Consider the following 55111-nt stretch of genomic DNA (forward strand, 5'->3'; position numbering starts at 1 on the left):
AGCACACGCCCTCGTGCCCGTCCTCGAAGCGGACGCGGAAGGGCGGGTTCCCCTCCTGGCCCATCACCTCGACGATCTCTCCGACCTTGTCCTGCTGGCCGACCACCCTGCCGTGCTGGACAAGCTGGTCACCCTCGGTTGCGCGCATCGGGGCCTCCTCTCAGCCGCGTGCCCGCTGGGTGACGGCGATGCAGACGAGCACAGCCGCTGCCGTCAGCGGGGCGGCCACCGTCAGCTGTTCGTTCAGCAGCAGCACCGACCACACCAGTGTGAGCAGCGGCTGCGCCAGCTGCAACTGGCTGGCCTTGGGTATGCCGATGGCCGCCATGCCCCGGTACCACACGATCAGCCCGAGGAACTGCGAACCGGCCGCCACCCACAGCAGTCCGGCCACACTGTGCGCGGTCGGCTCCACCGGCTCCACGCTCAGCGCGACCGCGGCGACGGGCAGGGTGAGCGGCAGACACAGCAGCAGCGCCCAGCCGATCACCTGCCAGCCCGGCAGCACCCGGGCCAGCCTGCCGCCCTCGGTGTAGCCGGCCGCGCACACCAGGAGCGCGCCGAAGAGATACAGGTCGGCCGTGGTCAGCGCGCCGCCGCTCTGCTGCACGGTGAACGCCAGCACCGCCGCCGCGCCCGCGAGGGCGGCCACCCAGAAGGTGCGCGAGGGGCGGGAACCGACCCGCAGGGCGGACAGCAGCGCCGTGGTCAGCGGGAGCAGGCCCACCACGACGGCCGCGTGCGCGGTGGTGGAGGTCTGCAGGGCGAGCGTGGTCAGCATCGGGAAGCCGAGGACCACTCCGGCGCCGACCACCGCGAGTCCGGGCCAGTGCTTCCGGTCCGGCGGCGGGACACGGAGCGCGAGCAGACAGCCGCCGGCGATGAACGCCGCGAGCACACTGCGCACGGCCACCAGCGACCAGGGCCCGAAGCCCTCGAGACCCCAGGCGGTGGCGGGGAAGGTGAGGGAGAAGGCGATCACGCCGAGGGCGGCCTGGGCGGTGCCGAATCCGCGCCGGTCGTGCGGGGCGGTGACTGCTATCGGCGCCGGGGCGGTAGCGCTACTCTGTGCTCTCATGCATGAGCGTAGCAGTGTCGGTGAGCTGACGGATCGGCTGCGAAGAGAGGTGGACCGCTACTCTCCCGGTGGAAAGCTCCCGTCCAGCCGGGCTTTGGTGGAGCGGTTCCGGGTCAGCCCGGTGACCGTGTCCCGCGCGCTGGCGCAGCTCGCCGCCGAGGGACTGGTGGTCACCCGGCCCGGCGCCGGCGCCTTCCGCGCACAGCCGCGGGTGACGTCCGCGCCCGCCGGGGACACCTCCTGGCAGGAGGTCGCCCTCAGCGCCGACGGCGCCGCCGACCTCGTACCGCGCTCGGTGGACGCCTCCGGGGTGCTGGTCTCGCTGGCCGCGCCGCCGCCCGGGGTGATCGAGTTCAACGGCGGCTATCTGCACCCCTCCCTGCAGCCGGAACGAGCCATGGCGGCGGCGCTGTCCCGCGCCGGGCGCCGTCCGGGGGCCTGGGGGCGGCCGCCCATGGAGGGACTGCCCGAGCTGCGCGAGTGGTTCGCGCGCAGCATCGGCGGGCCCGTCACGGCGGCCGGTGTGCTGGTCACCGCGGGCGGACAGTCCGCGCTGACCACCGCCCTGCGCGCACTCGCCCCGCCGGGCGCCCCCGTCCTCGTCGAGTCGCCCACCTACCCGGGCATGCTCGCCATCGCCCGCGCGGCCGGACTGCGCCCGGTGCCCGTCCCGGTGGACGCGGACGGCGTACGGCCAGGACTGCTCGCCGACGCGTTCCGGGCGACCGGCGCCCGGGTCTTCGTCTGCCAGCCGCTGTTCCAGAACCCCACCGGGGCCGTGCTCGCCCCCGGGCGCCGCGGCGAGGTGCTGCGCATCGCCCGCGAGGCGGGCGCCTTCGTCGTCGAGGACGACTTCGTCCGGCGGCTGGTGCACGAGGACGCGGGCCCGCTGCCGCGTCCGCTCGCCGCCGACGACCCCGACGGGGTGGTGGTGCACGTCTGCTCGCTGACCAAGGCGACCTCGCCCAGCTTCCGGGTGAGCGCGCTGGTCGGGCACGGGCCGGTCCTGGAACGGCTGCGGGCCATCCAGATCGTCGACACCTTCTTCGTGTCCCGGCCGCTGCAGGAGGCCACGCTGGAACTCGTCGGCTCGGCGGCATGGCCGCGCCATCTGCGCGCGATCTCGGCTGCGCTGCGCACCCGCCGGGACGCGATGACCGCCGCGCTCCGCCTCCATCTGCCCGAACTCGCCCTGCCGCACATCCCGTCCGGCGGCTACCACCTGTGGCCGCGGCTGCCCGACGGCACGGCGGAGTCCGCCCTGACCGCCGCGGCCCTGCGCGCGGGCGTCGCCGTCACCCCCGGCCGCCCCTACTTCAGCGCCGAACCCCCGGCCGCCCACCTCCGCCTGAGCTTCGCGGCGGTGGCGGGCGCCGAGGAGATCACGGAAGGCGTACGACGTCTGCGCGCGGCCTGGGACGAGGCGCGGGGGTAGGCGCCGGGCACCGGGCCGGGCGAGCTGCCCGGAGGCTGACGCCGCGCCGGGCCGGGGGACGGCGGCGTGGGTGTTCGGTGCCGTGCCGGGTTGGGGGATGGCGGCGTGGGTGTTCGGTGCCGCGCCGGGTTGGGGGATGGCGGCGTGGGTGTTCGGTGCCGCGCCGGGTTGGGGGATGGCGGCGTGGGTGTTCGGTGCCGCGCCGGGTGGGATGCCGGGAAGGGTGTCCGTAGCCACGCCGCGCGGGCTGCGGGGACAGGTGTCCGTCGCCGCCCCGGGCCGGCGACGCGGCGGGGATAAGTGTTCGACGTCGCCGCGCGTGAGCTGCGAGCATCCCGTCATGACCGACACCCCACCCCTGCCCGACGGCTACGAGATCTCCACCGACCCCGTCCGGATCGACGCCGAGCGCGTGCACCGGTGGCTGGCCGGTGACGCCTACTGGGCCCTGGGCCGCACCCGCGAGAAGCACGACCGGGCGGTCGAGGGCTCGCTCAACTTCGGCGTCTACGACACGCTTTCGGGTGAGCAGGTGGCCTACGCCCGCGTCATCACCGACCGGGCGACGTTCGCCTGGCTGTGCGATGTGTACGTGGACCCCTCCGCGCGCGGCAAGGGTCTGGGCTCGGCGCTGGTGGCGGCCGTACGGGAGGAGCTGCGTCCCTACGGGCTGCGCCGGATCGCGCTGGCCACGCACGACGCGCACGAGGTCTACGCCAGGCTCGGGTTCCGGCCGCTGGAGCAGCCGGATCAGTGGATGGCGCTCGTCGACGACTGAGGGGCGTTCGGGATCGGTCGTCCGACTCGGCCTTACCAGCCGGTGAGGCCGGATGTACCGTGAGTGACGGCTCGGCGGCACCCCTTGACCCGGACCCGTGGGCGTCTCACGATCGCCGCATGGCACTTCGGGTCACGTTCGTCGCCGCCGCGGGGAGCTCCTCGGTGCTCGCGGAACGTTTCGAGGACGACCGGCCACTGGACCGGGCCGGCTGGAGCGCGGTGCAACGGGTCGCGCACGAACTGCTGCCCCTCGCCGCCGCCGATCTGCGCTACTGCTCGCCGGCCCCGCGCAGCCGCGCCACCGGAGAATGCCTCGGCTACGCGCCACTCGTGCAACTCGCCCTGCGCGACTGCGACATGGGCCGCTGGCGGGGGCTGACCCTGGGTGAGGCGATGGCCCGCGAGCCGGGTGCCGTGGACGCCTGGCTCGCCGACCCGCGCTCCACCCCGCACGGCGGGGAGTCGCTGCTGGGGTTCATCGGCCGGGTCGGTGGCTGGCTCGACACCCGGCCGGCCGAGGACGACTGCCGGGTCGTCGCCGTGGCCGAGCCGTCCGTGATCCGCGCGGCCCTGGTGTATGTGCTCAAGGCGCCGCCGTCCGCGTTCTGGAGCATCGACGTCGGACCGCTGTCGACGATCGGTGTCGCCGGCTGGGCGGGCCGCTGGAGCCTGCGCCTCGAAGGGGCGTCCGCTCAGCCCACGCGCGCGTAGACGGTGGTGAGCTCCAGGTCCTTGGCGGGGCCGCGTACCCGCCACACCGTCCGCCAGTGGTCCGCGTCCCGCACGGTGAACTCGCCCCGGTAGAGATCCGCCGAGCAGGGGTGGTCGGCGATGTGGCGGCCCGTCGTGAGGTCCAGCCCGTGGAAGGGCCGCCCGTCCGCGAACCGTACGTCCGCCGTGCCGCCGGGACCGGGCAGAAAGCGCAGGGTCCGCTCGGCGGGCCGGGTGACACCCCGCCAGGTGAAGTCGCCGGACTCGCTCTGCAGCAGACCGCCGCCCTCCAGCGGGCCGAAAACGACCGTCCCCTCGAAACGGCCCTCCTCCCCGCCCGTCAGGTCCCGCACCGTCCGTTCGGCCCGCCAGCGGCCGTTCAGATAGTCCAGTACATCGGGCACCGGCCAGAACTCGCCCATCCCGCCTCGTTCCCGCATGGTCTCCGCCCTCGCACGACCCATTGACGTGCTCCTGCCTCCTCCCTATCTTGCCGTTCGAAGTGCTGACCACTGACCGACGACAAGCCGGCCGAGGCCCGCACCGCGATCGACCCCGGCGGCGCCCGGGTCTCCTCGAAGGTCCGCGTGACCGCGCTGGCCGCCGACGCGGACGCGGTCAACACGGAGACGGACGCCCCGGTCACCCCGGTGACGTCCACGTTCCGGGGCGTCGACGACGTGTTCACGTACACCTTTCCGGCCAACTCGGTGACGTTCCTGCGGATCAAGCAGCGGTGACCGCTGACCCTCCGGGTTACGCTCTCGTACTCATGAGCGTCCTGAGGGTCTGGAAGAGGGTGCGGCGGTCCGACAGGTCCGTCGCACCCTTCGTCATGGCGGCGAACGCCCTGGTCGGCGGCATACTCCTGTGGCTGGCCATCGGGGGGATCGGGAACCCGTCGACCCGCGAGGAGGAGAGTGCCGCACAGGAGCTGGCGCTGCGGATCTACGGCTGGTGGCTGGTCGGCGGAACCGTGCTGTTCGCCGCGCTCGGCCTGCCCCGCACCCTGCTCGGCCACCTCGCCGCCCTGCTCCTCACCCCCGTCGTGCTCTTCGTCGGCCTGACACTCCTGGTCTGACCCCCGCCACCGCAGCCGCGGAATCGTTTCGGGGGTGCATTGCATAAACGTGCATGGATACGTATAGTCATGCTCTCCAGGAGGAGGGTTTTCCATGGTGGTACGTGCGGCGGTGGCCGGAGCGAGCGGGTATGCGGGCGGAGAGCTGCTGCGTCTGCTCCTGACGCACCCCGGGACCGAGATCGGCGCCCTGACCGGCAACTCCAACGCCGGACAGCGGCTGGGCGCGCTCCAGCCGCATCTGGTGCCCCTGGCCGACCGTGTACTGGAGCCGACCACGCCCGAGGCGCTCGCCGGGCACGACGTCGTGTTCCTCGCGCTGCCGCACGGCCAGTCCGCCGCCGTCGCCGAGCAGCTCGGCGAGGAGGTGCTCGTGATCGACATGGGCGCCGACTTCCGGCTGCGGGACGCCGCCGACTGGGACGCGTTCTACGGCTCCCCGCACGCCGGCACCTGGCCCTACGGCCTGCCCGAACTGCCGGGTGCCCGCGCCGCGCTGGAGGGGTCCAAGCGCGTAGCGGTGCCCGGTTGCTACCCGACCGCCGTCTCCCTCGCCCTCTTCCCGGCGTACGCCGCGGGGCTGGCCGAGCCCGATGCGGTGATCGTCGCCGCCTCCGGCACCTCCGGCGCGGGCAAGTCCGCCAAGCCGCACCTCCTCGGCTCCGAGGTCATGGGCTCCATGTCGCCGTACGGCGTGGGCGGCGGGCACCGGCACACCCCCGAGATGATCCAGAACCTCAGCGCGGCGGCGGGCGAGCGGGTCGCCGTCTCCTTCACGCCGACCCTCGCGCCGATGCCCCGCGGCATCCTCGCCACCTGCAACGCCAGGGCGAAGCCCGGCGTCACCGCCGAGTCCCTGCGCTCCGTCTACGAGAAGGCCTTCGCCGACGAGCCCTTCGTCCGGCTGCTCCCCGAGGGCCAGTGGCCGGCGACCGCGTCCGTCCACGGTTCCAACGCCGTTCAGATCCAGGTCGCGTACGACGCCGCCACGCACCGGATCATCGTGATCAGCGCCATCGACAACCTGACCAAGGGCACCGCGGGCGGTGCCGTCCAGAGCATGAACCTCGCCCTGGGTCTCGACGAGACCACCGGGCTGACGACGATCGGAGTCGCGCCGTGAGCGACGCACGTGCAGCCGCCGGGCCGCAGACGAGCACGATGCCCGCACCTCTGCGCTGCACGGTCGGAGAAGCGAACGAGGAGACACAGTGAGTGTGACGGCAGCACAGGGATTCACGGCGGCGGGCATCGCCGCCGGGATCAAGGAGAACGGCAACCCCGACCTGGCCCTCGTGGTCAACAACGGCCCCCGTCGCGCCGCCGCCGGCGTCTTCACCTCCAACCGCGTCAAGGCGGCACCCGTGCTCTGGTCCGAGCAGGTGCTGAAGAGCGGGCAGTTGTCCGCCGTCGTCCTCAACTCCGGCGGCGCCAACGCCTGCACGGGGCCCAAGGGCTTCCAGGACACCCACGCGACCGCCGAGAAGGCCGCCGAGGTGCTCGGCACGGGCGCGGGCGAGATCGCCGTGTGCTCCACCGGACTCATCGGCGTCCTGCTCCCCATGGACAAGCTGCTCCCCGGCGTCGAGACCGCGGCGGAGCAGCTGTCCGAGCACGGCGGGGAGAAGGCCGCCATCGCCATCAAGACCACCGACACCGTGCACAAGACGTCCGTGGTGACCAAGGACGGCTGGACCGTCGGCGGCATGGCCAAGGGCGCCGGCATGCTCGCCCCCGGCCTGGCCACCATGCTCGTCGTCCTCACCACCGACGCCGACCTCGGCCCCGACGTCCTCGACAAGGCCCTGCGCGACGCCACCCGGGTCACCTTCGACCGCGTCGACTCCGACGGCTGCATGTCCACCAACGACACCGTGCTGCTGCTCGCCTCCGGCGCCTCCGAAGTCGCCCCGGACTACGAGGAGTTCGCCGACGCCGTACGGGCCGTCTGCGACGACCTCGGCCAGCAGCTCATCCGCGACGCCGAGGGCGCCAGCAAGGACATCAAGGTCGAGGTCGTGGGCGCCGCGACCGAGGACGACGCCGTCGAGGTGGGCCGCTCCATCGCCCGCAACAACCTCCTCAAATGCGCCCTGCACGGCGAGGACCCCAACTGGGGGCGCGTCCTCTCCGCCATCGGCACCACCCGGGCCGCCTTCGAGCCCGACGAGCTCAACGTCGCCATCAACGGCGTCTGGGTGTGCCGCAACGGCGGCGTCGGCGAGGACCGCGACCGGGTCGACATGCGGTACCGCGAGATCCACATCGTGGCCGACCTCGCCGCCGGCGACGCCACCGCCACCATCTGGACCAACGACCTCACCGCCGACTACGTCCACGAGAACAGCGCGTACTCCTCATGAGCAACGGACCCACGCGGAAGCACACCGCGCTGCCCAAGGCGCAGATCCTCGTCGAGGCGCTGCCCTGGCTGACCCGGCACCACGGCAAGACCGTGGTCATCAAGTTCGGCGGCAACGCCATGATCGACGAGGACCTGAAGGCCGCCTTCGCCCAGGACGTCGTCTTCCTGCGGCACGCCGGCCTCAAGCCCGTCGTCGTGCACGGCGGCGGCCCGCAGATCAGCGCCGCCCTCGACCGGCACGGCATCGTCAGCGAGTTCAAGGCCGGCCTGCGCGTCACCACCGAGGACGCCATGGACGTCGTACGCATGGTGCTCGCCGGACAGGTGCAGCGGGAGCTGGTCGGGCTGCTCAACCGGCACGGACCGCTCGCCGTCGGCCTCACCGGCGAGGACGCGCACACCCTCACCGCCACCAGGCACCGGCCCACGATCGACGGAGAACCGGTCGACATCGGGCGGGTGGGCGAGATCACCGCGATCGACACGGGCGCGATCGAGGCACTGCTCGCCGACGGCCGTATCCCCGTCGTCTCCTCGATCGCCCGCAGCCAGGACGACCACCATGTCTACAACGTCAATGCTGATACGGCGGCTGCGGCACTCGCTGCTGCACTGGGCGCCGAAACCCTCATGGTCCTCACGGACGTCGAGGGACTCTACGAGGACTGGCCGAACAGCGACGAGGTGATCAGCCGCCTCACCGCGTCCCAGCTCGAGAAGCTCCTGCCGGAGCTGTCCTCCGGCATGGTGCCGAAGATGGAGGGCTGTCTGCACGCCGTACGGGGCGGCGTCACCACCGCCCGCGTCATCGACGGCCGGGTCCAGCACTCGATCCTGCTGGAGATCTTCACCGACGAGGGCATCGGCACGATGGTCGTGCCCGACGAACAGGGGGAGTCGTGACCAACGCAGAACTCACCGCACGGTGGCAGGGCGCGCTGATGAACAACTACGGCACGCCGCGCCTGCCCCTCGTCCGGGGCGAGGGCCCGAAGGTCTGGGACGCCGACGGCAGGGAGTACACCGACTTCGTGGGCGGTATCGCCGTCAACGCGCTCGGTCACGCCCACCCGGCCGTCGTCGAGGCCGTGAGCCGGCAGATCGCCTCCCTCGGCCATATCTCCAACCTGTTCGTCGCCGAACCGCCCGTCGCGCTCGCCGAACGGCTCGTCCAGCTCTTCGGCCGCGACGGCAGGGTCTTCTTCTGCAACTCGGGCGCCGAGGCCAACGAGGCCGCCTTCAAGATCGGCCGGCTGACCGGGCGGGGCCACATGGTCGCCACCGACGGCGGCTTCCACGGGCGCACCATGGGCGCCCTCGCCCTCACCGGCCAGCCCGCCAAGCGCGCACCCTTCGAGCCGCTGCCCGGGGACGTCACCCACGTCCCCTATGGCGACGCCCAGGCGCTCGCCGCCGCGGTCACCGAGGACACCGCGCTCGTCGTCATCGAGCCGATCCAGGGCGAGAACGGGGTCGTCGTGCCCCCGCCCGGCTACCTCAAGGCGGCCCGCGCGATCACCGCGGCCACGGGTGCGCTGCTGGTGCTGGACGAGGTGCAGACCGGGATCGGCCGGACCGGGACCTGGTTCGAGTACCAGGCCCACGAGGGCGTCCTGCCGGACGTCGTCACCCTGGCCAAGGGGCTCGGCGGCGGGCTGCCGCTCGGCGCCACCGTCGCCTTCGGCCGCGCCGCCGATCTGCTGGGGCCCGGCCAGCACGGTACGACGTTCGGCGGCAACCCCGTCGCCTGCGCCGCCGGACTCGCCGTCCTCGACACGATCGCCGAGGAGGGGCTCCTCGAGAACGTCAAGCGGCAGGGCGAGCGGCTCCGCGGCGGCATCGAGGCGCTCGGCCACGCCTTGATCGACCATGTCCGGGGTGCGGGACTGCTCCTGGGTATCGTGCTCACCGAGCCGCTCGCGCCCCAGGCGCAGCAGGCGGCCCAGGACGCGGGCTTCCTCGTGAACGCGCCCGCCCCCGATGTCGTACGGCTCATGCCGCCGCTGACCCTCGGGGACGACGCGGTGGACGCCTTCCTCGGGGCGCTGCCCGGCATCCTGGACCAGGCCGGTACGGCGGGCGGGGAAGGACGATCCGGAGAATGAGACGACGATGAGCCAGGAGCAGGACCAGGGACAGCAGGCGGGGCCTGCCGTGCCGCAGACGCGTACCGCGCGCCACCGCCGGATCGTGGACATCCTCAACCGGCAGCCGGTGCGGTCGCAGAGCCAGCTGGCGAAGCTGCTCGCGGACGACGGGCTGAGCGTCACCCAGGCGACGCTCTCCCGCGACCTGGACGAGCTGAACGCGGTGAAGATCCGCAACCACGAGGGCGACCTGATCTACGCGGTGCCCAGCGAGGGCGGGTTCCGTACGCCGCGGGCGCCGCTCGGGGAGTCCGCGAAGGAGGAGCGGATGCGGCGGCTGTCGCAGGAGCTGCTGATCTCCGCGGAGGCTTCCGCGAATCTCGTGGTTCTGCGCACCCCGCCCGGTGCCGCGCAGTTCCTTGCCTCGGCCATCGACCAGGCGGAACTTCACGACATCCTCGGCACGATCGCCGGCGACGACACGCTGATGCTGATCAGCCGGGAGCCGGCGGGGGGACAGGCCTTGGCGGACCACCTGCTGCGCCTGGCGCAGAACGGCCACTGAGCACTCCGCGGGTTTCTCGGGTACGCCCCCCCGGCGGCGCCGTGGTGGCTGGTCGCGCAGTTCCCCGCGCCCCTGGGGAGCTGCAGTCCCGGCGCTGCTCCAGCTGCGGGCATTCGTGCTCCTGCGGCGCCGTCGGGGCCGATCGCGCAGTTCCCCGCGCCCCTGGGGGTTGTGCCGCCGGGGTTTGAGAAGCCGCCGTAGCTGCGGGCGGTCGTGCCGCTGGGGCGGCACGGGTGGGCGCAGCGGCACCCCGCGAACGCGGGGGAGTGACGCGCCGGTACCTCAGCTGCGGCGCGGGTGAGCTCGCGAGCTCCGCTCACCCCCGGCGGTCAGCCGAGCCAGCCCGCCAAACCCCCGGTGCAGCGGACCTCGTCGCCCGCCGTGATCAGCAGGGCCTCCACCCCCGGCAGGGATTCCAGCCACGCCAAACCCTCCCGCGCACCCATCGCGAACGCCGCCGTGGCCCAGCAGTCCGCCCACGTCAGCCGCGCCGCGACCACCGTCACCGCGACCAGATCGGTCACGGCCGACCGCCCCGTCCGCGGATCGACGATGTGATCCCCACGCTCCGCCGTCCCGGACGTGGCCACCGCCAGCTCCGATACCCCGGCCGCCGAGACGACCGCCGCCAGCCCTCCGGGCCGCAACGGATCCGACACCCCCACCCGCCAGGGCCGCCCCGCACCGGGCACCCCCAGCAACTGCACGTCCCCGCCCCCGTTGACGCTCACCCCGGTGGCCCCTGCCGCGGCGAGCCGCCGCGCGGCCCGCTCCACGGCCCACCCCTTGACGATCCCCGTGGGATCCAGCGACCCCCGGTAGCGCGGACTGAACCAGCCCTCACTCACCCGCTCCGCCTCCGCCGCCAGCTCCAGGACCTCGGCGACCTCGGCAGCACACTCCCCGACGTCCAGCTCCCCGCGCGCCAGCCGCGAGATCTGGCTGTCGTCGCGGTATGTGCTGAACACCTCGTCCACCCGGTGCAGCCCCGCGACCGCCTCCTCCAGCGCCGCGCGCACCGCAGCGGGTTCCCCGCCGCGGACGTCGATGGAGAAGACGGTCCCCATCGTCTCCTCCACGTGACGCACCGCGGCGGGAGCCTCGGCCGGCTCGGCCACCGTCTCAGCCACCGGCCTTGTCCAGCGCCGACTGCAGCGACTGCCGGTATCCCGCGCTGGTGTAGGTGGCCCCCGACACGGCGTCGATCTCCGCGTCCCCGGCCGCCACGGCGGCCTGGTTGAGCTTCGGCACCGCGTTCGCGGTGACCTGGTCGCTCTGCCCGCCCTTGGGCGTCTGCACCGCCTCCGCCTTGGTGATCTTCCCGCCGCTGACGGTGACGCGTACCTGGACCGGTCCGTACTGCGTCTGCGCGACGTCCCCGGTGACGGTCCGCGCCTGAGCGCTTCCATCCCCGGCATCCTCCCCGGAACCCTGCCCGGACCCGGCCGCCGCCCGCGCCTTGTCCAGCGCCGACTGCAACGACTTCTTGTACCCGCCGCTCGTGTACGTCGCCCCCGACACCACGTCGATGTCCGCGCTCTGCGCCGCCACGGCCGCCTGGTTCAGCCGGGGCACGGAGCCGGACGTGACCTGGTCGCTCTGCCCGCCCTTGGGCGCCTGTACCGCCTCCGCCCTGGTGATCTTCCCGCCGCTCACCGTCAGCCGGACCTGCACCGCCCCGTACTGGGTCTGTGCGGCGTCACCGGTGACGGTGCCGTTCCCGATCGGCTGTGCGGCGCCGCCCTGCGGGGACTGGGCCGCCGCGGGCGGGGCCGCGCCGCCGGCCGCGGCGGCCGAGCCGGGGTCGGACGCCGGCTTCAGCGACAACAGCAGCACGATGCCGGACACGGTGGCGGCGGTCGCGAGCACGGCCCGTCGGACGGGGTGACTCTTCCTCATCGTTTCTCAGGCTCCTGATGGGTGTGGACGACCCGGCTGGATCGCGTGGCTGATCCGGCGCTCACATTTCGAACGACTCGTGGTGGATACGGCGCGCGGGGACCCCGGCGCCGCGCAGCGCCTCGTACACCGACTGCGCGAACCCGGGCGGACCGCACATGAACACGTCGTGACGGTCGACGTCCGGGATCTTCCGCCGCAGGCTCTCCGCCGAGATGTCCGGGCGCTCGCCGTCGGGGCTGTTCACCGCGTACATCAGCCGGGCCCCGCGCTCGTCGGCGATCTTCGCCAGCTCGCCCCACAGCGCCAGGTCCTGCGTGCTGTTCGCCCGGTAGAGCAGGGTGATGTCGCCGGAGGCGCCGGGCAGCGTCTCGAACAGCGCACGCATCGGGGTGATGCCCACCCCGCCCGCGACCAGTAGCACCTTGCCCCGGCTGCGCCGCTGCGCGGTCAGCGCGCCGTACGGGCCCTCCGCCCACACCTTCGTGCCGGGCGTCAGTTCGCGCAGCCGGGAGGTGTGGTCGCCGATCGCCTTGACCGTGATCCGCAGCATGTCGGGGCGGGGCGCCGCCGACAGCGAGTACGGGTGGGAGCTGAACCGCATGCCCGGCGCCTTGAACCGCCAGCGGAAGAACTGCCCGGCCTCCGCGCCCATCCGGTGCAGCCTGCGCCCGCCGATCAGGACGGACACGATGCCCGGCGTCTCCTCGATGACCGCCTCCACCCGCATCCGGTGCCGCATGTTCAGCCGTACCGGGGTGATGATCCGGTACCACAGCACCAGCGCGGTCACCACGCCGTAGAGCCCGTACCAGAAGGTCTTCGCCGCCGGCTGGACGGCGAACTCGTTGCCGGTGGTGATCTGGTGCCAGAACGTCAGGAAGACCGCCGCGTACGTCAGCAGGTGCACGTGGTACCAGCCGTCGTACGGCAGCCGGCGCCGGATCGGGCCGATGGAGATGAACGCGATCACGAACAGCAGACCGGTGCCGATCGCGGCCTTGCCCATGTCCGGGAGCGTGTTGATGGACGTGATCGTCTGCTGCACGATGTCGCCGAGGCTCTTGCCCGCCTGACGGGCGTAGCCCCACATGATCAGGAAGACGTGCGCGATGACCAGGCTGACGGTGTAGCGGCCGCTCATCGCGTGCCAGCGGGCGACCCGGTCCGAGCCCACCCGGCGTTCCAGCGCGGGCACGCGTGCCATCTGGAGCACCACCAGGGCCATCAGATAGCCCGCCAGCAGACCGGTGATCCGGCCCGCGGCGATGATCTTCCCGGTGGTGTCGGCGATGGACGGTGTGTTGGTCCACCACAACCACAGCACGGCCACCGCGCCCGCGGCCACCGCGAGCAACAGGGGCACGGCGGGGGAGCGGCGCGGACGGATGCGGCGCATCGTCTGGCGGCGGGCGGCACGGCCGCCGGCGAGCGTGGTGGTCACGGTTCCTCCGTGGGGACTTGACCCTTGGCCCACACATACGTGCCGTCATGCTGGAGTGTTCAGAGGAAAATCCGGTTTCAGTACCGGGTGATCGCCGTGTGCCCGCTTCCGGTGCCGATCGCGAGGTGCGGACTCCGTGCGGGATCGGCCCAGCGCAGGATCGCGCGCATGGCCGCCTTCGGCACGGACACGCATCCCGCGGTGGCCCCGCGCCCGTTGACGTGCAGGAAGATCCCGGCGCCCCGGCCGCGCACCGGACGCCGGTAGTTGAAATCGACGACGAGGGCATGGGCGTACTGCGCGCGGTAGCCGATCAGGTGCTCGGCCCGGGCGGCCCGGCAGTCGGCCGCACGGGGCTCGGTCCAGCGGTTGTAGGAGCGCGAGTCGTTGTCCTGGCACCACCAGGAGTTCCGCCGCACCGGACGGTACGTGTACGCCGTCCCGCGCGGTGCCGCGTCGATGCCGAAGGCGTACGGCATCCCGTACAGCCCGGTGGGAGTGGTGTTCGTGCCCTGCCGCCGGGCGGCGCCCTCGGTGAGGCCGTTCGCCCCGAAGCGGGCCGGGGCGGAGCCCGCCGCGACCCAGCGGCCGCCTTCGCGGTCCCACCAGGTCACGGTCCCGGTCGTCGAGCCGGCGGCCGGCGCCACCGCGGTGATCAGCTGGGTGCCGCCCCCGGTGTCCGCCATCCGGTCCGGCAGCGGCGCGGACGGCCGTCCGGCGCCGAGCAGCAGCAGGGACAGACAGACGAGTACGGCGGCGGGGGCGGCACCTGGGCGCATGGCTCAGACGGTAGAGGGGGGCAGCGGCAACGGCAGCCCGGGAAGACCGTCCAGGCTGGTCGCGATGTACTCCTTCTTGGTGAAGTACGCGTCGAGCGAGGCGTCGTCCTCCCGCGCGAACCGCTTGGCGTGCAGGTCCCGTTCGCTCTCGTACGCCATGAAGGGCACCGCGTAGCCGCAGGTGTCCCGGATCAGTTCGGCCGTCACGACGACGACGGCGCGCAGCCCGTGGGCCGAGGGGTCGATGTCGGGGAAGCGGGCGAGCAGGCCCGCGAAGCGGGGGTCGTCACGGAAGACGGGCTCGCCCCGGCCGTGCACACGCACGATGTTGGGCGGCCCCTGGAACGCGCACCACATCAGGGTGATCCGGCCGTTCTCCCGCAGATGCGCGATGGTCTCGGCGTTGGATCCGGCGAAGTCGAGATAGGCCACGGTGAGCTCGTCCAGGATCGCGAAGGACCCCTTGAGCCCCTTGGGCGAGAGATTGACCGTGCCGTCGGCGGACAGGGGGGCGGTGGCGGTGAAGAAGACCGGCTGTTCCTCGATGAAGGCGCGGAGGCGGCCGTCGATGCGCTCATACGTCTTTCCCATGGGCACCGATTATGGAACACATTCTTTCGTTTGTCTAAGCAACTGACTGGAGGCCGTCGTCACCGTGGCCGCCCCGGCCGGCGTTTGTGCGGGGCGGCCACAGCGCCTGTCACCTCACTTGGTGAGCGTGCAGGCGGCCAGGGAGTCCAGTCCTGCGGGGCGTTCGGCGGTGCGGCCGATGGCGGTGGCGATGCGGTTGACGGCGGCGACGCGTTTGTCCTCGAGGGGGCCGAGGATGGCGTTCTGGACGAAGTTCGGTCCGCCCTGTCCGGCGGTGTCGACGAGTCGCTTGTTCGCTTCGGCGATCTGCTTGTCGAGGTCGCCGAGGTTGCGTTCGACCTCGGCCTGCGCGGAGGCCGGGATCGCCGGGAGTTCGGGGGCGACATCGGGGCAGGAGATCGTGCCGACGCCGGTGCTCTGTCCGCCCTCCTCCCCGGCGGCGGGTGGCGTCGTGGCCTCCTGAGTGGGCGGCGGCGTCGCCCCCTCCCCGCCGGCGCCCGCGTCGTCCTGCCCCGCCGCACCCTCCGCGCCGAGCGAGCACGGGGCGAGCGCGTCGAGTCCGGCGGGGCGTTCGGCGGTGCGGCCGATGGCGGTGGCGATGCGGTTGACGGCGGCGACGCGTTTGTCCTCGAGGGGGCCGAGGATGGCGTTCTGGACGAAGTTCGGTCCGCCCTGTCCGGCGGTGTCTACGAGTCGCTTGTTCGCTTCGGCGATCTGCTTGTCGAGGTCGCCGAGGTTGCGTTCGACCTCGGCCTGCGCGGAGGCCGGGATCGCCGGGAGTTCGGGGGCGACATCGGGGCAGGAGATCGTGCCGGGGCCCGCCAGCGTCCGGGCGTCCTTCGCGTCGCCGCCGCCCCCGGACGACTCACCGGCGAGCGCGGTACCGGCGATCACGGCGCCGGTCAGCGCCACCGCGGCGGCACCGCCGATGAAGCCGACACGGCGCTTGTTGTACTTCGGAAGAGCCCTGGACATGCGGATTGCCTCACTCGGGTCGGGGGTGTCACGAATGGTCTGTCGTGCTGTCTCGCTCGGTCCGACGCGGCGCCTGCGTCCGGCGACAAGTACGCGAAAGCGGTTTCCAGCGTTCAAGGGGGGCCGGATCGACGGGCAGATTGACGATTCATGCAGACTGCTGCATACTCATGCATGTCAGCGAATGCACTGTGAGGAGAAACCCGTGACCGAGCGCGTCGTACTCGCCTATTCAGGCGGTCTGGACACCTCCGTCGCCATCGGCTGGATCGCCGAGGAGACGGGCGCCGAGGTCATCGCCGTTGCGGTCGACGTCGGCCAGGGCGGCGAGGACCTGGACGTCATCCGCAAGCGCGCCCTCGCCTGCGGTGCCGTCGAGGCCGAGGTCGCCGACGCCAAGGACGAGTTCGCCGACGAGTACTGCCTCCCGGCGATCAAGGCCAACGCCCTCTACATGGACCGCTACCCGCTGGTCTCCGCGCTGTCCCGGCCGACGATCGTCAAGCACCTCGTCGCCGCCGCGCAGAAGCACGGCGCCACCACCGTCGCCCACGGCTGCACCGGCAAGGGCAACGACCAGGTCCGCTTCGAGGCCGGCATCGTCGCCCTCGCCCCCGACCTGAAGTGCATCGCCCCGGTCCGCGACTACGCCATGACCCGCGACAAGGCCATCGCCTTCTGCGAGGCCAAGGGCCTGCCGATCGCGACCACCAAGAAGTCCCCGTACTCCATCGACCAGAACGTGTTCGGCCGCGCCGTCGAGACGGGCTTCCTCGAGGACATCTGGAACGCCCCGATCGAGGACGTCTACGAGTACACGCAGAACCCCGCCGTGACGCGTGAGCCCGACGAGGTCGTCATCACCTTCAAGGAGGGTGTGCCGGTCGCCATCGACGGCAAGCCCGTCACGGTGCTCCAGGCCATCCAGCAGCTCAACGAGCGCGCCGGCGCCCAGGGCATCGGCCGGATCGACATGGTCGAGGACCGCCTCGTCGGCATCAAGTCCCGCGAGGTGTACGAGGCTCCCGGCGCGATCGCCCTGATCACCGCCCACCAGGAGCTGGAGAACGTCACGGTCGAGCGTGAACTCGCCCGCTACAAGCGGCAGGTCGAGCAGCGCTGGGGCGAACTGGTCTACGACGGCCAGTGGTTCTCCCCGCTCAAGCGCGCCCTGGACGGCTTCATCACCGAGGCCAACCAGCACGTCAACGGCGACATCCGGATGACCCTGCACGGCGGCCGCGCCGTCGTCACCGGCCGGCGCTCGGAGTCGTCCCTGTACGACTTCAACCTGGCGACGTACGACACGGGCGACACGTTCGACCAGGCGGCGGCCAAGGGGTTCATCGACATCTACAGTCTGTCGGCGAAGATTGCCGCGAAGCGGGATCTCGCCTGACGCGTCAGGCTATCGCTGTGGGAGGGGAACCGCGGGCCCGTGTGGCTGGTCGCGCGGTTCCTCGCGCCCCTTCCGGGGCGCTTTTCATCACCCTTCTCGAGGAGCGCAGGTAGTGAGCAGCAACAGTGGTGACGTACGGCTCTGGGGCGGGCGGTTCGCCGACGGGCCCGCCGAGGCTCTGGCGAAGCTGTCCGCGTCCGTCCACTTCGACTGGCGGCTCGCGCCCTACGACATCGCCGGCTCGCGTGCCCACGCCCGTGTGCTGCACTCGGCGGGGCTGCTCACCGAGGACGAGCTGACCCGGATGCTCGCCGGACTCGGCCGGCTCGAAGCGGACGTGGCGTCCGGCGACTTCGTGGGCACCATCGCCGACGAGGACGTCCACACCGCCCTCGAGCGGGGCCTGCTGGAGCGGCTCGGCCCCGACCTCGGCGGCAAGCTGCGCGCCGGCCGGTCCCGCAACGACCAGGTGGCGACCCTCTTCCGCATGTATCTGCGGGACCACGCCCGGCTCGTCGGCGGACTGATCGCCGACCTCCAGGACGCGCTCGTCGGCCTCGCCGAGGCCCACCCGGACGTGGCCATGCCCGGCCGCACCCACCTCCAGCACGCCCAGCCGGTGCTCTTCGCCCACCATGTCCTCGCCCACGTCCAGGCACTGTCCCGGGACGGGGAGCGGCTGCGCCAGTGGGACGAGCGCACGGCGGTGTCCCCGTACGGCTCGGGCGCGCTCGCCGGTTCCTCCCTGGGCCTGGACCCGGAGGCCGTCGCCGAGGACCTCGGCTTCGAGCACGGCAGCGCGGCCAACTCCATCGACGGCACCGCCTCCCGGGACTTCGTCGCCGAGTTCGCCTTCATCACGGCGATGATCGGGATCAACGTCTCCCGGATCGCCGAGGAGATCATCATCTGGAACACGAAGGAGTTCTCCTTCGTCACCCTGCACGACGCCTACTCCACCGGCTCCTCGATCATGCCGCAGAAGAAGAACCCGGACATCGCCGAGCTGGCGCGCGGCAAGTCCGGCCGGCTGATCGGCAATCTGACCGGCCTGATGGCCACGCTCAAGGCACTGCCCCTCGCGTACAACCGCGACCTCCAGGAGGACAAGGAGCCGGTCTTCGACTCCATCGACCAGCTGGAGGTCCTGCTTCCCGCCTTCACCGGCATGATGGCCACGCTCACCGTGCACCGCGAGCGCATGGAGGAACTGGCCCCCGCCGGCTTCTCCCTCGCCACCGACATCGCCGAGTGGCTGGTCAAGCAGGGCGTCCCGTTCCGTGTCGCCCACGAGGTCGCGGGCGAGTGCGTCAAGGCCGCCGAGGCCGAGAACAAGGAACTCGACGAACTCACCGACGACCAGTTCGCCAAGATCTCCGCCCACCTCACCCCGGAGGTCCGCTCGGTCCTCAACGTCCCCGGCGCCCTCGCCTCCCGCGACGGCAGGGGCGGCACCGCCCCGAGCGCGGTCGCGATCCAGCTGGCAGAGGTGAAGGCGAACGTGGCGGCCCAGCACGAGTGGGCGAACGCGAAGAGGCAGAGCTGATCGAACGCCGCTGGGGGCAGCTTCCCAGGGGCACGGGGAACCGCGCGAAGAACCCCAAGGCACCCGCAGTCGCGAAACAACCGCGGTACCCGAGCTCTTGGGCCAAGCCAAGGTCATCGCGGGTTACGTTGGTCGGGAACCGTACCGGACCCGACCGAACGGAGCCCGCGATGCCCTTCGCCCGACTGGCGACAGCGACAACCCCCACCTGCCACATCGGCCTGGGCCTCGCCGCCGTCGGCCGCCCCGGCTACATCAACCTCGGCCGAGACGAAGACCTCGGAGAGAACCGCAGCGTCGAGACGCTGCACACCCGCACGCACGAACTCCTCGACGCCGCCTACGCCCAGGGCGTCCGCTACTTCGACGCCGCCCGCTCCTACGGCCGCTCCGAGGAGTTCCTCGCCGACTGGCTGAAGAAGCGGACCGACGTCGACGACATCGTCATCGGCAGCAAATGGGGCTACACCTACACCGCCGACTGGACCACCGACGCGGACAAGCACGAGGTCAAGGACCACTCCCTCGCGGCGTACGAGCGTCAGCTCGCCGAGTCCGAGGCGCTGCTCGGGGACCGGCTCGACCTCTACCAGATCCACTCGGTGACCCCCGAGAGCCCCGCCCTCACCGACAAGGAACTGCACGCCCGGCTCGCGGAGGCGGCGCGCGGCGGCCTGACCGTCGGCTTCTCGACCAGCGGCCCGGCCCAGGCGGACGCCATCCGAGCCGCCCTCGCCGTCGAGGTCGACGGAGAGCCCCTGTTCCGCACGGTTCAGTCGACGTACAACGCCCTGGAGACCTCCGCGGGCCCCGCGCTCGCCGAGGCCCATGACGCCGGACTGACGGTGATCGTCAAGGAGGGCATGGCCAACGGCCGTCTGGCGGCAGGGAACGCTCCCGAGGCACTGCGGACGGTGGCCGAGGAGACGGGCCAGGGTCCCGACGCGGTGGCCCTCGCGGTGGTCCTGCGCCAACCGTGGGCCGGTGTGGTCCTCTCAGGAGCGGCAACCACTCCCCACCTGGTCTCCAACCTGCACGCCCCGGCGGTGGACCTCACGGAAGCCCATATGGCCCGCCTGTCCACGCTGGCGGAATCCCCCCACACCTACTGGGCACAACGCGGCGAACTGCCCTGGCACTGAGCGGACGGACGTGGGCGACCGTGAACAAGCGGCTCGGTCTGGTTTCCGTGCGGGGCCGGGGAGCAAGCGGCTCGGTCCGGCTTCCGTGCGGGGCAGGGAGCAAGCGGCTGACCACCAACCTCAGGGGCGCGGGGAACCGCGCGACCAGCCACAACGCACCCGCACGCGCGGAACGACCGCACCCCCGCTGCCCAGCGAAAGCTACGCCGCCGCCTTCGCCTTACTGGCGTACATGTCCACATACTCCTGCCCCGACAACCGCATGACCTCGGCCATCACCGAGTCGGTCACCGCCCGCAGCACATACCGGTCCCGGTCCATCCCCTCGTACCGGGAGAACTCCATCGCCTCACCGAACCGCACGGTCACGCGGCCGGGCCGAGGCATCCCCGCCCCGCCCGGCTGCAACTTGTCCGTGCCGATGACGGCGAACGGCACAACCGGCGCGCCCGTCATCAGCGTGAGCCGGGCGATGCCGGTACGGCCCCGGTACAGCCGCCCGTCGGGAGAGCGCGTGCCCTCCGGGTAGATGCCGAAGACCTTGCCCTCGTCCAGAATCCGGCGCCCCGTCATCAGCGCGGCGACCCCGCCCCGGCCGCCGTCCCGGTCGACGGGGACCATGCCGACACCGGTGAAGAACCACGCCATCAGCCGGCCCTTGAGCCCCTTGCCGGTGACGTACTCGTCCTTGCCGATGAACATGACCTGCCGGTCGCAGGTCAGCGGCATGATCACGGAGTCGATGAAGGTGAGATGGTTGCCGGCGAGGATCACCGGACCGTCGCCCGGGATGTTCTCCACACCCTCCACGCGTGTGCGGAACATCAGGCGCATGATCGGACCGAGCACTGCCTTGATGAGCGCGAAGCGGGACAACGTGGCCCTCCGGTGGGGAACGGACGTCGGCGGATGCCGTACGAGTCTGTGCAGGTGAGGACATTACTCGCGGCGCGGGGTGTTGCGCACATCGGGATCGGGGGAGTTCACCGAGGTCTTACTCACTCTTGACCCGGCGCCATTCGCCCGTACCGGGCCTCGCGGCCGCACCCCGCCCGCGTTCCCGCGTCCGTCCGGCCCAACCGGACGAGCCGTCACATCCCCGCCGGAATACGACAGACGTACGTCATACGTATGAGGGGCGTACGCCATGCAACATCATCCGTCTGTTCGGCCCGGGGTCTCCCGTGCGTCATCCGCACACCCCTACGATCGCGGCGCACCGGACGAGCCGACAGCAGGAGGGGTCCTCATGGGAACGCGGGAGTCGAACGAACAGGCGGGCGGAACCGGGCGGCGGGCGCTCCTCGGCGCGGCGGTGCTCGGCGCCGGCGGAACGGTCCTGGCGCTGGGCGGCACGGCGACAGCGGCCGACGCCCGGCACGGGGGCGGTGGTGGCGGCGGCAGGGGACTGAAGGGCCTGCCCGTGCCGACCATCGTCGGGCACCGCGGGGCCAGCGGCTACCGGCCCGAGCACACCCTCGGCTCGTACCGGCTCGCCCTCGACATGGGCGCCGACATCGTCGAAGCCGGTGACCTCGTCCCCACCCGGGACGGCCACCTCGTCTGCCGGCACGAGCCGGAGATCGGCGGCACCACGGACGTCGCCGACCACTCCGAGTTCGCCGGGCGCAGGACCACCAAGACACTGGACGGCGCCGCCGTCACCGGCTGGTTCACCGAGGACTTCACGCTCGCCGAGCTGAAGCGGCTGCGCGCCGTCGAGCGCATCCCGGCCAACCGCCCGCACAACACCCTCTACGACGGGCGCTGGGAGATCCCCACCTTCGAGGAGGTGCTGCGCTGGCAGGACGAGCAGACCCGCAAGCGCGGCAAGCAGGTCTGGATCTACCCCGAGACCAAGCACCCCACCTACTTCCGCGGTCTCGGCCTGGGCCTGGAGGAGCGGGTCGCGAAGATCCTCCGCAGGCACGGCAAGGACCGCCGTAACGCGCCGGTGATCCTGCAGTCGTTCGAGCCCACCAGCATCCAGCGCCTCAACAGGCTCGTGGACAACCCGCTCGTGGTCCTGCTGTCCGGCGCGAGCAGCCGCCCCTGGGACTTCGTCGAGTCCGGTGACCCGCGCACCGTCGCCGACCTCATCACCCCCCAGGGGCTCAAGGAGATCGCCTCCTACGCCCAGGGCATCGGGCCCACCCTCGACCTGGTCATCCCGCGCGACGCCGCCGGCCGGCTCACCGAGCCGACGACCCTGGTCCGCGACGCGCACCGGGCGGGTCTGATCCTGCACCCCTACACCATGCGCAACGAGAACCCCTTCCTGCCCGCCGAGTTCCGCAAGGGCAGCGACCCCGACGCGTACGGCGACGTCCTCGGCGCCTACCGGGCCTACTTCGCCACCGGCATCGACGGTGTCTTCACCGACAACCCGGACACCGGACTGCTGGCCCGCGAGGACTTCGTCAACGGCTGACCCGCTCCCCCCGCCAGGGGTGATTTCCGGCCGCTCCGGGCAACCGTGCCCGGGGCGGCCGAGTCGTTGCGCGTATGGGACACGAGCCGGTGACGGCGTATGAACTGATCGCCTCCCTCGGTCCGCTGCTCGCCGCGGAGGCCGCCGCCGAGACGCCCGGCACCGGGGCCGAATCGGCGGACCTGGAACAGGCGGTGTGGCTCCGTCTCCTGGAGCGCCTCGCCGCGGGCGGCCCGCCGCCCGACCCGCCGGACTGGCTCCGCCGGGCCGTGCGCACCGAGGCCCGCCGCGCCCGTCGTACCGCCCGCCACGAGACGGCACCGGCCGGCGACCCCGCCGATCCCGGCCGGCACGATCCCGAGGGCCTGGCGCTCGCCGCCGCCCGCCGCCGCGCCCTGCGGGAAGCCGTACGACGGCTGCCCGGCCGCTGCCCCCGGCTGCTGGAGGCGCTGCTGTCCCCGCGCGACCCGACATACCGGGAGATCGCGGGGGAGTTGGGTATCTCACAGGGCAGCCTCGGACCGGAACGTTCCAGATGCCTGGGATGTCTGCGGCGATTGCTCACAGGGGAGGTTGCGGCGCGTTGAGGACGGGGATAGGAGTGAGGGACAACAGGTGATCAGGTGAGCGGGAGGCGTGCGCACATGGGCATGAGCGTGACCATCTCTGCGGCGGCCGAGCAGGACGCGGAGCAGATCTTCAGGGTGCAGTACCTGTGCTTCCAGAGCGAGGCGGCCCTCTACGGCAACTACCGCATCGATCCGCTCGTCCAGACCCTCGACTCGGTCCGGGCGGAGGTCGCCGCCGACTGTGTCTTCGTGGCCCGCCTCGGCGACGAGATCGTCGGCTCGGTGCACGGCAGGATCACCGACGAGGGCGCCGCCGCGATCGGCAAGCTCTGCGTCCACCCCCGCCTCCAGGGGCACGGCATCGGCGCGCGCCTCCTCCGGGCCGCCGAGTCCGCGCGCGCCGGCGCGCGCGGCGCCCGGATGTTCCGGCTGCACGCCGGACATCGCAGCGAGAGCAATCTGCGGCTCTACAGCAAGGTCGGCTACCAGCGGGTGGGCACGTCCCAGGGCGCCGACGGCGTGCCGATGATCGTGCTGGAGAAGCAGGCGCAGGAGTACGCGACGACCGCCTGATCAGGACGCGGGCCGCTGCTCCGAACGTGCCCTGCGCAGCCAGTAGATGGCCGTGAGGGGCAGCAGCACCGGGATGAAGAGGTAGCCCATCCCGTAGTCCGACCACACGGTGGCGTCGGGGAACGCGGACGGTTCCACCAGCGTCCAGGTCCCCACGGTCAGGACGCCCACGAGCTCGGCGGCGCAGCACACCAGCGCCGCCCTGCGGGCCGTCTCCCCGCCGCGCACCAGGGTGTAGGTGATGAAGCCGTAGACCACGCCGGCCGCCGCCGACAGCGAGTAGGCGAGCGGCGCCCGGTCGAACTCGGTGGCGATCTGGTACGCCGAGCGCGACACCGCGCCGACGACCATCACCCCGTAGAGCCACACCAGCAGCAGTCCGGGACCGCCGATCAGCCGGGTCCGGTCCGGCCGGTCCTGCGTCGCGGCCATGTCAGCCTCCCCAGATGTCATGGAGGCGCACCTCGAGCACGGCGAGCACGAGTCCGCTCGCGGCGACCGTCAGCGATCCCCAGCGGGTGCGCTCGCCCAGCGACATGAAGCCGGCCGCGGGTACGCACGCGAACGCGCCGAGCAGATACGCCACGAAGATCGTCGTGCCCTGCTCCGGCTTCTCGCCCCGGGCCAGCTGCACGATCCCGGCGATCAGCTGCACCAGCGACAGCAGGGTGACCACGGCCATCCCGATGAAGTGCCAGTCCTTCGTCGGCTGGTCGCGGTAGGCGGCCCACCCGCACCAGGCGCCGAGCAGCAGCGCGGCGACACCGGTCACCACCATCAGGACATCAAGCATGGCAGTGACCCTATTACGCCGGAAAACCCCCGCCGTCCCCGCCCCCGGACCGGCTCCGCTCGGGCAGGCGCACCGGCACCGTCCGGCGGGACCGTATGGTCGATGGCATGACCATTCATGCGCAGGCCCTGCTGTTCGACAACGACGGAACCCTCGTCTCCTCCCTCGCCTCGGTGAACCGCTGCTGGACCCGGTGGGCGGCCGAGTACGGGATCACGGCCGAGCAGTTCGGGAGCGTCGAGCTGCACGGGCGGCCGGCCGCGGAGATAGCCGCCGATCTGCTGCCCCCCGAGACCGTCGCGGAGGCCGTGGCGCGGATCGAGGACCTGGAGGTGGAGGACGTGCCGGGCGACGGCGTGCATCTGCTGCCCGGGACCCGGGACTTCCTCGCCGCGCTGCCCGCCGAGCGCTGGGCCGTCGTCACCTCCGCCACCCGGCGTCTCGCCGAGGCACGGCTGGGGGCCGTCGGCATCCTGCCCAAGACCCTGATCGCGGCCGATGACATCACCCGGGGCAAGCCCGACCCCGAGCCCTACCTCCTCGCCGCCCGCACCCTCGGCGTCGACCCCGCGCACTGCGTCGTCTTCGAGGACGCTCCCGCCGGGCTCCAGGCCGGCCGCGCCGCCGGTATGACCACCGTGGCCTTGGCCACAACCCACCAGGCCCACGAGCTCACCGCCGACCTCGTCGTGAAGGACCTCTCGGCCCTGTCCGCGCTGGTCACCCACGGGGGAGTGGAGATCTCCGTACGCCCCTGACGTGGGCCGGACGCCGGTCCGCCCCTGTCCACGGCCGTCCAGTATGCGGACAGTCGAGTCCGGTGAGCGTCGAACGTCTGCTTTACTGACCGCATGACCACGACGAGCGACCGCATCCCTGCGACCGAGGCGACCATGACGCCCGGTGCTCGTTGTATGTGTCAGTGCCGAATGTGCGCTTTCTAGAGGGCCCCCGCACCATCTGAGCCTCGCGCCCCGAAGCGAGAGCCGGCTCACGTACGCCCGCATGGGCCGAGCCACGCCCCGCGCGCACGTCTCTCCCCTTGTGACGGGTCCCTCACCGGGCCCGCGAGATCCGTGCGGCCCCGTAGAACTCCGACCCAGAATGCCTCGTGCCCGGCGCCACGACGCGCCGCGCACTCGACAGTGACGGATACCCACGTGATCACCACCTCGGGCCTGACCAAGGTCTACCGCTCACGCGGCCGGGAGGTCACCGCCCTCGACGGCGTCGACCTGCACGTCCGCGAGGGCGAGGTCTACGGCGTCATAGGCCAGTCCGGCGCCGGCAAATCCTCCCTCATCCGCTGCGTCAACCTGCTGGAACGCCCCACCTCGGGCACCGTGACCGTGGCCGGCCAGGACCTCACCGCGCTCGCCGGCCGCGGACCGCGCGCCGGCCGGGAACTGCGGCAGGCGCGCAGTCGTATCGGCATGGTCTTCCAGCACTTCAACCTGCTCTCCTCGCGCACCGTGCAGGACAACGTCGAACTGCCGCTGGAGATCCTCGGAAAGTCGGGGAAGGAACGTTCACGCAAGGCGCTGGAACTGCTCGACCTGGTCGGCCTCGCCGACAAGGCCAAGGCCTACCCCGCCCAGCTCTCCGGCGGCCAGAAGCAGCGCGTCGGCATCGCCCGCGCCCTCGCCGGCGACCCCAAGGTGCTGCTCTCCGACGAGGCCACCAGCGCCCTCGACCCGGAGACCACCCGCTCGATCCTGCACCTCCTGCGCGACCTGAACCGCCAGCTCGGCCTGACCGTCCTGCTCATCACCCACGAGATGGACGTCGTGAAGTCGATCTGCGACTCGGCCGCCCTCATGGAGAACGGCCGCATCACCGAGTCCGGCACGGTCACCGAACTCCTCGCCACCCCGGGCTCCGAACTGGCCGCCGCGCTCTTCCCGGTCGGCGGCGAGCCGACCGGCGACGACCGCACTGTCCTCGACGTCACCTTCCACGGCGAGAGCGCCACCCAGCCGGTCATCTCCCAGCTCTCGCGCACCTACAACATCGACATATCGATCCTCGGCGCGGCCATCGACACCGTCGGCGGCCTCCAGGTCGGCCGGATGCGCATCGAACTGCCCGGCCGCTACGAGGACAACGTCGTCCCCGTCGGCTTCCTGCGCGAACAGGGCCTGCAGATCGACGTCGTGGACCGCGAAGAGCCCGCACGCGTGAAGGAGGGGGCCAAGTGACCTGGTCCGAGATGCAGCCGCTGCTCGAACAGGCCTGTACCGAGACGCTGATCATGGTCGGCTGGTCCACCCTGATCGCCGTCGTCGGCGGCCTCCCGCTCGGCATCCTGCTCGTCCTCACCGACCAGGGCGGACTGCTGCAGAACACCCTGGTGAACAAGGTCATCGGGCAGATCGTGAACATCGGCCGCTCGCTGCCGTTCATCATCCTCATGGTCGCCCTGATGAACTTCACCCGCTGGGTCACCGGCACCACCATCGGCAGCGAGGCGGCGATCGTGCCGCTCGCCATCGGCGGCATCCCCTTCTTCGCCCGCCTCGTCGAGACCGCCGTACGCGAGGTCGACCACGGGCTCGTCGAAGCCGTACAGGCCATGGGCGGCAACACCTGGACGATCGTCCGCAAGGTCCTCGTCCCCGAGGCGCTGCCCTCGCTGATCGCCAGCACCACCACCACGGTCATCGCCCTCATCGGCTACTCGGCCATGGCCGGCACCGTCGGCGGCGGCGGACTCGGCGACCTCGCCGTCCGCTACGGCTACCAGCGTTTCGAGACCGGACTGATGTGGATCACCGTCGCGATCCTCGCCGTGGTCATCTCCCTCATCCAGTTCGCCGGCGACTACGCGGCCCGCGCCCAGCACCGCCGCGGCGGCCGCTCCGGCCCCTCGCCCAGGCTCCGGCTGCTCAAGGGCAAGGAACCCGCGACGGCCGACGTCGGCAAGGTCGCATAACCCACCAAGAACTCCCCGTCCTCCTCATACGGGGCCGCACCACCCAAGGAAAGGCACTTTTCGTGCGTAACACCGCCAAGATCACCACCGCCGTCCTCGCCGCCGGAGCCCTCACCCTCGGACTCTCCGCCTGCGGCTCGGACAAGGACACCGCCTCCGACACCTCCGGCCCGCTGATCGTCGCCGCGAGCCCCGTGCCGCACGCCGAGATCCTCACCTTCGTGAAGGACAACCTCGCCGAGAAGGCCGGCCTCGACCTCGAGGTCAAGGAGTTCACGGACTACGTCACCCCGAACACCGCCACCGAGGACGGCTCGGTCGGCGCCAACTTCTTCCAGACCCAGCCGTACCTCGACGACTTCAACAAGAAGAACGGCACTCACGTCGTGTCCGTCGTCGACGTGCACCTGGAGCCGCTCGGTCTCTACTCGCACAAGGTGAAGAAGACCGGCGAGCTGAAGAACGGCGCGACGATCGCCATCCCGAACGACACCGTCAACGAGGGCCGCGCCCTGCAGCTGCTCGCCACGGGCGGCCTGCTCACCCTCAAGGACGGCGTCGGCACCGCGGCGACCCCCGCCGACATCACCGACAACCCGAAGGACCTGAAGTTCAAGGAGCTGGAGGCGGCCCAGACCCCGCGCTCCCTGGACGACGTCGACGCCGCGGTGGTCAACGGCAACTACGCCATCGAGGCCGACCTCGAGCCCGCCACCGACGCCCTCGTCCTCGAGGCCGCCAAGGGCAACCCGAACAACAACCTCCTCGCCGTCAAGGAGGGCCAGGAGAACGACCCGCGCGTGAAGAAGCTCGCGAAGCTCCTCACCTCGCCCGAGGTCAAGAAGTTCATCGAGGACAAGTACGCCGGTTCCGTCCTCGCCTCCTTCTGATTCCGGCCCGCCGGCCACGCACGGGGTCCACTCCGACACAGGGAGTGGACCCCGTGGTGCGGTCCGGTGCTTTCATGCTGCATGCTGGGCAGTTCAGCAGTACCCGACGGTCTCTCAGGTAACGGAGCGGCGCATGACGAGCACCTTCCCCAGCATCTCCATCAGCACGGAGCGGTTGGTGCTGCGTCCCCTCGACACGGACGACGTTCCCGCCCTCGCCGAGATGATGAACGACGAGCAGATCGCCGCCTGGACGGACGTCCCCCGGCCCTTCACCGAACAGTCCGCCCGCACCTGGATCACCGAGTACGCCCCCGCCGAACGCACCGCCGGCCACGGACTCGACCTCGCCGTCACCGAGTTCCTCACCCAGCGCCTGGTCGGCCTCATCCAGCTCACCCACACCGACTGGCACGTGCGGTCCACCGAACTGTCGTACATCGTCGCCCCCTGGGCACGCGGCGAGGGCTACGCCTCCGAGGCCGCGCTCGCCACCGCCCAGTGGCTCTTCGGCGACCAGAAGTTCGAACGCGTCGAACTGCGCACCGCCGCCGACAACACCGCCTCCCAGCAGGTCGCCCAGAAGATCGGCTGTATCAGCGAAGGCGTGCTGCGCAATGCCTGCATAGCCCACGTCCGCACCGACGACGGCGGCTGGAGCGACGTACGCACCGACTTCATCGTATGGAGCCTGCTGCCCGAGGACATCGAGGGCGCCGACGGACACCTCGCCGACACCGGCGGCTTCACCCAGTACCCGGACTGGAACTGACCTCCGGACCGCACACCGGAGGCACGGTCCATGTCCGCACCAGGTAGTCTCACAAAGCCCGCACCACGACGGGACAGCCGACGACGACCTGCGCAGACCCCAGGAGACTGACGACGATGGCCGACCGGGTCACGGTGATCGGCTGGGACGGTTCGCCGCCTGCCGACGCGGCCCGCGCCGCGCTGGGCGCCGCCACCCTGGTGGCCGGCGCCGCCCACCATCTGGCACTCCCCGAGGTACCCGCCGGCGCCGAACGAATCCGGCTCGGCTCCGTCGCCCTCGCCGCCCGCCGCATCGCCGCCCACCGCGGCACCGCCGTCGTCCTCGCCGACGGCGATCCCGGCTTCTTCGGCGTCGTACGGACCCTGCGCGCACCCGAGTTCGGCCTCGAGGTCGAGGTCGTCCCCGGCGTCTCCTCCGTCGCCTCGGCCTTCGCCCGCGCGGGCATGCCCTGGGACGACGCCCAGGTCGTCGTCGCACACCCGCGCACCCTGCGGCGCGCGGTGAACGTCTGCCGGGCCCACACCAAGGTGGCGGTCCTCACCTCACCCGGCGCCGGACCCGCCGAACTCGGCCTGCTGATGGACGGCGTCCACCGCACCTTCGTCATCTGCGAGGAACTCGGCACCACCCGCGAACGGGTCACCGTCGTCACCTCCGACAAGGCCGCCGACCACACCTGGCGCGACCCCAACATCGTCATCGTCGTCGGCGGCCGGGCCGGCGCCGCCGACTCCGGCGGCTGGCTCGCCGGACGCGACCCCTCCACCGGCCCCCGCGGCTGGTCGCTGCCCGCCGAGGAGTACGGCGGCGACCTCGGCGAGGGAGAGCGGGAACCGCTGCGCGTCTCCCAACTCGCCCGGCTGGGACCGCGCGTCGGTGACCTGGTCTGGGACATCGGCTGCGGCAGCGGTGCCTTCGCCACCGAGGCCGCCCGCGCGGGCGCCGCCGTCATCGCCGTCGACCGCGACCCGGGCGCCTGCGCCCGTACCGACGCCACCGCCCGCCGGTACGGGATCCAGCTGCAGACCGTCCACGGCACCGCCCCGCACATCCTGGAGAACCTCCCCGAACCGGATGTCGTCCGGGTCGGCGGCGGGGGAGCGGCCGTCGTCTCCGCGGTCGCCGACCGCCGCCCGCAGCGCATCGTCACCCACGCCGCCACCCGCGACGGGGCCGAACTCATCGGCAGGAACCTCGCCGAACACGGCTACCAGGTCGAGTGCGCCCTGCTGCAGTCCGTCGAACTCGACACCAGGGCCTGGACGGAGAAGGAGCGGAGCGTCGCGTTCCTGCTCAGCGGGGTGCTGCCCGCCCGCGGCAACTGATCCGATTGCCGTCCCCGTGATCGGATTGTCCGACCACGCGAGGTAGGCTGGCCGATCGTTGTACCGCACCCGGACGCCCGGCGCTTCGTCGGACAATGTCCGGAAAGCGCGCCCGTTTTGGGGTGGGTCGTGGTACGGCATGAACCGGAGGACGCGCAACGTGGCGCAGTCCACAGCGGAACCGTCGCCGATCAAGCTGACGCGACGGCGGTACGGCCGCGACAATGCCAGTGAATGGCTTTGTCGCCTTTTTCGGACGGGCTGTTCGTGCCGCTGGGGACGCACGCTCGTTCTTCAGTGTGGGGCGGTCGGCGCGCCGTTCCGGGTGAGCTGGTCGTAGGAGCACCAACCGATGGGCGAGGGGTACGCATGACCGACACCGGCCAGGTCCCGGGCGAGGGACTGCCGGAGAACGCAGGCATGGTGGAGCAGCCGGGCGTACCCGCGCCCGAGGCGTACACCTACCTCTCCGACAGTCCCGCCGAGGAAGAAGACCTGCTGCTCCCCGGTGCCCAGGGCGCCTGGGGCAACGAAGTCGCCCCGCCCGCGCCCGAGCCGGTCGTCGAGACCGTGCACGAGCCGGGCCCGCACGAGACGGCCGGCCGTGACAGCGGTTCCGTCGACCTCAGCGGGGTCCGGCTCCCCGAGCCGCCGCAGCCGGCGCCTGCCGCGCCGCGCCGCCCGCTGCACCTCGGGCCGCCCATTCCCCACGTCAACGCGGGCCCGGTCCGCTCCCTCGCCGACCGCGGCCCGGCCGACCTGCCGGCCCGCCAGGCGGGTCCGCCGAGCATCGGCCCCGAGTACCTCGACGTCCCGCGCGCGCGGGAGGCGGCGCCGCAGGTTGCCGCGCCCTGGGGGGCGCAGACCGGGGAAACGGTTGTCCCGGCTCCGGTCGCGGAGCCGGCTCCCGTTCCGGCTCCGGACGCGGTGGACGCGGCCCAGGCGGTCGTTGCACGTGTCGCCACGGAGGCGGGGGCGGCGCAGAGCGCGGAGGGGACGGCGGTCGCCGTCGCGGTTCCCGTAGCCGAGCAGGACACCGAGGGCGTCGCCGAGGGCGGGGTCCAGGGGGTTGTTCCGGTTCCGGAGCCGGCCGCTGTGCCGGTCACGCGGCAGAGCCTGCCCGGCGACCCCGTCGCCGAGCCCGCTCAGGCCGCCGAGGCGGTGCTGACGCCCGTGCCCGAGCCGGGACCCGCACCGGTCGCCGAGGCCGTCGCGCCGGAGCCCGCCGAGGTTCCACAGACTCCGCAGGCCGACCCGGTCCCGGTCGCCGTTCCCGGCCACGCCGAGGTCGCCGAGCCGGTGAGCGCGGTGACCGCCGTACCGGCGCCCGTGCAGGCTCCGGTGGCCGAGGTGCCGCAGGACGCTCCCGTACCCGCCGTGGCGGCCGTCGCCGTGGACCAGGTCCAGGAGACCGAGGTGCCGCAGGCCGTCCAGGCGGCCGAACCGGAGCCGGTGGAGCCCGTTCGGGAGCCGGCAGCCGACGTATCCCAGGTCGCCGAGGTGCCCGAGGTCCCCACCGTCCCGGAGCAGGCCACGGAACCCGAGATGGTTCAGGCTGCGCCGGAGCCGGTCGCACCGGAGATCGTCCAGAATCCTGCGCCGGCCCCCGAGGCGCCGGTTCCGGGCGTCGAGGTCCCTGCGCCGGGCGTCGAGGTCCCTGTTCCGAGCGCCGAGGTCCCTGCGCCGGGCATCGAGGTCCCGGTGCCAGGCGTCGAGGTCCCTGTTGCGGCCCCCGAGGTCCTCGTGTCTGGCGTCGAGGTTCCCGTTGCGGCCCCCGAGATCCCCGTGCCGGGCGCCGACACCGCCGTACTGCCCGAGACGGTCGGGGCGGACGTGCCCGAGGTTCCCGCCGTCGAAGCCGACTCCGGCGTCACGGGCGACGCGGCCCCGGTCCAGGGCCCCCAGCAGACCTCCGTCGCCACCCTCCCCGGCACCGTCGCCGCGGAGTCCGAACCGGGTCGGCCCGAGGGGGAGTTCGTCCCCGTGGACGGGACCGTGCCGACCACCCCGCACCTCGCGCCGACCCCGCCCCAGGGCGTGACCGTCCCCGCCGAGGAGCCCCGTGGGACCACCACCGTACCGGCCGCACCGGACCCCGAACTCGCCCAGGACCCCGACGACCTGGACACCCGGGGCGCCGGCGTGGACGCGGCGCCCGCGCAGCCCGCCGGCCCGGCCGCGCCCGGCTACGACGACGCCGAGCGCGAGGCCGTACTCAAGGTCATGCGCGAACGCCGGGACATCCGCAACGGGTTCCGCGGCGACCCCATCCCGCACGAGGTGCTGCTCCGCGTCCTGGAGGCCGCCCACACCGCGCCCTCCGTCGGCCACTCGCAGCCCTGGGACTTCGTCGTCATCCGTTCCGCCGACACCCGGCGCAGCATGCACGAACTGGCCATGCGCCAGCGCGACGCCTACGCCAAGTCCCTCCCCAAGGGCCGGGCGAAGCAGTTCAAGGAACTGAAGATCGAGGCCATCCTCGACACCCCGGTCAACATCGTCGTCACCGCCGACCCGACCCGGGGCGGCCGGCACACCCTGGGCCGGCACACCCAGCCCCAGATGGCGCCGTACTCCTCGGCGCTCGCCGTCGAGAACCTCTGGCTCGCCGCCCGAGCAGAGGGCCTCGGCGTCGGCTGGGTCAGCTTCTTCGACGAGCGCGAGATGGTCCGCGCGCTGGGGCTGCCCGAACACCTCGAGGTCGTCGCCTACCTGTGCGTCGGCTACGTCGACGAGTTCCCGGACGAGCCCGAGCTGATGCAGGCCGGCTGGTCCAAGCGCCGCCCGCTCTCCTGGGTCGTGCACGAGGAGACGTACGGCCGTCGTGCCCTGCCCGGAGAGGACCCCCACGACCTGCTCGCCGAGACCGTCGCACAGATCCGCCCGCTGGACGCCAAGGCGCTCGGCGAGGCGTGGGAGCGGCAGAAGCGCATGACCAAGCCGGCCGGGGCGCTCGGCATGCTGGAGATCATCTCCGCCCAGCTCTCCGGTCTGTCCCGCCAGTGCCCGCCGCCCATCCCGGAACCCGCGGCCGTCGCGATCTTCGCCGGCGACCACGGCGTGCACGCCCAGGGCGTCACCCCCTGGCCGCAGGAGGTCACCGCGCAGATGGTGGCCAACTTCCTCGGCGGGGGAGCGGTCTGCAACGCCTTCGCCGCCCAGGTCGGCGCGGAGGTCTGCGTCGTCGACGTGGGTGTCTCCTCCGACCTCCCGGCCACCCCGGGCCTGCTCCCGCGCAAGGTCCGCGCCGGTACGTCCGACATGACGACCGGACCGGCGATGACCCGCGAGGAGGCCAAGAAGGCCATCGAGGTCGGCATCGAGACCGCCCGTGACCTGGTCGCGGCCGGCAACAAGGCCCTCCTCACCGGCGAGATGGGCATCGCGAACACCACCGCGTCCGCCGCCCTCATCTCCGTCTTCACCGGAGCCGACCCGGCCGAGGTCACCGGCCGCGGCACCGGCATCAACGACGAGACCCTCGCCCGCAAGACCGAGGTCGTGCGCCGTGCCCTGGAACTCCACCAGCCGGACCCGGCCGACCCCATCGGCGTCCTCGCCGCCGTCGGCGGCTTCGAGCACGCCGCCATCGTCGGCCTGCTCCTCGGCGGCGCATCGCTGCGAACGCCGGTGATCCTGGACGGCGTCAGCGCCGGCGCCGCCGCCCTGGTGGCCCGGGCCATCGCCCCCGAGGTCCTGGCCGCCTGCATCGCGGGCCACCGCAGCGCCGAGCCCGGCCACGTCGCCGCCCTCAACAAACTCGGCCTGCGCCCCCTGGTCGACCTCGACCTCCGCCTCGGCGAAGGCACCGGCGCCCTCCTGGCCCTCCCTCTGGTCCAGAGCACGGCCCGAGCCATGCACGAGGTGGCGACCTTCGACTCGGCAGGAGTAACCGAGAAGTAGCCGAACCGGCGCGGACAGCGCCGGGTGCCTGGTCGACGTGCCGGGTGGTTGGGGGCGGTGCCGGGTGCCTGGTCGCCGTCCTGGGTGGTTGGGGGCGGTGCCGGGTGCCTGGTCGCCGTCCTGGGTGGTTGTGGGCAGTCGTTCCGCTGGGGCGGAACGGGTGGGCACAACCACCCCGCAGCCGCCACCCGGCGCCTCCACGCCCACCCACCGGACACCGGACCGCCCAAACCCGGGCCGCCCGTAAACTTCGCACGTCAGGGCCACAAACGCCGCAGGAGGAGCCACCCTCATGGCCGAACACCCCGCCTACCCCGTAGGCCTCCGCCTCACCGGCCGCCACGTGGCCGTACTCGGCGGCGGCCAGGTCGCCCAACGCCGCCTCCCGGCCCTGATCGCCGCCGGCGCCGACATCCACCTCATCTCCCCCGAGGCCACCCCCTCCGTGGAGGCCATGGCGGACGCCAAGGAGATCACCTGGCACCGCCGCCCCTACGCCGAAGGCGACCTCGCCCAGGCCTGGTACGCCCTGATCGCCACCAGCGACCCCGACGCGAACACCCGCGCCTCCGCCGAGGCGGAAGCGAACCGCGTGTGGTGCGTCCGCTCGGATGACGCCGACGCGGCAACGGCATGGACCCCCGCCACCGGCTCCAGCGAAGGCGTCACCGTGGCCGTCCTCACCACGGAGGCCCGCGGCCGGGACCCCCGCCACACCGCCGCCATCCGCGACGCCGTCGTCGAGGGCCTGCGCGACGGCACCCTCGTCGCCCCCCACCACCGCACCCGCGCCACCGGCGTCGCCCTCGTCGGCGGCGGACCCGGCGACCCGGACCTGATCACCGTGCGCGGCCGCCGCCTCCTCGCCGAGGCCGACGTCGTCATCGCCGACCGCCTCGGTCCCCGCGACCTGCTCGCCGAACTCCCGCCGCACGTCCAGGTGATCGACGCGGCGAAGATCCCGTACGGCCGTTTCATGGCCCAGGAGGCCATCAACAACGCGCTGATCGAGCACGCCAGACAGGGCAAGTCCGTGGTCCGCCTCAAGGGCGGCGACCCGTACGTCTTCGGCCGCGGCATGGAGGAACTCCAGGCGCTCGCCGAAGCCGGCATCCCCTGCACCGTCGTCCCCGGCATTTCCAGCTCCATCTCGGTGCCGGGCGCGGCCGGCATCCCCGTCACCCACCGCGGTGTCGCACACGAGTTCACCGTGGTCAGCGGCCATGTCGCCCCCGACGACGAGCGCTCCCTCGTCGACTGGCCGTCCCTGGCGAAGCTGACCGGCACCCTCGTCGTCCTCATGGGCGTCGACAAGATCGGCAGAATCGCCGAGACCCTGGTCGCCCACGGCAAGTCCCCGGACACCCCCGTCGCCCTCGTCCAGGAGGGCACCACCGCCGCCCAGCGCCGGGTCGACGCCACCCTCGCCACCGTCGCCGACACGGTCGCCGCCCAGGAGGTCAAGCCCCCCGCCGTCATCGTCATCGGCGCGGTCGTCGCCGTAGGCCCGGACGGGACCGTCTGACATGGCCGGCATCATCACCGTCGACGACCCCGACGACCCCCGTCTGCACGACTACACCGGCCTCACCGACGTGGAGCTGCGCCGCCGCCGCGAGCCCGCCGAGGGCCTCTTCATCGCCGAGGGCGAGAAGGTCATCAGGCGTGCCGGGGAAGCCGGTTACGCGATGCGGTCCATGCTGCTGTCGGCGAAGTGGGTCGACAGCATGCGCGACGTCATCGACCGCGCCGACGCCCCGGTGTACGTCGTCGAACCCGCCCTCGCCGAACAGGTCACCGGCTACCACGTGCACCGGGGCGCGCTCGCCTCCATGCAGCGCGCCTCCCTGCCCTCGGCGCCGGACGTGCTGCGGACCGCCCGCCGGGTCGTCGTCATGGAGTCGGTCAACGACCACACCAACATCGGCGCGATCTTCCGCTCCGCCGCCGCCCTCGGCATGGACGCCGTCCTGCTCTCGCCCGACTGCGCCGACCCGCTCTACCGCCGCAGCGTCAAGGTCTCCATGGGCGCCGTCTTCTCCGTGCCGTACGCCCGTCTCGACAACTGGCCGCAGGGGCTGGAGGCGGTGCGCGAGGCCGGGTTCGAACTGCTCGCCCTCACCCCCGGCGAGAAGGCCCGGTCCCTGGACGAGGTGGCACCGCACCGTATGGAAAGGGTCGCGCTGATGCTGGGCGCGGAAGGGGCCGGGCTGTCCCGCCGGGCCCTGGCCGCCGCCGACGAACCGGTCCGCATCCCGATGTCGCACGGCGTCGACTCCCTGAACGTCGGAGCCGCCGCGGCGGTCGCCTTCTACGCGGTCGCCACCGGGCGTCCGCAGGAGTAGCGGCCGGACCGGCTCCGCCGGGAAGTGTCTAGCCGGGTCCCTGGCAGCCCTGCACCAGCGCGATACCCAGCGCCACCACCAGCGTCACGACGACGAACACGAACAGCCGCTGTCTGAGCAGCCGCGGGTTGGCCGGCCGCAGGCCCGTCCCCGTCGTCCGGGCCCCCGGACGACGGGCCCCGGCGCCGGAGCGGGTCGTGTTCCGGGAGGCCGGCGTCGGGCGCCCGCCCCTGCGGGACGGCGTACCCCCGCGCGAGGAACTGTCGCGCGCGGCGCCGCCCCGCGAGGCGGGCACACTCCGGCCGCCGCGCCCGGCGGGCGGACCGCCGCTCCTGGGCGCGGGCCCGCGCCCGCGCGGAGGCGGAGTGCCCGGACCGCCCTGACGGCGCTGCGTCCGCTCCGGATAGGTGTCCGCGAGGCGAGCGGTGGACCGCTCCGGCTCGGCATCTCGCGGGGCCGGCGGACGGACGTCGGCGAGCCCCTGCGTCTCCCGCGCCGCGATCTCCTTGAGCCGCAGCGACAGTTGGAGCGTGCTGGGCCGCTCCTCGGGGTCCTTCGCCAGACAGGCGCGGACCAGGGGGGCCAAGGCGTCCGGGACGCCGTGCAGTTGGGCCTCCTCGTGCACCACGCGGTACAGCATCACCTCCGAACTGCCATGCCCGAAGGGAGAGTCGCCCATCGACGCGTACGCGAGCGTGGCGCCCAGCGAGAACACGTCCGTGGCCGGGGTGACCGCCGCGCCGCGCACCTGCTCCGGGGCGAGAAAGCCGGGCGAGCCGACCGCCGTACCGACATGCGTGAGCGTCGACGCGCCGGTCGCCCACGCGATGCCGAAGTCGATGATCCGCGGCCCCTTGGGGGACAGCAGGATGTTGGACGGCTTGAGGTCACGGTGCACCACACCCGCCTCGTGCACGGCGACCAGACCCTCCGAGAGGGCCGCGCCGACGGCGGCGACGTCCGCCGCGACCAGCGGCCCCTCGTCGGCGACCTTGTCGTGCAGCGAGGGCCCCGGCACATACTGCGTGGCGAACCAGGGGCGGTCCGCGTCGAGATCCGCGGCCACCAGCCGGGCCGTGCAGCCGCCCCGGATGCGGCGGGCCGCCGACACCTCACGCGCGAAGCGCGAACGGAACTCCTGGTCCTCGGCCAGATCGGGCCGGATGACCTTCAGCGCGACCCGCTGGCCCTTCTTGTCGGAGCCCAGGTAGACCACGCCCATCCCGCCCGCGCCGAGGCGCCGGTGGAGCCTGAAAGAGCCGACGACGCGCGGGTCCTCGCGCCTCAGGCGCATCATCGCCATGTTCATCCCCGCTGCCCGGTCCTGTGACGTGCCACAGCTTACGTTTCCACGGCCGTCCGTGCGCAGAGGCCGCGCCCTCTCGGAGCGGTGGATTGTCAGTGGTGGGTGGGACACTTGAAGAGTGGTCAGGGAGCGCGCGGGCGGGCCTGGTCCGTGCGGCTGGTGATCCCAACCACCCGACGGTGAAGGGGGATTGATCGCGTGAAGGGTGACCGGGTGGAGATCGTCGTGGACGCGGGGGACACGACGCGTACGTACGAGGTGGTGGCGAGCAGGGCGGGGCGCCGGGTGGAGACCGCGGTGCGCCGGGGGGTGGTGGAAGTGAGCGAAGTCACCCGAACCGGGGCTGTGGTGCGGACCGCCCGGTTCATGGCGAACCGGGTGCTCGCGCTGGTGGAGCAGCCGGTGCCGCGGGAGGACGGCTCGGAGAAAGCGGGGCAGAGCGGGCGGCCCTTCGGGGATGTCCCTGAGGTGTAGGAGTCCGTCTCCACCCAGGGGAGTACGCGGTGGGAGAGCGCTCATCCTCCGGGAGGCCCGGCAATCGGTACGAGGGCATGACGTCGGGGGAGGGCATGGCGCCTAGATTTGAGGTCAAGCGGCGGGTGCAGCACTCGTCCCCCGAGGTCAGACGCCCGCCGCTGTCAGAGACAACAGAAACGGCCGGGGAGAGGGACCATGGCGTACACGCGGGAAAGCGGCGACGGGCGTCGCCATCCGCTGGTGGCGACGCTGATGGCCCTGCCCCTGGCGGTCCTGCTCCTCCTCGTCTTCGACGGGTGGGAGACGGTGGCCATACAGGCGTCGTCCGTGGGCGAGATGCTGGGGCGCTGAACAGCGACCCCAGGCCCGGATGAGCGGTCCGGGCGGGGACATCCACCCATGAAACCCCGTGGGGACGGGGGTGCGGCGGACGGCAAAATGCCGGCGCAGCTGGGGAGCTGCGCCGGCATTGCTCTGCCCACACACCGCCGTCCTCCGCGGGCAGTCGTGCCGCTGGGGCGGCACGGGTGGGCGCGACGGCACCCCGCCGGCGCCGGGCTGCGCAACTCACCCCCGGACCACATCAAACGCACCACACCGCAGGGGTGGGCGACGGCAACCCCGGCCCACACCAACGCCCCGCACCCCCACCACCGCCGGCCCCGGCAAAACGCGAAGCCCCCGTACCCTCACCCCGTGACCCCGGACCTCCTCCCCGCCCTGACCGCTCACCTCAAGGCGACCGCCCACGCAAGCGACCGCACCTGCCATTGCCCCACCACCACCCTCGCCGCCCGCGAAGACGCCACCGTCGTACGTCACGCCGACACCGTCGCCAAGGCCCACGCCCTCGACGCCGACCCCACCGAGCTGACCCGCCGTCTCACCGTGGCCACCCGACTCCCCGGCACCCTCCTCCCCCCACTCGCCCCGACCCCTACAGAGCTGCGCGGACGTCTCGTCACTTTCTGGCCGTACGGCACCCCCGTGGACCCGGACGACCCCGACGCCGCCCCCTGGGAAGCCGCGGCGACCCTCCTCGCCCACCTCCACCGCACCCCCGCCCCCACCGCCGTACCGCCCATGCGGGGCCCCGCCAAGGCCGCCCGCGCCATCGAACTCCTCCGCACCACCGCCCCCCACCACCCCGCCACCACCCCCGTCCTCGACGCCTGGTCCGCCCTGCCGCCCTGGGCCCGCGACGAGGCCCCCATGCCGGACGCCACCACCCTCTGCCACGGCGACTTCCATCTCGGCCAGCTCATACGCCACCCCGAGCACAACGGCTGGCTGCTCATCGACGTCGACGACCTCGGCACCGGCGTACCGGAGTGGGATCTGGCCCGCCCGGCCGCCTGGTACGCCTGCGGACTGCTCGCCCCCGACGAGTGGCACCGCTTCCTGACCGCCTACCGTGCCGCCGGCGGCCCGGCCGTACCGCCCGACGGCGACCCCTGGACCGCCCTCGACGTCCCGGCGCGCGCCCTCACGGCCCAGACCGCCGCCCGCTCCGTCACCAAGGCCGTCGCGGCCGGCCGGCCCCTGGACGAGGTGGAGCGCTCACTGGTCGACGCCTGCGCGCGCATGGGTTCCGTAAGCCTTTCGTCCCCGGCGAGTTGAGCGGAGGTTTCCCGAAGTAGGGTGCAACCGACCCGCAGCCGGACAGAGTCTGTCCTGGCGATACGCGAAGCAGGAACGACCGGCTAGGAGTTGAACCGATCATGCAGTGTCCGAAGTGCCATGCCCCGATGCACACCTACAACCGCAACGGTGTCCAGATCGAGCAGTGCAGCGGGTGCCGCGGCATCTTCCTCGACTACGGCGAGCTGGAGTCGCTGACCCGGCTCGAGGCCCAGTGGTCGCAGCCCGCCCCGCCGGTGCCGCCCGCCCCCCAGGCGTACCCGGCCGCGCCGGCCCCCGCCTGGGGCGCCCCGCACGGCGGCCACCACGGCCATCACCGCCAGAAGGGCTTCGGACGGATGCTCTTCTCCAGCTGACGTCGGACACGACGAAGCCCCCGGTCGCGGGACCGGGGGCTTCGGGCGGTGTGGACGATACTGGGATTGAACCAGTGACCTCTTCCGTGTCAGGGAAGCGCTCTCCCGCTGAGCTAATCGTCCTCGGGAACCACGATCACTCCATGGAGTCAATCTTGGGCACTGCGTGCGCGATACTGGGATTGAACCAGTGACCTCTTCCGTGTCAGGGAAGCGCTCTCCCGCTGAGCTAATCGCGCGGGGATCCGGAGATCCGGGATCCGAAGATCCAGTGGACGATACTGGGATTGAACCAGTGACCTCTTCCGTGTCAGGGAAGCGCTCTCCCGCTGAGCTAATCGTCCTTGGAGGTGGAGACGGGATTTGAACCCGTGTAGACGGCTTTGCAGGCCGTTGCCTCGCCTCTCGGCCACTCCACCAGGAGTGCGGGGAACCCGGAAGCCCCCTCTTCCTTCGAGCGGACGACGAGGTTCGAACTCGCGACCTCAACCTTGGCAAGGTTGCGCTCTACCAACTGAGCTACGTCCGCCTGTCGTTTCGGTTGGCTTGCGCGTCCCGGCGACGAAGTGAACTCTAGCGGATTCCCGGGCCAGGACAAAAACCCGTTTGTGCAGCGTGCTGCGCTGCGCCCGCTCACCGAGGTGCCCGGGCGGCCGGAACCGCGCCCGCCATAGACTCGGCATGTGCTGGACCTGCCCCCTCTCGCCCGCTTCGGCGACCGCGTCGCCACCGGTCTCCTCGACGTCACCGACGACCCCGCCGCCCTGGACTCCACGGGATTCTGGGCCGTCGCCGCCGACTTCGAGGGGCGGCTGACCTGCGCCCGCTTCCGTGAGGTCCGGGAACAGGCGGTCCCCGCCCCGGTGCCCGGGGCCTGGCAGGGGCCCGCGGTCCGTGACTGGACGTCCTCGCTGGAGCACGGTGCGTACACGGCGGCCGTACGCCGCGTCCGTGAGCAGATAGCCGCCGGCGAGGTCTATCAGGCGAACCTCTGCCGCGTCCTGTCCGCGCCCGTACCGGCGGGCGCCGACGTGGACGCCCTCACCGCCCTGCTCTCCCGGGGCAACCCGGCGCCGTATGCCGGAACGATTCGTCTGCCCGCGTACGGCGTGGAGATCGCCACCGCGTCTCCCGAACTGTTCCTGCGCCGGCGGGGCCGTGTCGTCGAGTCCGGGCCGATCAAGGGCACCGGGCGCACCGAGGCCGACCTGCTGGAGAAGGACTACGCCGAGAACGTGATGATCGTCGACCTGGTCCGCAACGACATCGGACAGGTCTGCGCCACCGGCACCGTGACCGTGCCCGACCTGTGCGCCGTCGAGAAGCACCCCGGTCTCGTCCACCTCGTGTCGACCGTGCGCGGCGAGCTGCGGGACGGTGGCGGCTGGCCCGCGCTGCTGGATGCCGCCTTCCCGCCCGGCTCCGTGACCGGCGCGCCCAAGTCCAGCGCACTGCGGATCATCGACGCGCTGGAGACGGCGCCCCGCGGCCCCTACTGCGGCGGGATCGGCTGGGTCGACGCCGACCGCGGCACCGGGGTGCTCGCGGTCGGCATCCGCACCTTCTGGATCGACCGGACCCCGGGCGGCGACGCCGTCCTTCGGTTCGGCACCGGCGCCGGCATCACCTGGGGCTCCGACCCCGAGGGGGAGTGGCGGGAGACCGAGCTGAAGGCCTCCCGGCTGCTCGCGGTAGCGTCGGGAACGTACGAGATGAACGAAGGGACCCAGAGGTGAAGATCTGGCTCGACGGCGGGCTGCAGGACGCCGAGTCCGCCCGTGTCTCCGTCTTCGACCACGGACTGACCGTGGGCGACGGCGTCTTCGAGACGGTGAAGGCGGTGGACGGACGCCCGTTCGCGCTCACCCGGCATCTCGACCGGCTGACCCGGTCGGCCCGCGGGCTCGGCCTGCCCGACCCCGATCTCGACGAGGTCCGCCGCGCCTGCGCCGCCGTCCTGGAGGCCAACCCGATGCCGCTCAGCCGGCTGCGCCTCACCTACACCGGCGGCCACGGTCCGCTCGGCTCCGACCGCGGAGACCACGGACCGACCCTCGTGGTCGCCCTCGGCGAGACCATCCGCCGCCCCGACACCACGGCCGTCGTCACCGTGCCCTGGACCCGCAACGAACGCGGCGCGCTCACCGGCCTGAAGACCACCTCGTACGCCGAGAACGTCGTCGCCCTCGCCCGTGCGCGCGAGCGGGGCGCGTCGGAGGCGCTGTTCGGCAACACCGTCGGCGCGCTCTGCGAGGGCACCGGGTCGAACGTCTTCGTCGTCCTCGACGGCGAACTCCACACCCCGCCGCCGGCCTCCGGGTGTCTCGCCGGCATCACCCGCGCCCTCGCCGTCGAGTGGACCGGCGCCAAGGAGACCGACCTGCCGCTGGACGTCCTGGAGCGGGCCGAGGAGGTCTTCCTCACCTCCACGCTGCGCGACGTCCAGGCCGTGCACCGCGTCGACGACCGCGAACTGCCCGGCGCCCCCGGCCCGGTGACCGCCAAGGCCATGCGGATCTTCGAGGAACGCTCCGGCGCGGACCTGGATCCGTGACGGGCCCGGAATTCGGCCGGCCCGGAGCGCGGACGGCAGGGGCGGGCGGGTAGAACACCCTCGATGACCACCACCCTGCGGCCGGCCGAGCCGCTTCAGCAGAACCCCGACGGCACGCGTTCACGCCACTACCAGGTGTGCGTCAACAGCCGTCCCGTCGGGGCGATCCACCTCGGTACACATCCCGTCTTCGGCGGCGCCGTGGCCCGGATCATGCGCCTGCGCATCGAGGAGCCGGACCGACGGCGAGGCCGGGGCACGGTGGCCGCCCTCGCCGCCGAGGAGGTGGCACGCGGCTGGGGCTGCCGCCGTATCGAGTCCACGGTCCCCGCCGATCCGCGGGCCGCCCTCGCGCTCGCCACGGCACTGGGGTACGTCGTACGCAACCGGAACATGGAGAAGCCCCTCGGGGAAGCCCCGCCCGTACTGCCGGACGGCAGCGCGCTCCGGCCCATGACCGACGCCGAGTTCGGGCCCTGGCTGGCCAAGGGGCAGGAGGACTACGCGGGGGACTGGATACGGCGCGGGGTGCCGGAGGCCGAGGCGCGGGCCAAGGCGGCGGCGGACCATGCCGCGCTGCTGCCCGACGGCCGCGCCACCGAGGGCATGCTCCTCAGCGTCCTCGAACACGAGGGCACTCCCGTCGGCACCCTGTGGCTGTCGGTGCGCGGGGAGCGGGCCTATGTCTTCGACGTCGAGACCGCCGCCGGCCATCGCGGCCGGGGTCATGGACGTACGCTCATGCTGCTCGCCGAGGCCCAGTCGGCGGCGTCCGGCAACCGCCGCATCGGCCTCAACGTATTCGCCGGCAACACCCCGGCCGAACGCCTCTACGACTCCCTCGGCTACACCACGACCCAGTACTCGATGTACAAACCGCTGCTCTGAGGGCGGACGGTCCCGAGTTCCGGCCGGCAACGCCTCTGCTCACGGGGTACTCACGGGGGATGTCGTCGCCGCTGCCCCTTCCGGCCGTGCGCCGCCGGTGACAGGGACGCCGGCCACGCTCCCGTGAGCCGACCGGCGCCGCGACGTGTGCCGTCTGCTCCATGAGAAGCCCGGTGGCGACGACCCCTCCGGGTGCGCGGCTCACGCGGCTCCTCGGCCCGGGAGCGGTTCCGGGCAGCCCCTGGGGCATGCGCGGCGGATCATGCCGGAGACGCGGGGTCCGGCACGCCCATCTGCCGCGTCGTCGTCGGTCGCCGACTTCCCCCACGCTCGACTTCGCTCGCGCGGGAGCCAGCCCCATCGCGTCGCCCCCTCCTCCGCCTCGCGGCTGCGCGCACCGGACCCCGCTCACCCGAACCGCGAAGGTGCCGCCCGTCCCTTCCGACGTGATCCGCCGGGCAGCCCCTAACCCCGCTCGGCCAGCAGCCCGTCCGCGATCTCCTCGACCCGCTCGCGCAGGCCCTCCTGGCTCTTGCCGCCGTCGAGGCGCTCGCCGCCGATGACGTACGTCGGGGTGCCGGTCACCCCGATCGCCTTGCCCTCGGCCTGGTCCGCGTCCACGATCAGGATGTGCCGCCCGTCGATCAACGCGGTGTCGAACTCCTCGGCGTCCAGACCGAGTTCCCGGGCGACCTCGACGAGCAGGGATTCGCCCAGGCGGTCCAGCTCCTCGACCCGGTTCAGTACGGCCTCGACGTACGGCCACCCCTGCCCCTGCTCCAGTGCCTCTTCGGCGGCCTGGGCGGCGGCGAACGCGTGCTTGTGCTTCTCCAGCGGGAAGTGCCGCAGTCGCAGCTCCAGACGGTCCCCGTAGCGGGCCCGCAGGGCGCGGAGGTCGTCGAGGGCGCTTCGGCAGTCGGGACACTGCAGCTCGCACCAGACGTCGAGGACGGGGGCGGCGGGGCGGGCGGGGGAGGAGTCGCTCATGCCCCCAGTCTTCCAGCCGATCTCCCGGACCACCCAATCGCACCTGCGCAGACACCGGATCACGAGAGCCCACCGGCGTCCGCCACGTCCGCGCATACCCCACGGGGGCCGGGAACGCGGCCCGCCCAGGACCGGAGACCGCGGCCCCGGCGGCGAGTACCGGTACCCGGGCAGGGACGGTGGGCCGTGGCGGGGAGTTCGGTGCGAGGGCTCTGCTGCCGGGGCCGTCGAGGGCGGGCCCCGTGGGGCCCTCCGGTACGGAAGCGGCGGCTGAGGGGGTGTCCGCGGCAGGGAGCGTGGACGGCCGGGCTGGGGCGAGCCGGTGGCGGGGAGCTCGCTGCCGGGGGTCGGGTCCGCTTCGGGGGCGTGGTCTTAGGGGGCCGGGGGCGTGGCCGGACCGGGACCGAGACGGGGGCATGGGGGCGGCAGCCCGGCGGGGAGCGACGGCATCCGGGGGCCGGGGTGGTCGCGGCTCGTGATGGGGGAGCGCCGGTGCCGGGTGGTACGAACCTGCCGGTCACCGGGGGCATCGGCCGCGGCCGCCGTCGCCCCTGCGGAGGAGTGGTGACCCGGAGATGTCCCTGATGTCCGGGCGGAGCATGGCCCGCCGGGGGGTCGCAGGTGCAGGATGGAGGGGACGACGTGCCATGTGATCGCACCCTGCCTGGAGGACCGGATGATTGCCGAGACCGTATGCTCCGCCGTCTCCGTGGCCGGCCTGGGCATCGCGGCTGTCACGGCCTACCGCAAGCGCTTCCTCGCGGCAGCCCGCATCGCCGCCTACTCGCTCGTCCCCATCGGCCTGGTGATGACCGGCGTCGTGGACTGGCTGGCCGACACCGCGTTCAGCCCGACGGCATGGGCCGGCTTCGGAGTGCTGGGCCTCTCCTGGGTGCTGTTCGCGACCACCCGCACCGTGGAGCGCAGGCGCGGTGGCGGCACCCGCAAGGAGCGCAAGGCGGCCCGTGCCGCGGCGCGACCCGAGGCGGTCGCGCCCGGGGCCTCCGCGCCCTCCCTGGGCCAGGGCTCCCGCCCGGCCGCCCGCCCCGCACCCGCCGCCCCCCGGGGCGACGAGGACTTCAGCGACATCGAGGCCATCCTGAAGAAGCACGGCATATGACCGCGGCGTACCGCCGCCGAAGAGAGGCGCGTGACCGGCGGAAACGCCACAGTGCGTCCCGTACCGCCCGGAAGTGATCACAAGCCGCACCGTAGATCACGGAATCGGCGAACCGGCATTCACTCCGTGAGCGTTGATCGCGTAGGGCGCTCCCGATGCGTCATCATCGCGGCGAGATGCTGGACACGACACAGAGCGATGCCACGCAGCAGCAGGACGAGCCGCGCGGATGCCTCTTCGCCCTTTCCCAGCCACCGCTGATGATCTTCCTTGCGGTGATCGGGTGTCTGCTGCTCACGGCTGCCCTGCACGACCTGCTGTGGCTGTGAGCCGTACCCGCGGTACCCGGCGTCACCCGTCGGGACCGCGTCGGCACGGCATCGAACCCGCCCGCGAGGGAGGGTCAGCCCGCCGCCTCCTTGCGCCGCGCCCGGTACGCGGCCACGTGCAGACGGTTTCCGCAGGTGCGGCTGTCGCAGTAGCGGCGCGAGCGGTTGCGGGAGAGGTCGACGAAGGCGTGCCGGCAGTCCGGCGCCTCACAGCGCCGCAGCCGCTCCTGCTCCCCGGCGACCACGAAGAACGCCAGCGCCATCCCGCAGTCGGCGGCCAGATGGTCGGCCACGGAGGCGCCGGGCGCGAAGTAGTGCACATGCCAGTCGTAGCCGTCGTGGTCGGTGAGCCGGGGCGTGGTGCCCGCGGCCGCGATCAGCTCGTTGATCAGCGTGGCGGCGGCACGGGCGTCCGGAGCGGCGAAGACCGAGGCGAACCGGCCGCGGATCCTGCGCACCGCGGTCAGGTCGAACTCCGTGAGCACCCCGACCTCGCTCACCTCGTGCTGCCGCACGAACTCCTTCAGCGCCGCGACGTCCGGCAGCCCCTCCGGTGTCGTGTCGTCCTCCGGTGCGGAGTTCACCAGATCCACCACGGTGTCCAGTGCGCACCGGGTGTCGTGGGTGATCAGCACAGTCAGCTCCCTGGCCTGGGGTCGGGCGGGCGCCCGCCGGTGACGGCCGATGGTAGTGCTCCGGCGCACCCCGCACCTCACCCGCTCCGCACATGGCTTCGATTCCAACGCCGGAACCCCCGCCGACGTTCCCGATCACCCGATCGGCTCAGTGCCGGTCCGGCGATCGGGCCGGAGCAGTCCGACGGCGCCCTGTGGTCCCGGTGAGGAGTGCCTGGTGGGGGCGGGGGAGAGCGTCGGCGGGCTGGGCCCTCGCGTGCGAGCGCGGCAGAGCCGGCCCGATGACGACGCCGATCGAGGGCGACACACCCGCCCTCCGGGCGGCGGGGGAGGATCCGCCGGGCTCCGCCTCGGCGTCATGATCCGCCGGGCCGGCGCCTGTCCTAGCCGGGGCCCGGGGCCCCGCCCTCGTCGGACACAGCGCAACGGCGCCGCCCGCGGAACCCCGCGGTGTCGGCGCCGTTGTGTGTGAGCCGTGTGCGGCACTCCGCAGGCGGCTGTCCGGGCCCGCGCCGTCTCCCCGAGTGGACGGCGCCGGGCGGCTTGGTGGGCCTCGCCTAGCTTTCCGCCAGGATGTGCGAGAGCTCCTGGTCGAGGTCGAAGTGCCGATGTTCCGTGCCGGGCGGCACGGCGGCGTCTGTGCGCTTCAGGAAGGACTCCAGAGCCCTTGCCGGGGCCTCCAGCAGGGCCTCCCCCTCCGGTGAGCTCAGGGCGATGCAGACGACGCCCTGACCGTGACTGCGCGACGGCCAGACGCGGACGTCGCCGGTGCCGGTGGGACGGTGAAGCCCCTCGGCGAGGAGGTCGCGGGCGAACACCCACTCGACGGTCTCCTCGGCTCCGGTGTGGAAGGTGGCGTGCACGGCGTAGGGGTCGGCCGTGTCGTACCGCAGGCCTGCGGGGACAGGCAGGGAGGACTCGCTCGACACAACGAGGCGCAGGTGCAGCTCGCAGCTGACCGTGGTGTTCATAAGCGCCAGGGCCTTTCGCTCAGTGTGCGCTCGGGGATTCGCACGTCGGCGAAATCGACATGCCACCTACGGTGCCGTTGTAAACCCCTCTGAGTGTTTTGCGTGCGTTTACGTAACTCTTCCGGCCGAAAGATCGTTCGCGCTCATCACCCATTCCGGTGGTGTCTTTCGCTCCGGTAGTGTTTGGGCGTATGAACACGGGGAGTGACAAGCCTGGCGAGGCCGCCGTCGCGGCCCACGGGGCGACGGCGGCCGACGGCGACGGCGAGGGCCAGGCCGAGCGGGGGCTCGGTTCCAGGGCACCGGAATTCGTCAAAGCGCGCCGCGCACTGCATCTGAGCTGGCAGGTCGGGGTCTTCATCGTCGGCCTGGCGGTCGTGGTGGCGGGCATCATCATGCTGCCCCTGCCCGGGCCGGGCTGGGTCGTGATATTCGGTGGCATGGCGATCTGGGCCACCGAGTTCGTCTGGGCCCAGCTGGTGCTGCGCTGGACCAAGCGAAAGGTCACCGAGGCGGCGCAGCGCGCGCTGGATCCCAGAGTGCGGCGCCGGAACATCATCCTGACCTCCATCGGGGTGGTGATCATCGGGGTGCTGGCCGGGATCTACCTGTGGAAGTTCGGCCTCGAGATGCCCTGGAAGATCAAGGACCAGTGAGCGGCGGAGAGGGTCGTCCGGCCCGGCTCCCGCTGGTCACGGGCACCCCCTGACATGGGGTAATGTTCTCCCTGCGTCCGGGCGATTAGCTCAGTGGGAGAGCGCTTCGTTCACACCGAAGAGGTCACTGGTTCGAACCCAGTATCGCCCACCGGATCATCAGGCGGCCCGGCTCACCATGAGTGAGCCGGGCCGCTTCGTCGTGTCGCGGAGCGAGCGGCTCCCGCGCGTCCGGGGCTTCCGCTTCCGCTCCCCTTCATCCAACCGTGACCTTCCGGCGCGGTCCCTCCCGCCGCCCCGAAGCTGTTCGGCCCGTCGGTCGCAGGGGTGTCACCTGGGCGTTTGCGGCCGGCCTCCGGCCGCGGTCCGCGACCCCGGCCGCCATCGCCCCGCAGAGCCGCAGATGAATTCCTGTCCGAATCATTGACGTGCCCGGAGGCCCTCCGTAACTTGTGCCAGCAAGCGCTTACTTGAAACGATTCATGAGGCGGACGCGAACGTCGCGGGGAGGCTCATATGCAGCAGGGTGGCAATGTGGAGAGGCGGACGATCCTCAAAGCGGCGGGGGCCTCGCTCGCCGTCGCGGGAATCGGTGCGACGGCCACCGCGTGCGGCGGCGACAGCGGTTCGGGGGACGGGACGGTCGAACTCCGTTACGCGTGGTGGGGCGGCGAGCCGCGCACCATCGCCATCAAGAAGACGATCGCGCTCTTCGAGAAGAAGTTCCCGAAGATCAGGATCAAGCCCGAATTCACCGATTACGAAGCGTTCTGGGAGAAGTTCCAGACCCAGGCCTCCGGTGGAAATCCCCCGGACGTTTTCCAGAATGCGGTCGGCTTCCTGCGTAAGTACGACAAGCGCGGTGTTCTGTTGGACCTCAAGACCCAGGCGGACGCCGGGAATCTGAGCCTGGACAACTTCCGCAACGGCGTGCTGGCCAACGGTCAGGTCGACGGCAAGCAGATAGCCGTCCCCGTCGGCGCCAACACCATGGCGCTCGTCATCGACCTCAAGGCCTTCGAGAAGGCCGGTGTGGAGGCGAGGTTCGGCTGGACCTGGGACGAGTACTTCGCCGCGCTGCAGACCATCCAGGACAAGCTGAGGATCGCCGGTGACACCGGCTACTTCAGCATCATGTACCTCTACGACCTCTACCTCCGGCAGAACGGCAAGGCCTTCTTCACCGACAGCGATCTCGGCTTCACCGAGGACGATCTGACGCAGTGGTGGGAGGACGGCTACAAGCGAGTGAAGTCCGGGCTGGTCGCCGACCCCAAGAAGGTCGAACAGGCCAAGCCCAAGTCCGCGCTCTCGGCGGGCCTCGCCGCGTCCGAGTTCACCTGGGACAACTTCTCCATCCGCTACGAGGGCGAGGGCGAGTCGGACTACGGTCTCGCTCCCATCCCCACCACAAACGGCAAGGACACCGGCCAGTACCTCGGCTCGCTGATGCTGAGCGCCTTCTCCGGGACCAAGCACCCCAAGGAAGTCGCCCAGTTCATCGACTTCATGGTCCACGACCCCGATGTCGGCGAGATCATGGGCTACGACCGCGGCATCCTCGCCACCACCGAGCAGTACGACGCGTTCAAGCCCGCCGACGCCAACAACAAGGGTGTCGCCGCCTACGAGGACGAGGTCGCGAAGGCAGGCGTCCTCGGCAAGATCACCCCGCACCCGTCGGGCGCCGACGTCATCGAGGCGGCGTTCCTGCGCATCGGCGGCGAGGTCGCCCAGGGCAAGACCAAGCCGGCCGACGCCGCCAAGGCACTGTTCAGCGAGGCCAAGGCCGCGTTCGCCGGCTGAGGGGACGTACGACCATGACGCTCGTCAAGGAAGCGCCCGCGCGCCCGGCCGGGAAGCGGCCCGCCGCTCCCGCCGCCGGGCGGCGCGGGCGACGCCGCGAGAATCTCGCCGGCTATCTCTTCATGTCGCCGTGGATCGCGGGCTTCCTGCTGCTCACGGCGGGCCCGATGATCGCGTCGCTGTACTACGCGTTCACCAGCTACAACCTGTTCACGCCGCCCCGGTGGACCGGCCTGGACAACTTCACGACGATGTTCCAGGACCCGCGCTGGCAGAAGTCGGTCGAGGTCACCCTCAAGTACGTCGTCGTGGCGACCCCGCTCAAACTGCTGCTCGCGCTCGGTGTGGCGCTGCTGCTCGCGCAGCGGCGACGCGGACAGGGCCTGTACCGGGCCGCCTTCTACATGCCCTCGCTCATCGGCGCCAGCGTCTCCGTCGGCTTCGTGTGGCGGGCGCTGTTCTCCGACGACGCCGTCGTGGACCGTACGCAGAAGATCTTCGGCCTCGACGTGGGCGGCTGGATCGGCAACCCCGACTACGTCATCTACGCCCTGGTGGCCCTGAGCATCTGGCAGTTCGGCGCGCCCATGGTCATCTTCCTGGCCGGCCTCAAGCAGGTCCCGCAGGAACTGTACGAGGCCGCCGAGATGGACGGTGCGGGACCGCTGCGCAGATTCTGGAACGTCACCCTGCCGATGATCTCCCCGGTGCTGTTCTTCAACGTGCTGCTGGAGTCCATCCACGCGTTCCAGGTGTTCGGCTCCGCCTATGTCGTCTCCGACACCCGGTGCGGGCCCGCCGACGCCACGCTCGTCTACACCTGTTACCTGTACCAGAAGGGCTTCAAGGAGGCCCAGATGGGCTTCGCCTCCGCGATGGCCTGGACGCTGGTGATCGCGGTGGCGCTCGTCACGGCGGTCCTGTTCTGGTCGCAGAAGAAGTGGGTGCACTACGAGGAGGCCGCCAAGTGACCAGTGCCACCACCAGCCCCGCCCTGTCCGTCGCGAAGGGGCGGCGGCGTTACGGATCGCTCGTCTGGCACGTGGGCGCGCTCGCCGTCCTCGCGGTCGTCCTCTACCCCGTGATGTGGGTGATCGGCGCCTCGTTCAAGCCGAGCAAGGACATCATCGCCAGCCTCGACCTGCTGCCCACCGCGCCGGTCTGGGAGAACTTCTCCGGGCTCGCCGACGGCATCTCCGGCATCTCCATCGGCAGCTTCTTCTGGAACTCGCTGATGTACGCGGTCCTCGCCGTGATCGGTGTGGTGCTCTCCAGCTCGCTGACCGCGTACGCCTTCGCCAAGATCCGGTTCGCCGGGCGGAACCTGCTCTTCACCCTGATGATCGGCACGCTGCTGCTGCCGTACCACGTCCTGCTCATCCCGCAGTACGTGCTCTTCCGCAACCTCGAGCTCACCGACACCCTGGTGCCGCTGGTCGCGGGCAAGTTCCTGGCCACCGAGGCCTTCTTCGTCTTCCTGATGGTGCAGTTCATGCGCGGACTGCCGAGGGAACTGGACGAGGCCGCGAAGCTCGACGGCTGCGGCCATCTGCGCACCTACTGGTCGATCGTGCTGCCGCTGAGCCGGCCCGCCGTCATCACCAGCGCCATCTTCACCTTCATCAACGCCTGGAACGACTTCATGGGGCCGCTGATCTACCTCAACACCCCCGAGAAGTACACGGTTTCCCTCGGTCTGATGATGTTCCGCGACCAGGAGGGCGTCTCCAACTACGGCAGCATGATCGCGATGTCGCTGGTGGCGCTGGTACCGGTCGTCGCCTTCTTCATGGCCTTCCAGCGCTATCTCATCGACGGGATGGCGACCTCCGGACTGAAGGGCTGAGGCGGTCACCATGGCGCAAGCACGCGTGAAGGCCCGTGCCCCGCGCAGGGAACCGGTGTTCGGCGAGCGCTTCTCGGTGTTCGCCGAGTGCCTGCTCACCGGCGTGTGGATCGCCGTCGCCTGCCTCGGCGTCGTCACCTACCCGGCCGCGTTCGCCGCCGGCGCACGGCACCTGCGGCGTCGTACCACCCATCAGGGCGGTGGCCTGCGGGAGTTCGCCGCCGACTTCCGTACGGCCGGGCGCGGCGGGTGGGCCGTCGGGCTCGCCGGGTGGGCGGTGGCGGCCGCGGTCTGGGTGGACGTCCTCGCCGTCCGGGCCGGGCTGCCCGGCGGGCCGCTCGTCGGGACCGTCGGTGTCTTCGCGCTGATCGGGGCCGTCGTGGCCCTGCTGCGGGCGGCCGCCGCCTGGACGCCCGGCGCGTCCTGGCGGCCGCTGCTCGCGGAGGCCGGGCGGCGGACCGTACTCGATCCCGCCGGATCCTTCCTGGTCGTCTGCGGACTGGGCGTGGTGGTCCTGTCCGCCTGGTTCGTCCCGCCGCTGGCGGTCCCCGTCCTCGGGGCCGTCGCGGCGGCGGCCGTCGCCGTGGAGGAGCGGTACCGGCAGCGCTGAGCGGCGGTACCCGTATCCCGAGGCCGGCGCTCCGGCGCCGCACCTATGTCTGTCATGCCCTTGACATCCCCATGCATCACCGCGATGGAAAGGAAAGGCCATGTCCCCCGTCCCCCGCAGAGCCCTGCTCAAGGCGGCAGCCGTCGCCGGCGCCGCCGCCCAGTTCAGCTGGGCCCTCGGCACCCAGAACGCCGCCGCCGCACCCCGCGCGGAAGCCGCCGCCGACCCGGTCACCCTGAACTGGCTGGAGGACGGCGGCCTCGGAGCGGCCCCCGGCTCCACCGTCGGCGTGCCCTGGCCCAAGGGCGTCCACCAGGACGACCAGACCTTCGCCCTGACCGACGCCGACGGAAGATCCGTACCCGTCCAGTCCTGGCCCCTCGCCCACTGGCCCGACGGCTCCCTCAAGTGGACCGCCCACGCCGTGAGTTCGGGCTCCGGCAAGCTCACCCTGACCGCCGGGGCGCCCACCGCGCCCGAGAAGAAGGTCACCGTCGACAGACACGGCGGCACCATCGACGTATCGACCGGGGTCATCACCGCCAGGATCGGCACGTCCGGCACCACCATCGTCAAGTCCGTCCGGCGCGGCACCACCGAGATCGCCAGGAACGGCCGCCTCGTCGTCCTGCGCCAGCCCGAGGTCGAGGACGGCGACCAGACGACCGTCAGGACCGAACGCTTCGAGGGCGCCATCTCCGACGTCACCGTGGAACAGGACGGCCCCGTCCGCGCGGTCGTCCGCGTCGACGGGAAGCACCGCCGGGGCCACCACGGCCTGCTGCCGTTCTCCGTCCGCCTCTACTTCTACGCCGGCGCCGACTCCTTCCGCATGGTGCACACCATCACCTACGACGGAAAGCAGGAACCCGGCAAGGCGAGCGGCGACTTCCTGCGCGGCATCGGCGTCCGCTTCACCGTCCCCATGCGCGACGAGTCCTACGACCGCCACATCCGCCTCGGCGGCGAAGGCACCGGACTGCTCCGCGAGGCCGTCAAGGGCATCACCGGACTGCGCCGCGACCCCGGAGCCGCCGTACAGGCCGCCCAGTTCGCCGGCGGGAGACTGCCCGACCCCGCCACCTGGGACCAGCGCGTCACCACCCGCCTCCAGTACATCCCCGAATGGGGTGACTACACCCTCTCCCAGCTCTCCGCCGACGGCTTCACCCTGCGCAAACGCACCAAGAAGGGGTACGGCTGGATCGGCGCCGGCGGCGGCCGGCGTGCCTCCGGCTTCGGCTACGTCGGCGGAGCCGGCGGCGGCCTCTCCTTCGGCCTGCGCGACTTCTGGGAGAAGCACCCCGCCCAGCTCGACATCCGCGACGCCCAGACCGACGAGGCCGAGGTCACCCTCTGGCTCTGGTCACCCGAGGCCCAGCCCATGGACCTGCGCTTCTACCACGACGGCATGGGCCAGGACACCTTCCCCGAACAGCTCGAGGGCCTCAACATCACCTACGAGGACTACGAGCCCGGATTCGGCACCCCCTACGGAATCGCCCGCACCTCCGAACTCCTCTTCTGGGCCAACGCGTCCACCCCCACAGCCGACGAACTCGCCCAACAGATCGAAGCCGTACGCGTCCTCCCACAGCTCGCCGCCCCACCGAAGCAGCTCATCGGCGCCAAGGTCTTCGGCCCCGGCCTGTACGCCGAACCCGACCGCTCCACCCCCGCCAAGGCCAAGATCGAGGACCACCTCGACTTCCTCTTCACCTACTACAAGGACCAGGTGGAGCAACGCCGCTGGTACGGCTTCTGGGACTACGGCGACATCATGCACACCTACGACACCGTCCGGCACCAGTGGCGGTACGACGTCGGCGGCTACGCCTGGGACAACTCCGAACTCTCGCCCGACCTGTGGCTCTGGTACGCCTACCTGCGCTCCGGCCGCGCCGACATCTTCCGCTTCGCCGAGTCCATGACCCGTCACACCGGCGAGGTCGACGTCTACCACATCGGCGAATGGGCCGGCCTCGGCACCCGGCACGGCGTCCAGCACTACGCCGACAGCGCCAAACAGCAGCGCATCGCCAACACCACCTACCGCCGCTACTACTACTTCCTCACCGCCGACGAACGCGTCGGCGACCTCATGCACGCCAACGTCGACTCCGACGAGACCTTCCTCGCCCTCGACCCGCTGCGCAAGATCCGCACCGAGCCCTACACGCCCGACCCGGGCGCCCTGTCCATCGGCTTCGGCACCGACTGGAGCGGACTGGTCTCCGCCTGGCTCACCGAATGGGAACGCAAGGGCCCCAAGTGGGAGAAGGCCAGGGCCCGCGTGCTCTCCACCATGGAGACCATCGCCGCCCAGCCCAACGGCTTCGTCCAGGGCAGCGGCCTGTACGACCTCGACACCGGCAGATTCGCCGTCGCCGACACCCCCAAGGTGGAGGTGTCCCATCTGTCCGCCGTCTTCGGTCTCAACGAACTGTGCGCCGAACTCATCGACCTCGTCGACATGCCGGAGTTCGAGGAGGCCTACTACGACTACTGCCGCTACT

The 55111-nt window shown here is 71.9% G+C and carries 55 protein-coding genes, 6 tRNA genes and 1 pseudogene (2 of these 62 cut by a window edge); 41 read left to right on the forward strand and 21 right to left on the reverse strand.

What is annotated here, in order from left to right:
• Together ACGFR9_RS15940 and ACGFR9_RS15945 are read right to left on the reverse strand one after the other, a co-directional pair.
• Nucleotides 1-148: the 5' portion of a DUF1918 domain-containing protein gene (locus ACGFR9_RS15940; RefSeq protein WP_393208056.1), read on the reverse strand. The gene continues 50 nt to the left of window position 1, outside the view; only the first 148 of its 198 coding nucleotides appear in the window; it begins with the start codon at nucleotides 146-148; its stop codon lies beyond the left edge, outside the window.
• A gap of 12 nt (nucleotides 149-160) precedes the next feature.
• Nucleotides 161-1078: a DMT family transporter gene (locus tag ACGFR9_RS15945; protein WP_393208059.1), complete on the reverse strand. Its 918-nt coding sequence runs from the start codon at nucleotides 1076-1078 to the stop codon at nucleotides 161-163.
• On the opposite strand from ACGFR9_RS15945, the gene ACGFR9_RS15950 reads away from it, so the two are divergent.
• The 3 genes from ACGFR9_RS15950 to ACGFR9_RS15960 all read left to right on the forward strand — a co-directional run bounded on the left by ACGFR9_RS15950 (nucleotide 1077) and on the right by ACGFR9_RS15960 (nucleotide 4004).
• Nucleotides 1077-2513: a PLP-dependent aminotransferase family protein gene (locus tag ACGFR9_RS15950; RefSeq protein WP_393208062.1), complete on the forward strand. Its 1437-nt coding sequence runs from the start codon at nucleotides 1077-1079 to the stop codon at nucleotides 2511-2513. The genes ACGFR9_RS15945 and ACGFR9_RS15950 overlap by 2 nt on opposite strands.
• Nucleotides 2514-2853: 340 nt before the next feature.
• Entirely contained in the window at nucleotides 2854-3291 is a 438-nt protein-coding gene (locus tag ACGFR9_RS15955) for a GNAT family N-acetyltransferase (protein ID WP_393208065.1), read from the forward strand.
• Between the two features lie 119 nt (nucleotides 3292-3410).
• Nucleotides 3411-4004: a histidine phosphatase family protein gene (locus ACGFR9_RS15960; RefSeq protein ID WP_393208068.1), complete on the forward strand. Its 594-nt coding sequence runs from the start codon at nucleotides 3411-3413 to the stop codon at nucleotides 4002-4004.
• Here ACGFR9_RS15960 and ACGFR9_RS15965 read toward each other — a convergent pair.
• On the reverse strand, nucleotides 3986-4426 hold the full coding sequence (locus ACGFR9_RS15965; RefSeq protein WP_393208557.1) for a DUF6314 family protein: 441 nt from the start codon (nucleotides 4424-4426) through the stop codon (nucleotides 3986-3988). The genes ACGFR9_RS15960 and ACGFR9_RS15965 overlap by 19 nt on opposite strands.
• Before the next feature lie 102 nt (nucleotides 4427-4528).
• Here ACGFR9_RS15965 and ACGFR9_RS15970 point away from each other — a divergent pair.
• The 7 genes and pseudogenes from ACGFR9_RS15970 to ACGFR9_RS16000 all read left to right on the forward strand — a co-directional run.
• Nucleotides 4529-4744 (forward strand): annotated as a pseudogene (locus ACGFR9_RS15970) (hypothetical protein); the annotation flags it as partial.
• Nucleotides 4745-4776: 32 nt separating this feature from the next.
• Entirely contained in the window at nucleotides 4777-5085 is a 309-nt protein-coding gene (locus tag ACGFR9_RS15975; RefSeq protein ID WP_393208071.1) for a hypothetical protein, read from the forward strand.
• A gap of 94 nt (nucleotides 5086-5179) precedes the next feature.
• Nucleotides 5180-6208 carry an N-acetyl-gamma-glutamyl-phosphate reductase gene (gene argC / locus ACGFR9_RS15980; protein ID WP_393208074.1) on the forward strand — a complete coding sequence of 343 codons (1029 nt, stop codon included), beginning with the start codon at nucleotides 5180-5182 and terminating at the stop codon, nucleotides 6206-6208.
• Nucleotides 6209-6296: 88 nt separating this feature from the next.
• On the forward strand, nucleotides 6297-7448 hold the full coding sequence (argJ, locus tag ACGFR9_RS15985; RefSeq protein WP_393208077.1) for a bifunctional glutamate N-acetyltransferase/amino-acid acetyltransferase ArgJ: 1152 nt from the start codon (nucleotides 6297-6299) through the stop codon (nucleotides 7446-7448).
• A complete protein-coding gene (argB, locus tag ACGFR9_RS15990; protein ID WP_393208080.1) occupies nucleotides 7445-8353 on the forward strand; it encodes an acetylglutamate kinase in 909 nt (302 codons plus the stop codon). Before argJ ends, argB begins: the two co-directional genes overlap by 4 nt.
• Nucleotides 8350-9555, forward strand: coding sequence for an acetylornithine transaminase (locus ACGFR9_RS15995; protein WP_393208083.1), 1206 nt, complete (start codon nucleotides 8350-8352; stop codon nucleotides 9553-9555). Before argB ends, ACGFR9_RS15995 begins: the two co-directional genes overlap by 4 nt.
• Before the next feature lie 7 nt (nucleotides 9556-9562).
• Nucleotides 9563-10102, forward strand: a complete 540-nt coding sequence (locus ACGFR9_RS16000) for an arginine repressor (RefSeq protein WP_030225205.1) — start codon at nucleotides 9563-9565, stop codon at nucleotides 10100-10102.
• Between the two features lie 329 nt (nucleotides 10103-10431).
• On the opposite strand, the gene ACGFR9_RS16005 is transcribed toward ACGFR9_RS16000, so the two are convergent.
• The 6 genes from ACGFR9_RS16005 to ACGFR9_RS16030 all read right to left on the reverse strand — a co-directional run bounded on the left by ACGFR9_RS16005 (nucleotide 10432) and on the right by ACGFR9_RS16030 (nucleotide 15790).
• Nucleotides 10432-11169 carry an FAD:protein FMN transferase gene (locus ACGFR9_RS16005; RefSeq protein ID WP_393208560.1) on the reverse strand — a complete coding sequence of 246 codons (738 nt, stop codon included), beginning with the start codon at nucleotides 11167-11169 and terminating at the stop codon, nucleotides 10432-10434.
• 55 nt (nucleotides 11170-11224) lie between these two features.
• A complete protein-coding gene (locus tag ACGFR9_RS16010) occupies nucleotides 11225-12001 on the reverse strand; it encodes an FMN-binding protein (protein ID WP_393208086.1) in 777 nt (258 codons plus the stop codon).
• Nucleotides 12002-12062: 61 nt separating this feature from the next.
• Entirely contained in the window at nucleotides 12063-13445 is a 1383-nt protein-coding gene (locus tag ACGFR9_RS16015) for a ferric reductase-like transmembrane domain-containing protein (RefSeq protein ID WP_393208089.1), read from the reverse strand.
• A 77-nt stretch (nucleotides 13446-13522) separates the two neighbouring features.
• Nucleotides 13523-14224: a L,D-transpeptidase gene (locus ACGFR9_RS16020; RefSeq protein WP_393208092.1), complete on the reverse strand. Its 702-nt coding sequence runs from the start codon at nucleotides 14222-14224 to the stop codon at nucleotides 13523-13525.
• 3 nt (nucleotides 14225-14227) lie between these two features.
• Entirely contained in the window at nucleotides 14228-14815 is a 588-nt protein-coding gene (locus ACGFR9_RS16025; RefSeq protein WP_393208095.1) for a pyridoxamine 5'-phosphate oxidase family protein, read from the reverse strand.
• A 114-nt stretch (nucleotides 14816-14929) separates the two neighbouring features.
• Nucleotides 14930-15790: a hypothetical protein gene (locus ACGFR9_RS16030; protein ID WP_393208098.1), complete on the reverse strand. Its 861-nt coding sequence runs from the start codon at nucleotides 15788-15790 to the stop codon at nucleotides 14930-14932.
• A 205-nt stretch (nucleotides 15791-15995) separates the two neighbouring features.
• Between ACGFR9_RS16030 and ACGFR9_RS16035 the strand changes: the two genes are divergently transcribed.
• The 3 genes from ACGFR9_RS16035 (at nucleotide 15996) to ACGFR9_RS16045 (ending at nucleotide 19877) form a co-directional block, all read left to right on the forward strand.
• Nucleotides 15996-17189, forward strand: coding sequence for an argininosuccinate synthase (locus ACGFR9_RS16035; RefSeq protein WP_393208101.1), 1194 nt, complete (start codon nucleotides 15996-15998; stop codon nucleotides 17187-17189).
• Nucleotides 17190-17301: 112 nt separating this feature from the next.
• Nucleotides 17302-18735 (forward strand): argininosuccinate lyase, encoded by a 1434-nt coding sequence (gene argH / locus ACGFR9_RS16040; RefSeq protein WP_393208104.1) that lies wholly within the window; start codon nucleotides 17302-17304, stop codon nucleotides 18733-18735.
• Nucleotides 18736-18905: 170 nt separating this feature from the next.
• Nucleotides 18906-19877: an aldo/keto reductase gene (locus ACGFR9_RS16045; protein WP_393208107.1), complete on the forward strand. Its 972-nt coding sequence runs from the start codon at nucleotides 18906-18908 to the stop codon at nucleotides 19875-19877.
• A 201-nt stretch (nucleotides 19878-20078) separates the two neighbouring features.
• Here ACGFR9_RS16045 and ACGFR9_RS16050 read toward each other — a convergent pair whose 3' ends face one another.
• Nucleotides 20079-20753, reverse strand: a complete 675-nt coding sequence (locus ACGFR9_RS16050; protein WP_393208110.1) for a lysophospholipid acyltransferase family protein — start codon at nucleotides 20751-20753, stop codon at nucleotides 20079-20081.
• A 373-nt stretch (nucleotides 20754-21126) separates the two neighbouring features.
• Between ACGFR9_RS16050 and ACGFR9_RS16055 the strand changes: the two genes are divergently transcribed.
• From ACGFR9_RS16055 to ACGFR9_RS16065, 3 genes are all read left to right on the forward strand, one after another.
• Nucleotides 21127-22308, forward strand: a complete 1182-nt coding sequence (locus ACGFR9_RS16055; protein WP_393208113.1) for a glycerophosphodiester phosphodiesterase — start codon at nucleotides 21127-21129, stop codon at nucleotides 22306-22308.
• Nucleotides 22309-22382: 74 nt separating this feature from the next.
• Nucleotides 22383-22895, forward strand: a complete 513-nt coding sequence (locus ACGFR9_RS16060; protein ID WP_393208116.1) for a sigma-70 family RNA polymerase sigma factor — start codon at nucleotides 22383-22385, stop codon at nucleotides 22893-22895.
• Nucleotides 22896-22952: 57 nt separating this feature from the next.
• Nucleotides 22953-23450 (forward strand): GNAT family N-acetyltransferase, encoded by a 498-nt coding sequence (locus tag ACGFR9_RS16065; RefSeq protein WP_393208563.1) that lies wholly within the window; start codon nucleotides 22953-22955, stop codon nucleotides 23448-23450.
• Here the strand turns inward: ACGFR9_RS16065 and ACGFR9_RS16070 are convergent, their stop codons facing one another.
• Together ACGFR9_RS16070 and ACGFR9_RS16075 are read right to left on the reverse strand one after the other, a co-directional pair.
• Nucleotides 23451-23882 carry a hypothetical protein gene (locus tag ACGFR9_RS16070; protein WP_393208119.1) on the reverse strand — a complete coding sequence of 144 codons (432 nt, stop codon included), beginning with the start codon at nucleotides 23880-23882 and terminating at the stop codon, nucleotides 23451-23453.
• A gap of 1 nt (nucleotide 23883) precedes the next feature.
• Nucleotides 23884-24243 (reverse strand): hypothetical protein, encoded by a 360-nt coding sequence (locus ACGFR9_RS16075; protein ID WP_393208122.1) that lies wholly within the window; start codon nucleotides 24241-24243, stop codon nucleotides 23884-23886.
• Nucleotides 24244-24350: 107 nt separating this feature from the next.
• On the opposite strand from ACGFR9_RS16075, the gene ACGFR9_RS16080 reads away from it, so the two are divergent.
• The 9 genes from ACGFR9_RS16080 (at nucleotide 24351) to ACGFR9_RS16120 (ending at nucleotide 36413) form a co-directional block, all read left to right on the forward strand.
• Nucleotides 24351-25001, forward strand: a complete 651-nt coding sequence (locus ACGFR9_RS16080) for an HAD family hydrolase (RefSeq protein ID WP_393208125.1) — start codon at nucleotides 24351-24353, stop codon at nucleotides 24999-25001.
• A 402-nt stretch (nucleotides 25002-25403) separates the two neighbouring features.
• The gene (locus ACGFR9_RS16085) at nucleotides 25404-26441 is read left to right on the forward strand and encodes a methionine ABC transporter ATP-binding protein (protein ID WP_393208128.1); all 1038 of its coding nucleotides are present in this window, start codon (nucleotides 25404-25406) and stop codon (nucleotides 26439-26441) included.
• Entirely contained in the window at nucleotides 26438-27175 is a 738-nt protein-coding gene (locus ACGFR9_RS16090; protein WP_393208131.1) for a methionine ABC transporter permease, read from the forward strand. The genes ACGFR9_RS16085 and ACGFR9_RS16090 overlap by 4 nt, the downstream gene beginning before the upstream one ends.
• Before the next feature lie 62 nt (nucleotides 27176-27237).
• Nucleotides 27238-28065 carry a MetQ/NlpA family ABC transporter substrate-binding protein gene (locus ACGFR9_RS16095; protein ID WP_393208134.1) on the forward strand — a complete coding sequence of 276 codons (828 nt, stop codon included), beginning with the start codon at nucleotides 27238-27240 and terminating at the stop codon, nucleotides 28063-28065.
• Between the two features lie 133 nt (nucleotides 28066-28198).
• Nucleotides 28199-28837 (forward strand): GNAT family N-acetyltransferase, encoded by a 639-nt coding sequence (locus tag ACGFR9_RS16100; protein ID WP_393208137.1) that lies wholly within the window; start codon nucleotides 28199-28201, stop codon nucleotides 28835-28837.
• Nucleotides 28838-28953: 116 nt separating this feature from the next.
• Nucleotides 28954-30165 carry a precorrin-6y C5,15-methyltransferase (decarboxylating) subunit CbiE gene (gene cbiE / locus ACGFR9_RS16105; RefSeq protein ID WP_393208140.1) on the forward strand — a complete coding sequence of 404 codons (1212 nt, stop codon included), beginning with the start codon at nucleotides 28954-28956 and terminating at the stop codon, nucleotides 30163-30165.
• Between the two features lie 369 nt (nucleotides 30166-30534).
• On the forward strand, nucleotides 30535-34068 hold the full coding sequence (cobT, locus tag ACGFR9_RS16110; RefSeq protein WP_393208143.1) for a nicotinate-nucleotide--dimethylbenzimidazole phosphoribosyltransferase: 3534 nt from the start codon (nucleotides 30535-30537) through the stop codon (nucleotides 34066-34068).
• Between the two features lie 292 nt (nucleotides 34069-34360).
• Nucleotides 34361-35593: a uroporphyrinogen-III C-methyltransferase gene (gene cobA, locus ACGFR9_RS16115; protein WP_393208146.1), complete on the forward strand. Its 1233-nt coding sequence runs from the start codon at nucleotides 34361-34363 to the stop codon at nucleotides 35591-35593.
• Between the two features lies 1 nt (nucleotide 35594).
• Nucleotides 35595-36413 (forward strand): TrmH family RNA methyltransferase, encoded by an 819-nt coding sequence (locus ACGFR9_RS16120; RefSeq protein WP_393208149.1) that lies wholly within the window; start codon nucleotides 35595-35597, stop codon nucleotides 36411-36413.
• A 28-nt stretch (nucleotides 36414-36441) separates the two neighbouring features.
• On the opposite strand, the gene ACGFR9_RS16125 is transcribed toward ACGFR9_RS16120, so the two are convergent.
• Entirely contained in the window at nucleotides 36442-37722 is a 1281-nt protein-coding gene (locus tag ACGFR9_RS16125) for a serine/threonine-protein kinase (protein ID WP_393208152.1), read from the reverse strand.
• Nucleotides 37723-37917: 195 nt separating this feature from the next.
• Here ACGFR9_RS16125 and ACGFR9_RS16130 point away from each other — a divergent pair, with 195 nt between their 5' ends.
• From ACGFR9_RS16130 to ACGFR9_RS16145, 4 genes are all read left to right on the forward strand, one after another.
• The gene (locus ACGFR9_RS16130) at nucleotides 37918-38193 is read left to right on the forward strand and encodes a hypothetical protein (RefSeq protein WP_393208155.1); all 276 of its coding nucleotides are present in this window, start codon (nucleotides 37918-37920) and stop codon (nucleotides 38191-38193) included.
• A 198-nt stretch (nucleotides 38194-38391) separates the two neighbouring features.
• Nucleotides 38392-38547 carry a hypothetical protein gene (locus ACGFR9_RS16135; RefSeq protein WP_393208158.1) on the forward strand — a complete coding sequence of 52 codons (156 nt, stop codon included), beginning with the start codon at nucleotides 38392-38394 and terminating at the stop codon, nucleotides 38545-38547.
• 345 nt (nucleotides 38548-38892) lie between these two features.
• Nucleotides 38893-39816 (forward strand): phosphotransferase family protein, encoded by a 924-nt coding sequence (locus tag ACGFR9_RS16140; RefSeq protein ID WP_393208161.1) that lies wholly within the window; start codon nucleotides 38893-38895, stop codon nucleotides 39814-39816.
• 101 nt (nucleotides 39817-39917) lie between these two features.
• Entirely contained in the window at nucleotides 39918-40193 is a 276-nt protein-coding gene (locus ACGFR9_RS16145; protein WP_037893571.1) for a zf-TFIIB domain-containing protein, read from the forward strand.
• A 51-nt stretch (nucleotides 40194-40244) separates the two neighbouring features.
• Here ACGFR9_RS16145 and ACGFR9_RS16150 read toward each other — a convergent pair.
• The 5 genes from ACGFR9_RS16150 to ACGFR9_RS16170 all read right to left on the reverse strand — a co-directional run bounded on the left by ACGFR9_RS16150 (nucleotide 40245) and on the right by ACGFR9_RS16170 (nucleotide 40722).
• Nucleotides 40245-40316, reverse strand: a tRNA-Val gene (locus ACGFR9_RS16150).
• Between the two features lie 44 nt (nucleotides 40317-40360).
• A tRNA-Val gene (locus tag ACGFR9_RS16155) sits at nucleotides 40361-40432 on the reverse strand.
• 33 nt (nucleotides 40433-40465) lie between these two features.
• A tRNA-Val gene (locus ACGFR9_RS16160) sits at nucleotides 40466-40537 on the reverse strand.
• Nucleotide 40538: 1 nt separating this feature from the next.
• A tRNA-Cys gene (locus ACGFR9_RS16165) sits at nucleotides 40539-40612 on the reverse strand.
• A gap of 37 nt (nucleotides 40613-40649) precedes the next feature.
• Nucleotides 40650-40722 (reverse strand) — tRNA-Gly (locus ACGFR9_RS16170).
• Between the two features lie 154 nt (nucleotides 40723-40876).
• On the opposite strand from ACGFR9_RS16170, the gene ACGFR9_RS16175 reads away from it, so the two are divergent.
• The 3 genes from ACGFR9_RS16175 (at nucleotide 40877) to ACGFR9_RS16185 (ending at nucleotide 43635) form a co-directional block, all read left to right on the forward strand.
• Nucleotides 40877-41929, forward strand: coding sequence for a chorismate-binding protein (locus ACGFR9_RS16175; RefSeq protein WP_393208164.1), 1053 nt, complete (start codon nucleotides 40877-40879; stop codon nucleotides 41927-41929).
• Entirely contained in the window at nucleotides 41926-42747 is an 822-nt protein-coding gene (locus ACGFR9_RS16180) for an aminotransferase class IV (RefSeq protein ID WP_393208167.1), read from the forward strand. The genes ACGFR9_RS16175 and ACGFR9_RS16180 overlap by 4 nt, the downstream gene beginning before the upstream one ends.
• Nucleotides 42748-42810: 63 nt before the next feature.
• A complete protein-coding gene (locus ACGFR9_RS16185; RefSeq protein WP_393208170.1) occupies nucleotides 42811-43635 on the forward strand; it encodes a GNAT family N-acetyltransferase in 825 nt (274 codons plus the stop codon).
• A 465-nt stretch (nucleotides 43636-44100) separates the two neighbouring features.
• On the opposite strand, the gene ACGFR9_RS16190 is transcribed toward ACGFR9_RS16185, so the two are convergent.
• On the reverse strand, nucleotides 44101-44622 hold the full coding sequence (locus ACGFR9_RS16190; RefSeq protein WP_393208173.1) for a DsbA family protein: 522 nt from the start codon (nucleotides 44620-44622) through the stop codon (nucleotides 44101-44103).
• 676 nt (nucleotides 44623-45298) lie between these two features.
• Here ACGFR9_RS16190 and ACGFR9_RS16195 point away from each other — a divergent pair.
• Both ACGFR9_RS16195 and ACGFR9_RS16200 read left to right on the forward strand, forming a co-directional pair.
• Nucleotides 45299-45742: a hypothetical protein gene (locus ACGFR9_RS16195; protein WP_393208176.1), complete on the forward strand. Its 444-nt coding sequence runs from the start codon at nucleotides 45299-45301 to the stop codon at nucleotides 45740-45742.
• A gap of 155 nt (nucleotides 45743-45897) precedes the next feature.
• Nucleotides 45898-46071, forward strand: a complete 174-nt coding sequence (locus ACGFR9_RS16200) for a hypothetical protein (protein ID WP_311645464.1) — start codon at nucleotides 45898-45900, stop codon at nucleotides 46069-46071.
• Nucleotides 46072-46145: 74 nt separating this feature from the next.
• On the opposite strand, the gene ACGFR9_RS16205 is transcribed toward ACGFR9_RS16200, so the two are convergent.
• Together ACGFR9_RS16205 and ACGFR9_RS16210 are read right to left on the reverse strand one after the other, a co-directional pair.
• On the reverse strand, nucleotides 46146-46706 hold the full coding sequence (locus ACGFR9_RS16205) for a CGNR zinc finger domain-containing protein (RefSeq protein WP_393208179.1): 561 nt from the start codon (nucleotides 46704-46706) through the stop codon (nucleotides 46146-46148).
• Nucleotides 46707-47263: 557 nt separating this feature from the next.
• Nucleotides 47264-47677 (reverse strand): SsgA family sporulation/cell division regulator, encoded by a 414-nt coding sequence (locus ACGFR9_RS16210; protein ID WP_004002642.1) that lies wholly within the window; start codon nucleotides 47675-47677, stop codon nucleotides 47264-47266.
• Nucleotides 47678-47868: 191 nt separating this feature from the next.
• Here ACGFR9_RS16210 and ACGFR9_RS16215 point away from each other — a divergent pair, with 191 nt between their 5' ends.
• The 7 genes from ACGFR9_RS16215 to ACGFR9_RS16245 all read left to right on the forward strand — a co-directional run.
• Nucleotides 47869-48333 (forward strand): TIGR02611 family protein, encoded by a 465-nt coding sequence (locus ACGFR9_RS16215; RefSeq protein WP_393208183.1) that lies wholly within the window; start codon nucleotides 47869-47871, stop codon nucleotides 48331-48333.
• A gap of 79 nt (nucleotides 48334-48412) precedes the next feature.
• A tRNA-Val gene (locus ACGFR9_RS16220) sits at nucleotides 48413-48484 on the forward strand.
• Between the two features lie 365 nt (nucleotides 48485-48849).
• Nucleotides 48850-50139: an ABC transporter substrate-binding protein gene (locus ACGFR9_RS16225; protein ID WP_393208185.1), complete on the forward strand. Its 1290-nt coding sequence runs from the start codon at nucleotides 48850-48852 to the stop codon at nucleotides 50137-50139.
• Between the two features lie 14 nt (nucleotides 50140-50153).
• Nucleotides 50154-51110, forward strand: a complete 957-nt coding sequence (locus tag ACGFR9_RS16230; RefSeq protein ID WP_393208188.1) for a carbohydrate ABC transporter permease — start codon at nucleotides 50154-50156, stop codon at nucleotides 51108-51110.
• Nucleotides 51107-51985: a carbohydrate ABC transporter permease gene (locus ACGFR9_RS16235; protein WP_393208191.1), complete on the forward strand. Its 879-nt coding sequence runs from the start codon at nucleotides 51107-51109 to the stop codon at nucleotides 51983-51985. Before ACGFR9_RS16230 ends, ACGFR9_RS16235 begins: the two co-directional genes overlap by 4 nt.
• Before the next feature lie 10 nt (nucleotides 51986-51995).
• Nucleotides 51996-52595, forward strand: coding sequence for a hypothetical protein (locus tag ACGFR9_RS16240; RefSeq protein ID WP_393208194.1), 600 nt, complete (start codon nucleotides 51996-51998; stop codon nucleotides 52593-52595).
• 100 nt (nucleotides 52596-52695) lie between these two features.
• A protein-coding gene (locus tag ACGFR9_RS16245; protein ID WP_393208197.1) for a Tat pathway signal sequence domain protein crosses the window boundary here: on the forward strand, nucleotides 52696-55111 show its 5' portion. It continues 317 nt past the right edge of the window; the window shows 2416 of its 2733 coding nt (coding positions 1-2416); its start codon is at nucleotides 52696-52698; its stop codon lies off the right edge, out of view.

It is taken from the genome of Streptomyces sp. NPDC048584, assembly GCF_043199595.1.
Taxonomy (GTDB): Bacteria; Actinomycetota; Actinomycetes; order Streptomycetales; family Streptomycetaceae; genus Streptomyces; species Streptomyces edwardsiae.

Bases quoted from the DNA above. Each gene is read 5' to 3' on its own strand.
- ACGFR9_RS16000 (WP_030225205.1), top strand. From the start codon at position 9,563: ATGAGCCAGGAGCAGGACCAGGGACAGCAGGCGGGGCCTGCCGTGCCG.
- ACGFR9_RS16070 (WP_393208119.1), bottom strand. From the start codon at position 23,882: ATGGCCGCGACGCAGGACCGGCCGGACCGGACCCGGCTGATCGGCGGT.
- ACGFR9_RS16080 (WP_393208125.1), top strand. From the start codon at position 24,351: ATGACCATTCATGCGCAGGCCCTGCTGTTCGACAACGACGGAACCCTC.
- ACGFR9_RS16240 (WP_393208194.1), top strand. From the start codon at position 51,996: ATGGCGCAAGCACGCGTGAAGGCCCGTGCCCCGCGCAGGGAACCGGTG.
- ACGFR9_RS16010 (WP_393208086.1), bottom strand. From the start codon at position 12,001: ATGAGGAAGAGTCACCCCGTCCGACGGGCCGTGCTCGCGACCGCCGCC.
- ACGFR9_RS15975 (WP_393208071.1), top strand. From the start codon at position 4,777: ATGAGCGTCCTGAGGGTCTGGAAGAGGGTGCGGCGGTCCGACAGGTCC.
- ACGFR9_RS16065 (WP_393208563.1), top strand. From the start codon at position 22,953: ATGGGCATGAGCGTGACCATCTCTGCGGCGGCCGAGCAGGACGCGGAG.
- ACGFR9_RS16230 (WP_393208188.1), top strand. From the start codon at position 50,154: ATGACGCTCGTCAAGGAAGCGCCCGCGCGCCCGGCCGGGAAGCGGCCC.
- ACGFR9_RS16215 (WP_393208183.1), top strand. From the start codon at position 47,869: ATGAACACGGGGAGTGACAAGCCTGGCGAGGCCGCCGTCGCGGCCCAC.
- ACGFR9_RS16135 (WP_393208158.1), top strand. From the start codon at position 38,392: ATGGCGTACACGCGGGAAAGCGGCGACGGGCGTCGCCATCCGCTGGTG.
- ACGFR9_RS16005 (WP_393208560.1), bottom strand. From the start codon at position 11,169: ATGGGGACCGTCTTCTCCATCGACGTCCGCGGCGGGGAACCCGCTGCG.
- ACGFR9_RS16225 (WP_393208185.1), top strand. From the start codon at position 48,850: ATGCAGCAGGGTGGCAATGTGGAGAGGCGGACGATCCTCAAAGCGGCG.
- ACGFR9_RS16195 (WP_393208176.1), top strand. From the start codon at position 45,299: ATGATTGCCGAGACCGTATGCTCCGCCGTCTCCGTGGCCGGCCTGGGC.
- ACGFR9_RS16020 (WP_393208092.1), bottom strand. From the start codon at position 14,224: ATGCGCCCAGGTGCCGCCCCCGCCGCCGTACTCGTCTGTCTGTCCCTG.
- ACGFR9_RS16120 (WP_393208149.1), top strand. From the start codon at position 35,595: ATGGCCGGCATCATCACCGTCGACGACCCCGACGACCCCCGTCTGCAC.
- ACGFR9_RS15955 (WP_393208065.1), top strand. From the start codon at position 2,854: ATGACCGACACCCCACCCCTGCCCGACGGCTACGAGATCTCCACCGAC.
- ACGFR9_RS16200 (WP_311645464.1), top strand. From the start codon at position 45,898: ATGCGTCATCATCGCGGCGAGATGCTGGACACGACACAGAGCGATGCC.
- ACGFR9_RS15960 (WP_393208068.1), top strand. From the start codon at position 3,411: ATGGCACTTCGGGTCACGTTCGTCGCCGCCGCGGGGAGCTCCTCGGTG.
- ACGFR9_RS16100 (WP_393208137.1), top strand. From the start codon at position 28,199: ATGACGAGCACCTTCCCCAGCATCTCCATCAGCACGGAGCGGTTGGTG.
- ACGFR9_RS16030 (WP_393208098.1), bottom strand. From the start codon at position 15,790: ATGTCCAGGGCTCTTCCGAAGTACAACAAGCGCCGTGTCGGCTTCATC.
- ACGFR9_RS16125 (WP_393208152.1), bottom strand. From the start codon at position 37,722: ATGAACATGGCGATGATGCGCCTGAGGCGCGAGGACCCGCGCGTCGTC.
- ACGFR9_RS15945 (WP_393208059.1), bottom strand. From the start codon at position 1,078: ATGAGAGCACAGAGTAGCGCTACCGCCCCGGCGCCGATAGCAGTCACC.
- ACGFR9_RS16145 (WP_037893571.1), top strand. From the start codon at position 39,918: ATGCAGTGTCCGAAGTGCCATGCCCCGATGCACACCTACAACCGCAAC.
- ACGFR9_RS16055 (WP_393208113.1), top strand. From the start codon at position 21,127: ATGGGAACGCGGGAGTCGAACGAACAGGCGGGCGGAACCGGGCGGCGG.
- ACGFR9_RS15965 (WP_393208557.1), bottom strand. From the start codon at position 4,426: ATGGGCGAGTTCTGGCCGGTGCCCGATGTACTGGACTATCTGAACGGC.
- ACGFR9_RS16190 (WP_393208173.1), bottom strand. From the start codon at position 44,622: ATGAGCGACTCCTCCCCCGCCCGCCCCGCCGCCCCCGTCCTCGACGTC.
- ACGFR9_RS16210 (WP_004002642.1), bottom strand. From the start codon at position 47,677: ATGAACACCACGGTCAGCTGCGAGCTGCACCTGCGCCTCGTTGTGTCG.
- cobA (WP_393208146.1), top strand. From the start codon at position 34,361: ATGGCCGAACACCCCGCCTACCCCGTAGGCCTCCGCCTCACCGGCCGC.
- ACGFR9_RS16025 (WP_393208095.1), bottom strand. From the start codon at position 14,815: ATGGGAAAGACGTATGAGCGCATCGACGGCCGCCTCCGCGCCTTCATC.
- ACGFR9_RS16185 (WP_393208170.1), top strand. From the start codon at position 42,811: ATGACCACCACCCTGCGGCCGGCCGAGCCGCTTCAGCAGAACCCCGAC.
- argB (WP_393208080.1), top strand. From the start codon at position 7,445: ATGAGCAACGGACCCACGCGGAAGCACACCGCGCTGCCCAAGGCGCAG.
- argC (WP_393208074.1), top strand. From the start codon at position 5,180: ATGGTGGTACGTGCGGCGGTGGCCGGAGCGAGCGGGTATGCGGGCGGA.
- ACGFR9_RS16045 (WP_393208107.1), top strand. From the start codon at position 18,906: ATGCCCTTCGCCCGACTGGCGACAGCGACAACCCCCACCTGCCACATC.
- ACGFR9_RS16060 (WP_393208116.1), top strand. From the start codon at position 22,383: ATGGGACACGAGCCGGTGACGGCGTATGAACTGATCGCCTCCCTCGGT.
- ACGFR9_RS15950 (WP_393208062.1), top strand. From the start codon at position 1,077: ATGCATGAGCGTAGCAGTGTCGGTGAGCTGACGGATCGGCTGCGAAGA.
- ACGFR9_RS16075 (WP_393208122.1), bottom strand. From the start codon at position 24,243: ATGCTTGATGTCCTGATGGTGGTGACCGGTGTCGCCGCGCTGCTGCTC.
- cbiE (WP_393208140.1), top strand. From the start codon at position 28,954: ATGGCCGACCGGGTCACGGTGATCGGCTGGGACGGTTCGCCGCCTGCC.
- cobT (WP_393208143.1), top strand. From the start codon at position 30,535: ATGACCGACACCGGCCAGGTCCCGGGCGAGGGACTGCCGGAGAACGCA.